Annotated in this window: 65 protein-coding genes and 1 pseudogene (1 of these 66 cut by a window edge); 7 read left to right on the top strand and 59 right to left on the bottom strand. The window is 46.7% G+C overall.

Going from position 1 to position 55,831, the window contains the following annotated elements; all coding sequences use genetic code 11:
• The 21 genes from lepB to J2X61_RS27610 all read right to left on the bottom strand — a co-directional run.
• Positions 1-65, bottom strand: partial view of a signal peptidase I gene (gene lepB / locus J2X61_RS27710; protein WP_379240518.1) — the beginning only. Its footprint begins 559 nt before the window's first position; only the first 65 of its 624 coding nucleotides appear in the window; the start codon lies at positions 63-65; the stop codon falls past the left edge of the window.
• A gap of 90 nt (positions 66-155) precedes the next feature.
• Positions 156-497, bottom strand: a complete 342-nt coding sequence (rplS, locus tag J2X61_RS27705; protein ID WP_274471286.1) for a 50S ribosomal protein L19 — start codon at positions 495-497, stop codon at positions 156-158.
• Between the two features lie 161 nt (positions 498-658).
• Positions 659-1,417 (bottom strand): tRNA (guanosine(37)-N1)-methyltransferase TrmD, encoded by a 759-nt coding sequence (trmD, locus tag J2X61_RS27700; protein WP_310192559.1) that lies wholly within the window; start codon positions 1,415-1,417, stop codon positions 659-661.
• A complete protein-coding gene (gene rimM / locus J2X61_RS27695) occupies positions 1,414-1,929 on the bottom strand; it encodes a ribosome maturation factor RimM (RefSeq protein ID WP_274471283.1) in 516 nt (171 codons plus the stop codon). Before rimM ends, trmD begins: the two co-directional genes overlap by 4 nt.
• Before the next feature lie 84 nt (positions 1,930-2,013).
• Complete coding sequence (locus J2X61_RS27690; RefSeq protein ID WP_047672782.1) at positions 2,014-2,244, bottom strand: KH domain-containing protein; 231 nt, start codon at positions 2,242-2,244, stop codon at positions 2,014-2,016.
• Positions 2,245-2,269: 25 nt separating this feature from the next.
• Complete coding sequence (rpsP, locus tag J2X61_RS27685; protein ID WP_274471282.1) at positions 2,270-2,542, bottom strand: 30S ribosomal protein S16; 273 nt, start codon at positions 2,540-2,542, stop codon at positions 2,270-2,272.
• Positions 2,543-2,582: 40 nt separating this feature from the next.
• The gene (ffh, locus tag J2X61_RS27680; protein WP_274471280.1) at positions 2,583-3,941 is read right to left on the bottom strand and encodes a signal recognition particle protein; all 1,359 of its coding nucleotides are present in this window, start codon (positions 3,939-3,941) and stop codon (positions 2,583-2,585) included.
• Positions 3,942-3,968: 27 nt separating this feature from the next.
• Positions 3,969-4,319 carry a putative DNA-binding protein gene (locus tag J2X61_RS27675; protein WP_274471279.1) on the bottom strand — a complete coding sequence of 117 codons (351 nt, stop codon included), beginning with the start codon at positions 4,317-4,319 and terminating at the stop codon, positions 3,969-3,971.
• 150 nt (positions 4,320-4,469) lie between these two features.
• Positions 4,470-5,459, bottom strand: coding sequence for a signal recognition particle-docking protein FtsY (gene ftsY / locus J2X61_RS27670; RefSeq protein WP_310192548.1), 990 nt, complete (start codon positions 5,457-5,459; stop codon positions 4,470-4,472).
• 29 nt (positions 5,460-5,488) lie between these two features.
• The gene (smc, locus tag J2X61_RS27665) at positions 5,489-9,064 is read right to left on the bottom strand and encodes a chromosome segregation protein SMC (RefSeq protein ID WP_310192545.1); all 3,576 of its coding nucleotides are present in this window, start codon (positions 9,062-9,064) and stop codon (positions 5,489-5,491) included.
• 94 nt (positions 9,065-9,158) lie between these two features.
• The gene (gene rnc / locus J2X61_RS27660; protein ID WP_310192542.1) at positions 9,159-9,860 is read right to left on the bottom strand and encodes a ribonuclease III; all 702 of its coding nucleotides are present in this window, start codon (positions 9,858-9,860) and stop codon (positions 9,159-9,161) included.
• Positions 9,861-9,921: 61 nt separating this feature from the next.
• Positions 9,922-11,157: a beta-ketoacyl-ACP synthase II gene (fabF, locus tag J2X61_RS27655; protein ID WP_310192538.1), complete on the bottom strand. Its 1,236-nt coding sequence runs from the start codon at positions 11,155-11,157 to the stop codon at positions 9,922-9,924.
• 97 nt (positions 11,158-11,254) lie between these two features.
• Positions 11,255-11,488, bottom strand: a complete 234-nt coding sequence (gene acpP, locus J2X61_RS27650; RefSeq protein ID WP_126142285.1) for an acyl carrier protein — start codon at positions 11,486-11,488, stop codon at positions 11,255-11,257.
• 84 nt (positions 11,489-11,572) lie between these two features.
• Complete coding sequence (fabG, locus tag J2X61_RS27645; RefSeq protein WP_310192736.1) at positions 11,573-12,313, bottom strand: 3-oxoacyl-[acyl-carrier-protein] reductase; 741 nt, start codon at positions 12,311-12,313, stop codon at positions 11,573-11,575.
• Entirely contained in the window at positions 12,313-13,251 is a 939-nt protein-coding gene (gene fabD, locus J2X61_RS27640) for an ACP S-malonyltransferase (protein WP_310192532.1), read from the bottom strand. The genes fabG and fabD overlap by 1 nt, the downstream gene beginning before the upstream one ends.
• A 58-nt stretch (positions 13,252-13,309) precedes the next feature.
• Positions 13,310-14,296 (bottom strand): beta-ketoacyl-ACP synthase III, encoded by a 987-nt coding sequence (locus J2X61_RS27635; RefSeq protein ID WP_274471270.1) that lies wholly within the window; start codon positions 14,294-14,296, stop codon positions 13,310-13,312.
• 6 nt (positions 14,297-14,302) lie between these two features.
• Complete coding sequence (plsX, locus tag J2X61_RS27630) at positions 14,303-15,298, bottom strand: phosphate acyltransferase PlsX (protein WP_274471268.1); 996 nt, start codon at positions 15,296-15,298, stop codon at positions 14,303-14,305.
• The gene (gene fapR / locus J2X61_RS27625) at positions 15,282-15,896 is read right to left on the bottom strand and encodes a transcription factor FapR (RefSeq protein WP_310192527.1); all 615 of its coding nucleotides are present in this window, start codon (positions 15,894-15,896) and stop codon (positions 15,282-15,284) included. The genes plsX and fapR overlap by 17 nt, the downstream gene beginning before the upstream one ends.
• Before the next feature lie 119 nt (positions 15,897-16,015).
• The gene (gene rpmF / locus J2X61_RS27620) at positions 16,016-16,189 is read right to left on the bottom strand and encodes a 50S ribosomal protein L32 (protein ID WP_274471265.1); all 174 of its coding nucleotides are present in this window, start codon (positions 16,187-16,189) and stop codon (positions 16,016-16,018) included.
• Positions 16,190-16,228: 39 nt separating this feature from the next.
• Positions 16,229-16,738: a YceD family protein gene (locus J2X61_RS27615; protein ID WP_274471264.1), complete on the bottom strand. Its 510-nt coding sequence runs from the start codon at positions 16,736-16,738 to the stop codon at positions 16,229-16,231.
• 88 nt (positions 16,739-16,826) lie between these two features.
• Positions 16,827-17,951 carry a SepM family pheromone-processing serine protease gene (locus J2X61_RS27610; protein WP_274471263.1) on the bottom strand — a complete coding sequence of 375 codons (1,125 nt, stop codon included), beginning with the start codon at positions 17,949-17,951 and terminating at the stop codon, positions 16,827-16,829.
• 126 nt (positions 17,952-18,077) lie between these two features.
• Here J2X61_RS27610 and J2X61_RS27605 point away from each other — a divergent pair, with 126 nt between their 5' ends.
• The gene (locus J2X61_RS27605; RefSeq protein WP_310192524.1) at positions 18,078-19,355 is read left to right on the top strand and encodes a nucleoside recognition domain-containing protein; all 1,278 of its coding nucleotides are present in this window, start codon (positions 18,078-18,080) and stop codon (positions 19,353-19,355) included.
• An 8-nt stretch (positions 19,356-19,363) separates the two neighbouring features.
• On the opposite strand, the gene coaD is transcribed toward J2X61_RS27605, so the two are convergent.
• Both coaD and rsmD read right to left on the bottom strand, forming a co-directional pair.
• Positions 19,364-19,873: a pantetheine-phosphate adenylyltransferase gene (gene coaD, locus J2X61_RS27600; protein WP_274471261.1), complete on the bottom strand. Its 510-nt coding sequence runs from the start codon at positions 19,871-19,873 to the stop codon at positions 19,364-19,366.
• Between the two features lie 20 nt (positions 19,874-19,893).
• On the bottom strand, positions 19,894-20,451 hold the full coding sequence (gene rsmD / locus J2X61_RS27595) for a 16S rRNA (guanine(966)-N(2))-methyltransferase RsmD (protein ID WP_310192519.1): 558 nt from the start codon (positions 20,449-20,451) through the stop codon (positions 19,894-19,896).
• Between the two features lie 527 nt (positions 20,452-20,978).
• Between rsmD and J2X61_RS27590 the strand changes: the two genes are divergently transcribed.
• From J2X61_RS27590 to J2X61_RS27575, 4 genes are all read left to right on the top strand, one after another.
• On the top strand, positions 20,979-21,185 hold the full coding sequence (locus tag J2X61_RS27590) for an alpha/beta-type small acid-soluble spore protein (RefSeq protein WP_310192516.1): 207 nt from the start codon (positions 20,979-20,981) through the stop codon (positions 21,183-21,185).
• 670 nt (positions 21,186-21,855) lie between these two features.
• Positions 21,856-23,067 (top strand): copper amine oxidase N-terminal domain-containing protein, encoded by a 1,212-nt coding sequence (locus tag J2X61_RS27585; protein WP_310192513.1) that lies wholly within the window; start codon positions 21,856-21,858, stop codon positions 23,065-23,067.
• A gap of 374 nt (positions 23,068-23,441) precedes the next feature.
• Entirely contained in the window at positions 23,442-24,278 is an 837-nt protein-coding gene (locus tag J2X61_RS27580) for an ATP-dependent DNA ligase (protein ID WP_310192510.1), read from the top strand.
• Between the two features lie 184 nt (positions 24,279-24,462).
• A complete protein-coding gene (locus J2X61_RS27575; RefSeq protein ID WP_310192733.1) occupies positions 24,463-24,801 on the top strand; it encodes a YjgN family protein in 339 nt (112 codons plus the stop codon).
• A gap of 47 nt (positions 24,802-24,848) precedes the next feature.
• Here the strand turns inward: J2X61_RS27575 and J2X61_RS27570 are convergent, their stop codons facing one another.
• From J2X61_RS27570 to J2X61_RS27420, 31 genes are all read right to left on the bottom strand, one after another.
• The gene (locus J2X61_RS27570; protein WP_310192507.1) at positions 24,849-25,556 is read right to left on the bottom strand and encodes a glycoside hydrolase family 73 protein; all 708 of its coding nucleotides are present in this window, start codon (positions 25,554-25,556) and stop codon (positions 24,849-24,851) included.
• Positions 25,553-26,011 carry a phage holin family protein gene (locus J2X61_RS27565; RefSeq protein ID WP_310192505.1) on the bottom strand — a complete coding sequence of 153 codons (459 nt, stop codon included), beginning with the start codon at positions 26,009-26,011 and terminating at the stop codon, positions 25,553-25,555. The genes J2X61_RS27570 and J2X61_RS27565 overlap by 4 nt, the downstream gene beginning before the upstream one ends.
• Before the next feature lie 29 nt (positions 26,012-26,040).
• Positions 26,041-26,979 carry a C1 family peptidase gene (locus tag J2X61_RS27560; RefSeq protein WP_310192500.1) on the bottom strand — a complete coding sequence of 313 codons (939 nt, stop codon included), beginning with the start codon at positions 26,977-26,979 and terminating at the stop codon, positions 26,041-26,043.
• A gap of 18 nt (positions 26,980-26,997) precedes the next feature.
• Positions 26,998-29,772 (bottom strand): phage tail protein, encoded by a 2,775-nt coding sequence (locus tag J2X61_RS27555; RefSeq protein WP_310192497.1) that lies wholly within the window; start codon positions 29,770-29,772, stop codon positions 26,998-27,000.
• A gap of 35 nt (positions 29,773-29,807) precedes the next feature.
• Complete coding sequence (locus J2X61_RS27550) at positions 29,808-30,062, bottom strand: hypothetical protein (protein ID WP_310192494.1); 255 nt, start codon at positions 30,060-30,062, stop codon at positions 29,808-29,810.
• Positions 30,063-30,067: 5 nt separating this feature from the next.
• Positions 30,068-30,637 carry a putative phage tail protein gene (locus J2X61_RS27545; RefSeq protein WP_310192490.1) on the bottom strand — a complete coding sequence of 190 codons (570 nt, stop codon included), beginning with the start codon at positions 30,635-30,637 and terminating at the stop codon, positions 30,068-30,070.
• Positions 30,630-31,691: a baseplate J/gp47 family protein gene (locus J2X61_RS27540; protein ID WP_310192487.1), complete on the bottom strand. Its 1,062-nt coding sequence runs from the start codon at positions 31,689-31,691 to the stop codon at positions 30,630-30,632. Before J2X61_RS27540 ends, J2X61_RS27545 begins: the two co-directional genes overlap by 8 nt.
• Positions 31,692-32,087, bottom strand: a complete 396-nt coding sequence (locus J2X61_RS27535; protein ID WP_310192485.1) for a DUF2634 domain-containing protein — start codon at positions 32,085-32,087, stop codon at positions 31,692-31,694. It abuts the gene before it with no gap.
• Positions 32,084-32,440: a DUF2577 domain-containing protein gene (locus tag J2X61_RS27530; protein WP_310192482.1), complete on the bottom strand. Its 357-nt coding sequence runs from the start codon at positions 32,438-32,440 to the stop codon at positions 32,084-32,086. Before J2X61_RS27530 ends, J2X61_RS27535 begins: the two co-directional genes overlap by 4 nt.
• Positions 32,440-33,426: an XkdQ/YqbQ family protein gene (locus J2X61_RS27525; RefSeq protein WP_310192479.1), complete on the bottom strand. Its 987-nt coding sequence runs from the start codon at positions 33,424-33,426 to the stop codon at positions 32,440-32,442. The genes J2X61_RS27530 and J2X61_RS27525 overlap by 1 nt, the downstream gene beginning before the upstream one ends.
• A 9-nt stretch (positions 33,427-33,435) precedes the next feature.
• Entirely contained in the window at positions 33,436-34,182 is a 747-nt protein-coding gene (locus J2X61_RS27520; protein WP_310192476.1) for a LysM peptidoglycan-binding domain-containing protein, read from the bottom strand.
• Entirely contained in the window at positions 34,172-36,253 is a 2,082-nt protein-coding gene (locus J2X61_RS27515) for a tape measure protein (protein WP_310192473.1), read from the bottom strand. The genes J2X61_RS27520 and J2X61_RS27515 overlap by 11 nt, the downstream gene beginning before the upstream one ends.
• 233 nt (positions 36,254-36,486) lie before the next feature.
• On the bottom strand, positions 36,487-36,906 hold the full coding sequence (locus J2X61_RS27510; RefSeq protein WP_310192470.1) for a phage tail assembly chaperone: 420 nt from the start codon (positions 36,904-36,906) through the stop codon (positions 36,487-36,489).
• Between the two features lie 24 nt (positions 36,907-36,930).
• Positions 36,931-37,383: a phage tail tube protein gene (locus J2X61_RS27505; RefSeq protein WP_310192467.1), complete on the bottom strand. Its 453-nt coding sequence runs from the start codon at positions 37,381-37,383 to the stop codon at positions 36,931-36,933.
• A 13-nt stretch (positions 37,384-37,396) separates the two neighbouring features.
• Positions 37,397-38,710: a phage tail sheath family protein gene (locus tag J2X61_RS27500; RefSeq protein ID WP_310192464.1), complete on the bottom strand. Its 1,314-nt coding sequence runs from the start codon at positions 38,708-38,710 to the stop codon at positions 37,397-37,399.
• Positions 38,711-38,905, bottom strand: coding sequence for a hypothetical protein (locus J2X61_RS27495; protein ID WP_310192461.1), 195 nt, complete (start codon positions 38,903-38,905; stop codon positions 38,711-38,713).
• Positions 38,883-39,329, bottom strand: a complete 447-nt coding sequence (locus tag J2X61_RS27490; protein WP_310192458.1) for a phage tail terminator family protein — start codon at positions 39,327-39,329, stop codon at positions 38,883-38,885. Before J2X61_RS27490 ends, J2X61_RS27495 begins: the two co-directional genes overlap by 23 nt.
• A gap of 4 nt (positions 39,330-39,333) precedes the next feature.
• The gene (locus J2X61_RS27485; protein ID WP_310192456.1) at positions 39,334-39,738 is read right to left on the bottom strand and encodes an HK97 gp10 family phage protein; all 405 of its coding nucleotides are present in this window, start codon (positions 39,736-39,738) and stop codon (positions 39,334-39,336) included.
• Positions 39,735-40,106: an ABC transporter ATP-binding protein gene (locus J2X61_RS27480; RefSeq protein WP_310192454.1), complete on the bottom strand. Its 372-nt coding sequence runs from the start codon at positions 40,104-40,106 to the stop codon at positions 39,735-39,737. The genes J2X61_RS27485 and J2X61_RS27480 overlap by 4 nt, the downstream gene beginning before the upstream one ends.
• Positions 40,107-40,110: 4 nt before the next feature.
• A complete protein-coding gene (locus J2X61_RS27475) occupies positions 40,111-40,494 on the bottom strand; it encodes a head-tail connector protein (RefSeq protein WP_310192452.1) in 384 nt (127 codons plus the stop codon).
• Positions 40,463-40,651, bottom strand: coding sequence for a DUF7210 family protein (locus tag J2X61_RS27470; protein ID WP_310192450.1), 189 nt, complete (start codon positions 40,649-40,651; stop codon positions 40,463-40,465). Before J2X61_RS27470 ends, J2X61_RS27475 begins: the two co-directional genes overlap by 32 nt.
• Before the next feature lie 22 nt (positions 40,652-40,673).
• Positions 40,674-41,717: a major capsid protein gene (locus J2X61_RS27465; RefSeq protein WP_310192447.1), complete on the bottom strand. Its 1,044-nt coding sequence runs from the start codon at positions 41,715-41,717 to the stop codon at positions 40,674-40,676.
• Between the two features lie 17 nt (positions 41,718-41,734).
• Complete coding sequence (locus J2X61_RS27460; protein ID WP_310192444.1) at positions 41,735-42,106, bottom strand: hypothetical protein; 372 nt, start codon at positions 42,104-42,106, stop codon at positions 41,735-41,737.
• 19 nt (positions 42,107-42,125) lie between these two features.
• The gene (locus J2X61_RS27455) at positions 42,126-42,755 is read right to left on the bottom strand and encodes a phage scaffolding protein (protein WP_310192441.1); all 630 of its coding nucleotides are present in this window, start codon (positions 42,753-42,755) and stop codon (positions 42,126-42,128) included.
• A gap of 229 nt (positions 42,756-42,984) precedes the next feature.
• Complete coding sequence (locus tag J2X61_RS27450; RefSeq protein WP_310192438.1) at positions 42,985-44,670, bottom strand: minor capsid protein; 1,686 nt, start codon at positions 44,668-44,670, stop codon at positions 42,985-42,987.
• A gap of 26 nt (positions 44,671-44,696) precedes the next feature.
• Positions 44,697-46,142, bottom strand: a complete 1,446-nt coding sequence (locus J2X61_RS27445; protein WP_310192435.1) for a phage portal protein — start codon at positions 46,140-46,142, stop codon at positions 44,697-44,699.
• 7 nt (positions 46,143-46,149) lie between these two features.
• Complete coding sequence (locus J2X61_RS27440; RefSeq protein ID WP_310192433.1) at positions 46,150-46,326, bottom strand: hypothetical protein; 177 nt, start codon at positions 46,324-46,326, stop codon at positions 46,150-46,152.
• 15 nt (positions 46,327-46,341) lie between these two features.
• Positions 46,342-47,583, bottom strand: coding sequence for a PBSX family phage terminase large subunit (locus J2X61_RS27435; RefSeq protein WP_310192431.1), 1,242 nt, complete (start codon positions 47,581-47,583; stop codon positions 46,342-46,344).
• The gene (gene terS, locus J2X61_RS27430) at positions 47,576-48,415 is read right to left on the bottom strand and encodes a phage terminase small subunit (RefSeq protein ID WP_310192429.1); all 840 of its coding nucleotides are present in this window, start codon (positions 48,413-48,415) and stop codon (positions 47,576-47,578) included. The genes J2X61_RS27435 and terS overlap by 8 nt, the downstream gene beginning before the upstream one ends.
• 74 nt (positions 48,416-48,489) lie before the next feature.
• Positions 48,490-48,714 (bottom strand): hypothetical protein, encoded by a 225-nt coding sequence (locus J2X61_RS27425; protein WP_310192426.1) that lies wholly within the window; start codon positions 48,712-48,714, stop codon positions 48,490-48,492.
• 460 nt (positions 48,715-49,174) lie between these two features.
• Entirely contained in the window at positions 49,175-49,936 is a 762-nt protein-coding gene (locus tag J2X61_RS27420) for a hypothetical protein (RefSeq protein WP_310192423.1), read from the bottom strand.
• 50 nt (positions 49,937-49,986) lie between these two features.
• On the opposite strand from J2X61_RS27420, the gene J2X61_RS27415 reads away from it, so the two are divergent.
• The gene (locus J2X61_RS27415) at positions 49,987-50,454 is read left to right on the top strand and encodes a hypothetical protein (RefSeq protein WP_310192422.1); all 468 of its coding nucleotides are present in this window, start codon (positions 49,987-49,989) and stop codon (positions 50,452-50,454) included.
• Positions 50,455-50,902: 448 nt separating this feature from the next.
• Positions 50,903-51,103, top strand: coding sequence for a hypothetical protein (locus J2X61_RS27410; RefSeq protein WP_310192420.1), 201 nt, complete (start codon positions 50,903-50,905; stop codon positions 51,101-51,103).
• A 365-nt stretch (positions 51,104-51,468) separates the two neighbouring features.
• Here J2X61_RS27410 and J2X61_RS36495 read toward each other — a convergent pair whose 3' ends face one another.
• From J2X61_RS36495 to J2X61_RS27390, 5 genes and pseudogenes are all read right to left on the bottom strand, one after another.
• Positions 51,469-51,657, bottom strand: a complete 189-nt coding sequence (locus tag J2X61_RS36495) for a Spo0E family sporulation regulatory protein-aspartic acid phosphatase (RefSeq protein WP_396135514.1) — start codon at positions 51,655-51,657, stop codon at positions 51,469-51,471.
• 134 nt (positions 51,658-51,791) lie between these two features.
• Positions 51,792-52,412, bottom strand: coding sequence for a CBO0543 family protein (locus tag J2X61_RS27405; protein WP_310192416.1), 621 nt, complete (start codon positions 52,410-52,412; stop codon positions 51,792-51,794).
• Positions 52,413-52,505: 93 nt separating this feature from the next.
• The gene (locus J2X61_RS27400) at positions 52,506-53,795 is read right to left on the bottom strand and encodes a DNA methyltransferase (RefSeq protein ID WP_310192413.1); all 1,290 of its coding nucleotides are present in this window, start codon (positions 53,793-53,795) and stop codon (positions 52,506-52,508) included.
• Positions 53,796-54,028: 233 nt separating this feature from the next.
• A complete protein-coding gene (locus tag J2X61_RS27395; protein ID WP_310192410.1) occupies positions 54,029-54,487 on the bottom strand; it encodes a hypothetical protein in 459 nt (152 codons plus the stop codon).
• 93 nt (positions 54,488-54,580) lie between these two features.
• Positions 54,581-55,831: pseudogene (locus tag J2X61_RS27390) on the bottom strand (hypothetical protein); the annotation flags it as partial.

Here is a 55,831-nt window from a genome sequence, read left to right as displayed (position 1 = left end):
GTTGAGCTTGCTTCCGCAGCAGCTGCGGCGTCTAAACCAGGCTGATCTTGCTCTTTCTGTTCCATCACTGACTGCCTCTTTTCCAGTTTTGGTTTATGTAAAAAGGTGCTGCAAAAAACGAAAAGGAGACTTGCCTAAACAAGCCCCCCGTTTTCTTATCGAATTTCTTTGATTCTTGCTGCTTTACCGCGAAGACCACGCAGGTAATAAAGTTTCGCACGACGAACTTTACCACGGCGAGCCACTTCGATTTTCTCGATTCTTGGAGAATGCAGCGGGAAAGTTCTTTCCACGCCAACACCGTAAGAAATTTTACGAACAGTAAACGTTTCGCTGATTCCACCGCCGTGGCGTTTGATCACAACACCTTCGAACAGCTGAATACGCTCACGCGAACCCTCGATAACTTTTACGTGTACTTTCAGAGTATCGCCAGGACGGAAACTTGGAATATCCGTACGGAGCTGCTCCTTAGTAATCTCTTGAATAAGATTCATAGTTGACTCCCTCCTTCCACACAGGTGTTCATTCCGCCGATCTACAAGTTAAATCTAAGTTGTTATGCGTAGAGGACCACCAGACTCGAGCTGTTGAAAAATCACAACAGAATATATAATATCATAGACAGGAAAGAAATTCAATAGAGAAGTTTTGGGGGCTACTTCTTTGGATTTCGCTCCTGCCATTCGGCCAGCCAGGCCTTTTCTTCCTTCGTAAACTCCCTGCCTTCGAGCAAATCCGGACGTCGCTCCAGTGTGCGGAATAACGATTCCTTGCGCCTCCAGCGCCGTACATTCTCATGATGGCCGGACAACAGCATCTCCGGCACTTCCCACTCTCTGAATTTGGCGGGACGCGTATAATGAGGATACTCCAGCAGGCCTGTCGAGAACGAATCCGTCACAGCCGACATCTCATTGCCTAGTACTCCGGGCAGAAGCCTTACTACACTGTCTATAACGACCATGGCAGGCAGTTCTCCACCGGTAAGCACATAATCGCCAATGGAGAGCTCGTCCGTCACCAGGTATTGCCTAATCCGCTCATCGTAGCCTTCATAATGTCCGCAAATAAACACGAGGTGCTGCTCGCCGGACAATTCTTCAGCCACCTTCTGTGTGAACGGTTTGCCTTGCGGACACATGAGAATAACCCTCGGCTTCACCGAGCCGCCTTCGGCGTCCTCGCCCACAGGCAGATCCTCCACCGCCGCAAAGATCGGCTCCGGCTTCAATACCATTCCGCCTCCGCCGCCATAAGGATAATCGTCGACCGTATTATGCTTATTATTGGAGTAATCCCGGAAATTCACGGTGTTCAGACTTACGATTCCCTTATCTCGAGCTTTTCCCAAAATGCTGGACGAGAATACGCCGTCAAACATTTCTGGGAACAAGGTCAGTACATCAATTCTCATTCCATTAACCCTTCCATCAGGTGAATCCGTATTGTCTTATTAGCGACATCTACATCCAGAATGACATCGTCAATAACCGGCAGCAGCAATTGCTTGCCTTTCGGCAAAGATACTACCCAAACATCGTTAGCTCCAGGCGTCAGTATTTCCGTAATCGGACCGAGCTCTTGGCCTTCTTCCGTAATGACCTTACAGCCAATAATTTCGTGGTAATAATATTCTCCCTCTTCGAGCGGCTGTTGATTCTTCGCATCGATTTTGAGGAGCGCTCCTTTGAACTTCTCCACATCGTTAATGTTGCTGAATTGTGCGAATTGCACGATAAACATATTTTTATGTAAGCGGGACGTTTGCACAGTCACCGGCGTTTGCTTATTTTGGGAGTCAACAATAACCAACTCGCTGCCTTTATCGAAACGTTCGGGGAAATCGGTTTCCGGTACAATCTTCAGTTCGCCGCGAATACCATGGGTATTGGCGATTTTACCAATCGTCATCAATTTATCCGCCATTTGCGCTTGCTAACCTCCACTTTATTGTGCCTTATGCAAGTCCATATAAGAAAAAGGCTAGGAATAGAATCCTAACCTAATTTCTTATGAAACGATCTCTACGGCTACCCGTTTCGTTTCTTTCACTGCTGCCGACGTGACCACCGTGCGGAGCGACTTCGCAATCTTCCCTTGCTTGCCGATCACTTTCCCGACATCGTCGGGGTGAACGGAAAGCCTGTACTCGATTTTGTCATCCTTCTCCACGACAGCGACACGCACTTCTTCCGGATGATCAACAAGAGCCTTAGCAATAACGGTGATAAGATCCTTCATGAAAACACCCTCCGAAGTGAACAGATTACTTCTGTAATTTCAGCTCGTGAAACTTAGTCATCAAACCTGCTTTGGAGAACAGGCTGCGAACTGTATCGGACGGTTGAGCGCCAATTTGAAGCCATTTCAGCGCTTTCTCCTCATCAAGGTTAACAGCTGCCGGTTCAGCAATTGGGTTATAAGTACCGATTTCTTCGATAAAACGACCATCACGCGGGGAACGGGAATCCGAAACCACCACACGGTAGAAAGGAGCTTTGTGAGCACCTGCACGTTTAAGACGAATACGTACTGCCATGAATCATTCACCTCCTAATTAGAATAAAAACACCTTATATTTAGAAAGGGAATTTAAATCCCTTGCCCAGCTTCTTCATTCCTTTGGGCCCCTTAGGTCCCATCATGCCGGAGAACTGCTTCATCATTTTGCGCATATCGTCAAATTGCTTGATGAACCGGTTCACTTCCTGTACGGAATTGCCGCTTCCCAGCGCAATTCGCTTGCGGCGGCTTGCGTTCAGCAGCTCCGGCTTGCGCTTCTCTTCCTTGGTCATCGACTTCACAATCGCCTCGACGCGGGCCATCTGCTTGTCGTCCACCTTCATATCCTTCATGCCTTTGATCTTGTTCGCACCCGGCAGCATCTCCAGGATTTGATCAAGCGGCCCCATCTTCTTCACCTGCTCCATCTGGTCAAGGAAATCATCGAACGTGAACTCGGCGTTGCGCATTTTGCGCTCCATCTCTTTCGCCTTGTCCATGTCGATGCCGGCTTGCGCCTTCTCGATCAGTGTCAGCATGTCGCCCATGCCGAGAATTCTGGAGGCCATCCGGTCTGGGAAGAAAGGTTCCAAAGCATCCATCTTCTCGCCGCTCGCGACGAACTTAATCGGGCAGCCGGTTACGGCTTTGACGGATAACGCCGCACCACCGCGGGTATCGCCGTCCAGCTTCGTGAGGACTACGCCCGTGAGTTCCAGCTGTTGGTGGAAGCTCTCTGCGACGTTCACGGCATCTTGACCCGTCATCGCATCGACAACGAGCAAAATCTCGTCGGGCGTAACAGCGGCGCGCACATTTTTCAGTTCATCCATCAAATTCTCGTCAATGTGGAGGCGCCCCGCGGTATCGATGATCACATAATCGTGGCCATGATCTTTGGCGTGCTGCAGCCCTTGCTTGGCGATATCGACCGGATTCACTTGATCTCCCAGCGCGAAGACAGGAACCTTCAACTGCTCTCCGAGCACCTGCAGCTGTTTGATCGCAGCGGGACGATAAATGTCGCACGCGACAAGCAGCGGTCTATGGTTTTGTTTGACCAGCATCTTCGCCAGCTTACCGGACGTCGTCGTTTTACCTGCCCCTTGCAGACCTGCCATCATAATGACGGTCGGCGGCCGGTTCGAACGAGCCAGCTTGCTCTGCGTACCGCCCATGAGCGCCGTAAGCTCTTTGTTCACGATGTCGATAACAACCATGCCCGGCGTGAAGGACTTCATGACTTCTTGTCCGATCGCCTGCTCCTTCACTTTGGCAATAAAGTCTTTGACGACTTTAAAGTTCACGTCCGCTTCAAGCAGAGCGAGCCGTACCTCGCGAAGCGCTTCGCCTACATCTTCTTCCGTCAGCTTACCTTTGCTTCTCAGCTTTCCAAAAACGTTCTGTAACCGGTTTGCCAATCCTTCAAATGCCATGCGCTTCACCTCCTGCTTGGACTATGATCAGTCGATCTCTATTATTGTATCAAAAAGCTCCGTCGTTTTCCTCTTCAGCTCAGGATCACAGCTTGTCAGCAATTGGTCCAGTTCGGTGCGAAGCTTCACGCGTTGTTCATGCTTATGTAACAGATGCAGCTTAGCTTCATATTCCTGCAAAGTCAATTCTGCACGCTTAATATGCTCATACACCGCTTGGCGGCTAATTTCGAAATTCTCGGCGATTTCTCCTAGCGAGTAGTCGTCGTGAAAGTACAATCTGAGAAACGTTCTCTGCTTCTCGGTCAAAAGGGGTTCATAGAAGTCAAACAGCAGATTGATGCGATTCGTTTTCGCGAGCATTTGATCAACCGTCATGACTCCACCTCCGTAAAGGTTGCGCCCTTGACAGCAGCACAACATGACCTATCATACTGAATTCCGGAATGAATGTCAAGCGTTTTACCTTGTCAGTATTTCAAACAAAAAAATCCCCCGCCAACCGTAGAGGCTGAGGGGATTTCCCGCTTAGTTTTCTTCTTTGGTCTCGCCCATCCATTTGCCGAACAAAGCGTGCACGAATTGCTCCGAATCAAACGGCTGGAGATCGTCCATTTTCTCGCCGAGGCCGACGAATTTCACCGGCAGCGACAATTCCTGGCGGATCGCCACGACGATCCCGCCTTTGGCCGTGCCGTCCAGCTTGGACAGCACAAGTCCGGTCAGGCCGGTCTTGTCTCCGAACAGCTTGGCTTGGCTGAGCGCATTCTGCCCTGTTGTCGCATCCAGAACGAGGATCACCTCATGCGGAGCGTCCGGCACTTCGCGTTGGATAACGCGGTAAATCTTGTTCAGCTCCTCCATGAGATTCACTTTGTTCTGCAAGCGGCCGGCCGTATCGCACAGCAAGATATCGACGCCGCGCGTCTTAGCGGCCTGTACGGCATCATACATAACCGCAGCCGGGTCAGCGCCCGATTGCTGCTTAATGACATCGACGCCGACACGCTCGCCCCACGTTTCCAGCTGCTCGATCGCTCCCGCACGGAATGTGTCGCCTGCGGCCATAAGCACCTTTTTCCCTTGGGATTTGAACATGTGCGCCATTTTTCCGATCGTTGTCGTTTTGCCTACGCCATTGACGCCAACGAACAAAATAACGGATAATCCGTTCGGATTTAGGTTAAGCCCCGCATCGGCATCGCCCTTGAGCAGCTCGATCAGCTTCTCGGACAGAATAGGCTGCAGCTCCGCCGGATTCTCGATCTTCCGTTTCTTCACTTCCGCACGCAGCTGGTCGATCAGCTTGAGCACGGTATTCACACCGACATCGGCGCCGATTAGAATCTCTTCCAGCTCTTCATAAAAGTCTTCGTCAATCTTCTTGCGCCGGGAGAATAGGTCGTCGACTCGCTCCACGAACACATCTCTCGTTTTGGCTAGGCCTTCCTTGAACTTATTCGTTACCGCTTCGGCCTTGCTGGAAATGCTCTCTTTCAACCGTTTAAAAAAACTCATAGTTCCTCCTAGATTATAACTTTAGCCAATTACGATGCAGACATCGCGGCTTCCTCATCCTCCAGACGGACGGAAACCAGCTTGGACACGCCGCCTTCCTGCATCGTCACCCCGTACAGAACATCCGCCTCTTCCATCGTTCCCTTACGGTGCGTGACCACGATGAATTGGGTCATCTCCGAGAATTCGCGCAAATATTCGGCAAAACGGGAGACGTTGGCCTCATCCAGTGCCGCTTCGACTTCATCCAGTACGCAGAATGGGACCGGCTTCACCCGAATAATGGAAAATAACAAAGCGATCGCGGTAAGCGCGCGCTCTCCTCCCGATAACAGCTGCAGATTTTGCAGCTTCTTGCCTGGCGGCTGGGCTACGATCTCAATCCCTGTATCCAGCATATTGTCCGGCTCGGATAAAATCAAATCGGCCCTGCCCCCGCCGAACAACTTGGCGAAGACGACGCCAAAATGCGAGCGAATGGCATCGAAGGTCGTTTTGAACCGCTTGGACATTTCCTGATCCATTTCCTTAATCACCTGATAAAGCGTAGTCTTGGCTTCGATCAAGTCGTTTTTCTGCGAGTCCAGAAACTCAAACCGCTCGGAGACCCTTGCATACTCTTCAATGGCCCCCAGGTTTACATCGCCCAAGGAGGCAATTTCGCGTTTGAGCTCCCGCACCTTCGATTGCGTGCCTTGAATATCCTCAGGGATCGGATACCGTTCTTTGGCCAGTTCATAGCTGAGCTCATACTCTTCCGCAAGCTTCTTCAGCATGTTCTCCAGCTCTACATCCAAACGCGTGACGCGCACTTCCGTTTGATGCAAGCTCTCTTCCACCTGCTTCAATTGCAGACGCTGTGCCCGCGTTTCGTTCTCTTCCTGCTCCAGCTTATGTAACCAGTCGGTACGTTCAGCCCGCTTGAAATCAATGCTTTCGGTGCATTGCTGCTTCTTCAGCTTGAGATCATTGAGCAGTTCGACTTGGAGCACGGTTTCCTGCTCGAGTGCGCTCATGTCTTGTTCCAGCTGCAGGAGCAGCCCGCGGTTCGTCTCCATCTCGCGATCGGCCTCGCTCAAATCCTGCTGCAAGCGCCGCTGCTGATCCTGGAGCGATTGCTTCTCCTGCGAAATCGAAGCGACCTTCACCTTCAGATCCGTTAGCTGGCTCTGCAGCTCCTCCTTCTCGGATTCGCTCGCTTTCCGAGTACTCTCGGCGTCGCGAATCGCTTGCTGCAAAGAGGCTTCTTCCTGCTGAAGCTCAGCCAGCGCCGTCTCCGCCTCCGCTTTCTTACGGGCGAGCTCCGCCTGTTCCTCCAAAAGCGATCCTCGATCTTGGCTGTCGAGTGAGAGCTGCTCATCCACTTTGCGGCTTTCCGATTCCAGCGGATTCAATTCCGCCCGAATTTGCTGCTCTTCGATACGCTTCTGTTCGCCTTGCTGGCGGAGCTGCTCGACGGTCATCATCTCATCGGTGATCTCCCGCTTCATCGCGCTGGATTGGCTGCGCAGCGTGCCTAATTGGCTTTCCGAGTTCCGAATCTCCAGATCCAGCTCCTCAATTTGCCGTTGGCGGCCCAACAGGTTGGTCGATTTCTTCTGCAAGCTTCCGCCTGTCATGGAGCCGCCCGGATTGACGACATCCCCTTCCAGCGTCACTACCCGGTAGCGGTACTGCGCTTTGGCCGCAATATGGTTGGCGTCTTCCAATGTCTGAGCCACAACCACATTGCCGAGAAGACTTGAGAAAATGTTCTGATACGTGTTGTCGAACGAAACGAGATCTACGGCGATTCCGACGAACCCTCTCGCCGATTTGAGCGAAGCGATCTCATGATCGCCAATGGACCGGCCTCGAATGACGTTCATCGGCAGGAATGTAGCTCGTCCCATTTGGCGCCGCTTCAAGAAGGCAATCGCTTCACGGCCGTCCGCTTCCGTTTCGACCACAATGTTCTGCAGCGCGCCCCCGAGCGCGGTTTCTATCGCAACCTCAACCTCTGCCGGCACTTTCACCAGTTCGGCCACCGCTCCGCGGATGCCTCGCAAATCCTTCCGGCTCTTGGCTTTGAGCACTTCCTTGACGCCCTGCATGAAGCCGTCGTAATCGCTCGCCATCTCTTTCATCGTGTCCCGGCGGGAGGTAAGCGCATCGAGCTTCTGCTCCCACTTGCGCACCATGCCCTGAGCTTCGTCGAGCAGCGTCTGCTTGCTCTTCAAACTCTGGGTCAACTGGACATACTGCTGCCGGATATCTTCAATTTCTTGAACCGTCTTCTCCAGCTTGTCGGTCAAATCTTGCTTGCGCTGTGCAATCTGGACGCGCTGTTCGTCCCATTTCAACCGCTCATCGTCCAGCCGCTCCACCCTGCGCCCGATGCTCTCCGTTTGCTGTTCGGCATACCGGATTTCATTCCGGGCTTGCGCCATCCTGTTCAGTGTCTCGAGCAGTTCGCCTTTCAACTGATCCTCCGGGGAGGAGGAGATGCCCCCATTCACTCCGAGCAAGCGCTGCTCTTCCGCTGTCAGCTTCGCTTGAAATTCAAAGAGCTGCGCACCGATCTGAATAATTTTCTCGCGCTGCTCGCCGAGCTCCGCTTCCTTGTCGATTCTGCGCTGTTCCTGCATCGCAATCGTACTGCCGAGCTGTTGATGATTGGCTGCGTAGTTCTTCTTCCGTTCCTTGAGCACCTCGCCATGCCCTTCGCATTTCTCGAATTCCTCACTGAGAACAAGAAGCGTTTCCTGCAGCTTCTCCAGCTCCTCTTCGAGTCTGCGAGTCTCCCAGCGATGCTTCTCTAAGTGAGCGTCATGCTGGTTGACGATTGTCGCTAGCTCGGTCTGCTCCTTGGTGAGCTTCTCCAGCTTCTGGGACGCTTCATTCCAGGAAAGATAAATCTGGTCGATCTGATGAACGTACATCGCAATTTCACTGCTTTTGAGCGTTTCGCGAAGCTCTTTGTAACGAATCGCTTTCTCCGATTGCTCGCGAAGCGGCTCAATCTGATCCTCTAATTCAGAGACGAGGTCATGAATCCTGAGCAGATTTTGTTCGGTATCGTTTAACTTTTTCTCCGCTTCCCTCTTACGCGATTTATATTTAACAATCCCCGACGCTTCTTCAAAGATGCCGCGGCGATCTTCCGATTTCGTACTTAAAATCTCTTCGATACGGCCTTGTCCGATAATGGAATACGCCTCTTTCCCGATCCCCGTATCCATGAACAATTCCGTGATATCCTTCAATCGGCAGGGCTGCTTGTTGATCAAATACTCGCTTTCCCCGCTCCGGTGCACACGGCGAGTCACCGTGACTTCATTGAATTCAAGCGGAAGCGATTGCGACGTATTGTCCAGCGTCAGCGACACTTCCCCATAATTCACTGCACGGCGCGCATCGCTGCCCGCAAAAATAACGTCTTCCATTTTACCGCCGCGCAAAGACTTGGCGCTCTGCTCCCCCAACACCCAGCGGATGCCGTCGGAGATATTGCTTTTGCCGCTTCCGTTCGGACCGACGACCGCAGTGATACCGCGTACGAATTCCAGCTCCGTCCGGTCGGCGAAAGACTTAAACCCGGATAATTCAATCCGTTTCAAAAACATGGTCTCACCTCAGACATCATTGTAACATATCCCTTACTAAAATAAGAGAAAAAAACAAAAAGGCAGCCTCGGCTGCCCCTTTGTGCTATATGACTTACCGCTGAACGGTCACATTCAATTTCAACAATGCTTGGGCAGCTGCCTGCTGCTCAGCTTCTTTCTTGGAACGTCCTGCTCCGGTTCCCAGAAGGTCGGCATCCATGTGGACTTCAGCTACAAACTCACGTTCATGTGCAGGACCCCGCTCGTTGACGATGCGGTATTCCAGAGATCCCAAGCCATGATGTTGGGTATGCTCTTGCAATTGAGTCTTGTAATCAATAACGAGCAGCTTGCCTTCGCTGGAAATGTTGGCGAACACATGCTTGTTGAGAAAGCTTTTGACAACATCGATCCCTTGATCCAGGTACAAGGCACCGATGAAGGATTCAAACACATCGGCAAGAAGCGCCGGACGTTGACGCCCTCCGGTCAACTCCTCCCCTTTGCCCAGCAGAACGAAAGCGCCGAAATCTAATTCTTCAGCAAACGTAACAAGTGAGGGCTCACATACGATGGAGGCTCTGAGCTTCGTTAGCTCGCCTTCCGAGCGCCCCGGATAAGATTCATATAAAAATTCCGAAACGGTTAATTCCAAAACGGCATCGCCCAGAAATTCCAGACGTTCGTTATCTTTGTGTCCGGCAATCCGATGCTCATTGACATAGGAAGAATGGGTAAAAGCTTGCTTCAGCAGCTCGGATTTGCGAAACGAGATGCCGATCCGCTGCTGCAGTTCTTTAATATCGCGGTTCATTGTGCCTATTCACCACCCAGAGAGAATGATATTCCGTTATCTTTCTTCGCAGGCAGGCAAATTATGCTTGAAACCTTTTCATGATGATCGTGGCGTTATGTCCGCCAAAACCGAATGAATTGGACATCGCAATCTCCACTTGAGCTTGACGCGCCGTGTTCGGCACATAATCCAAGTCGCATTCGGGATCTTGGTTGTCCAAATTGATCGTAGGCGCAATGACGCTGTTCGCAATCGTCATACCGCAGATAACCGCTTCAACGCCACCGGCAGCTCCGAGCAAATGCCCCGTCATCGATTTGGTGGAGCTCACGGCTACTTTGTACGCGTGATCGCCAAGCGCTTTCTTGATGGCCGTCGTCTCGGATTTGTCGCCGACAGGCGTTGAAGTTCCATGCGCGTTGATATAAGTAATGGCTTCCGGTGCAATCCCGGCATCTTTGATCGCTCTGGACATACAGCGAGCCGCTCCGTCCGGATCCGGATCCGTCATGTGGTAGGCGTCGCCGCTCATACCGTAACCGATCACTTCCGCATAGATGCGTGCGCCGCGCTGCTGCGCATGTTCCAGCGATTCCAGAATCAGAACGCCCGAACCCTCGCCCATGACGAAGCCATCACGGTCCGTATCGAACGGACGGCTGGCTGCATGCGGGTCTTCGTTGCGCGTGGACATTGCGCGAAGCGCGCAGAATCCGGCCACACCGATCGGCGTAATCGTCGCTTCCGCACCGCCGCAGATCATCACGTCGGCATCGCCGCGCTGAATCATTTTGAAGGAATCCCCGATGGAATGCGTACCCGTCGCACAGGCGGTCACTGCCGTTGAGTTCGGTCCTTTCGCACCGGTGATCATCGAGATATGTCCGGAGGCCATATTCGCGATCATCATCGGGATGAAGAACGGCGATACGCGCTTCGGCCCTTTCTCCAGCAGCACTCTGTGCTGTTCTTCCCATGTGTTCAAGCCGCCGATACCGGAACCTACCGAGACACCTACGCGTTCCGGGTCGGTATCCTCTTTGAGGTTCAAGTTCGCGTCTTTAAGGGCGTTCAGCGCACCTGCAACAGCGAACTGCACGAAGCGGTCCATCCGGCGGGACTCTTTGCGGTCCACATAATCTTCAATGTTGAAATCTTTAATCTCGGCGGCGATCCGCGTAGGGTACTCGCTTACATCAAAGTTCTCAATGGCGCTGACTCCGGATTTGCCGGCTGTCAGGTTGCCCCAGAACGTTTCCAAATCTTGACCAAGGGCAGTAACTACGCCCATACCTGTAATTACAACTCTTTTCATTTGTACCACCTTCTATGTCGCGAATCTTCATATTTTTTAGTTGGGCCTGGAATGATGAGAAGTCCCGTCTTGATTAGAAACGGGACTCTGTAGACTATTACGTATGAGATTTTATGTAATTCGTAACTTCTCCTACAGTCGTAATCTTCTCAGCATCTTCATCGGAAATTTCTAAATCGAACTCATCTTCTAACTCCATTACTAATTCAACTACATCGAGAGAATCAGCACCAAGGTCTTCTTTGAAAGATGCTTCGAGGGTGACTTCAGATTCATCAACCCCTAGACGATCGACTACAATTCGTTTAACACGATCCAATACGTCGGACATCCGGTTCACCTCCTCTTTGGTATTATACGAGAATCTTTGACAGATTGCCAGTAGGCAAATCATAAGATTCTCCAGTGGCGAATCTTACATGTACATGCCGCCATCTACGTGGATGGTTTGGCCTGTCATGTAGGATGCATCGTCGGACGCCAGGAAGCGCACAACCTTCGCGATTTCCTCTGGCTGGCCAAGGCGTTCCAATGGAATTTGCTTCAACATTTGGTCGCGCATCTCGCCAGCCAGTTTGTCGGTCATATCGGTTTCGATAAAACCTGGCGCTACCGCATTCACGGTAATGCCTCTGGAAGCAAGCTCCTTCGCCGTCGCCTTGGTCAAGCCAATGACGCCGGCTTTGGCTGCTACATAGTTGGCCTGACCCGGGTTACCGAGCACGCCGACTACAGAAGATATATTGATGATTCGACCAAAGCGCTGTTTCATCATCGGGCGTGTCACGGCTTTGACGCAATTGAACACACCTTTCAGGTTTGTAGCGATAACTTGATCGAATTCTTCTTCCTTCATTCGCATGATTAGATTGTCTCTTGTAATACCTGCATTATTCACAAGAATATCAATTTTACCAAAAAATTCAATGGTTTTCTTCACTAGATCTTCGGATTCCTGATAGGAGCTTACATCGGCGCGCAATTTAATCCCTTTGCGTCCCATCGCTTCAATGGCGGATACCACTTCAGCGGCAGCCGCTTCGCTTCCTGCATAGTTCACCGCAACATCGGCGCCCTGCTCAGCCAAATGAAGCGCAATCGCCCGCCCGATTCCCCGGGATGCACCGGTCACCAGTGCCACTTTACCAGTCAGCATCATGCTTGTACCTCCTGCAAGTACTTGTTCAAAGCCTCAAGACTTCCGATCGATACGGTCTTCACCGTTTTGTCGACCTTCTTGATCAAACCGGCAAGCACCGTTCCCGAGCCTAGCTCAATGAATGTGTCGACGCCTTGGCTGATCAGATAAGCAACCGTGTCCTCCCACAGTACCGGGGAGTATACCTGCTCGACGAGCAAGCCGCGGATGTCGCCCGGCTCAGTCACTGGACGAGCCGTCACGTTAGCCACCACGGGCACCGAGGCTGCGCGCATCTCGACGGACGCCAGCACCTCTGCAAGGCGCTCAGAGGCCGGCTTCATGAGCGAAGAGTGGAACGGCCCGCTCACCTCGAGCGGAATGGCCCGCTTCGCTCCGGCTTCCTTGCAGCGTTCGACAACGGCTGCAACGCCTTCCTTACTGCCCGAGACGACGATCTGCCCCGGGCAGTTCACATTGGCGAGCTCCACGACGGAGCCGCCGCTCGTGATGGCCGTGCACAGCTGCGCAAGCGCTTCGCGCTCGGCTCCGAGCACGGCCGCCATGGCGCCCAGGCCGCCCGGGACGGCCTGTTCCATGAACTCGCCGCGGGCCCGCACGGTGCGGACCGCGTCCTCGAACCCGAGCACGCCGGCGGCGACGAGCGCGCTGTATTCGCCAAGACTATGTCCCGCGACATAGTCGGGCGTGATGCCCGCAGCCTTGAACGCTTCGAGACAAGCGATGCTTGTCGTGAGCAGCGCCGGCTGCGTGTGGTACGTGATCTTCAACTGGTCCTCCGGACCTTGGAAGATCAGGTTGGATAAAGCGAAACCCAGCGCCTCATCGGCCCGGTCGAAATACGCCTTGGCGGCAGGGTGGTTCGTATACAGGTCTTGTCCCATCCCTACGGATTGTGAACCTTGGCCTGGAAAAACAAAAGCGATTTTACCCATACGAGAAAAAGATCTCCTTTGGCTTTTAGAATAAAATAATGTGCAGAATGGCCCTTACTTACCAGACCATCGCCGTGGCGCCCCAAGTCAAGCCGCCGCCGAAACCGACCAGCACCAGGCGGGTCCCTTCTTTCAATCGGCCCTCTTCCCAAGCTTCTGCAAGTGCAACCGGTATGGAAGCCGCGGACATGTTGCCATATCTGTCGATATTGACGATACACTTGTCATCCGTTAATTCCAATCGGTTCAGCGAGGATTGAATGATGCGCATATTCGCTTGGTGTGGCACCAGCAGGTCGATATCCGACTTGTCCCAGCCTGCTTTGCGCAGCGCTTCGTCGGCCGCGTTCCCCATGATACGCACGGCGAATTTGAACACCTCTGCACCGGCCATGTAAATGTAGTGCAGACGCTGATCAATCGACGATTGCGAAGCAGGATTGCGCGATCCGCCGCCTTCGATCTTGAGCAGCGGTCCGCCTGAACCGTCGGCGCCGAGCTCGAACGATTTGAAGCCTCTGCCTTCCGGCACTTCTCCGATGACGACGGCCCCGGCCCCGTCTCCAAACAGGATGCAGGTGTTACGGTCCGTATAGTCCGTAATTTTGGATAATGTGTCTGCGCCGATAACCAGCGCATATTTATAAGTGCCTGTAGCAATGAAATTAGAGGCGTTGGCCAGTCCATAAACGAAGCCGGAGCATGCTGCGGACAAATCGAACGCCGCTGCCTTCTTGGCGCCCAGCTTCTCTTGCAGAATGCAAGCCGTCGACGGGAATGCCATATCCGGCGTAATCGTCGACACAACGATCAAATCGAGCTGATCGGCCGTAATTCCAGCGTTAGCCAATGCGACCAGCGAAGCTTCATAGCACAGATCGGAGGTAGCTTGTCCCTCTGCTGCGATCCTTCTCTCGCGAATGCCTGTCCGCGTCACGATCCACTCGTCATTCGTGTCGACCATCGTCTCCAGCTCTTGATTCGTCAATATTCGATCAGGTACATACTTACCTGTACCGAGTACTCCTACTGGTATTAGGTTCATGTTGTTCTAATCTCTCTTCCCCTGGCTAATTTCGGCAGATATGGTGCCAACCAAATCATTTTTCAAGGCAATTCTGGCTTGACGCACGGCATTTTTGATGGCATTCGCATCGGATGAGCCATGGCTCTTCAAAACCAGCCCGTCTATGCCGAGAAATGGCGCTGCCCCATGCTCGTTATAATCCAGCTTTTTGCGGAATTGCGTGAGTCCCGGCTTCAGGACAGCCGCAGCAAGCTTCGTAAACAGCGATTTCGTAAATTCTTGCTTTAACGCGGAAAATATAGCGGAAGCTGCGCCTTCCAGCGATTTCAGCATAATGTTCCCGGCAAAGCCGTCGCATACGATGACATCGCACTTCGCTCTCAGCACTTGCGATGATTCGACATTACCGACGAAATGAATCGGGCCTTGTTCCATTAAAGGATACGCTGTTTTTGTTAATTCATTCCCCTTGGCAGCCTCGGTGCCTACGTTGAGCAGGCCTACGCGCGGCTTAGTGACGCCATGCACCTTGGAACGGTAAATACTGCCCATAATCGCGTATTGAAGCAGCTGCTCCGGCGTAGCATCCATATTCGCCCCCAAATCCAGCGCCAGCACGCCGTTGCCGTCCATCGTCGGGATCATCGGCGCCAGTGCAGGGCGTTCGATGCCGGGAATCCTTCCTACGACCAGCAAGCCCGTCGTCATCAAGGCGCCGGTGTTGCCTGCGGAAATCATCGCCTCCGCTTCCTTCTCTTTCACCAGTTTGCCCGCGACGACCATGGAGGCGTCTTTCTTGCGGCGAACCGCCTTGACCGGCTCATCCTCCGCTTCGATAACTTCCTCCGTGTGCCGAATGCTGATATTAGCCGGCTTCTCCGTCAGATGAGCTTCAATTGCCGCGCTGTTGCCGACCAGAATGATATGTACGTCTTTCCATTCCTTGGCCGCCGCCAGCGCTCCTTCTACGACGATCTTCGGGGCATGATCGCCGCCCATCGCATCAATCGCGATCCGCATGCAGCTTCTCCTCCCTCTCTAGGTGTTGCTCCTTCTTCGAATGAAAGATCACGAAATTGCCGCGAAACACAGCCTCATCGCCAACATATGAAGACACTTCAACCCTTGCTTTCCCTTTGGAAACGGAACGCACATAAGCTTTGGCGATACATTTCTCTCCTAACTTTACCGAACGTATAAAGCGGATATCTGCTGAGGCTGTCAAGGCGATCGGATCGTCGATAACGGCAACGGCGAGGGAGTTTGCTTGTGAGAATATATGATGTCCTCTTGCAATTTTGGTTCTTGAGAAAACATGATCTTCTTTAATTTCAAAAATCGAGATACCGCTCTGATCCAGCTGTAAATCGATCACTTCTCCAATCACTTCATCAATGGTCAACGAGCGCACTTGATCGTACGTCTTGACCGCCATAGTCTTCATTCGCTCTCGCAGCTCAGGAATACCTAGCTCCAATCGGTCTAACCGGACAGTTTGGATGCTAACCTGAAACGTTCGCATCAGTTCCTCGTCGGTCATGAAAGGATTGGCTTCAATCGCTTGAAGCAATTGCTGCTGCCTTTGTCGTTTAGGTAGGCGTTCGATGGCTAGCACCACCTTATCTCGTGAGATCTCATCTTATTACCAGATACTAAACTGTAGTATATTAAATTTGGAACCAAAAAGAAAGCAAAAAAAATAGCACCTCACACGAAGATGAAGTACTATGTTTAATCTTATGCTTTTACGATCTCTCTACCTTTGTAAGTTCCGCAAGATTTGCACACGCGGTGAGCCAGTTTCAACTCTCCACATTGTTCACATTTCACCATGCCTGGAACTTCCAGTTTGAAGTGATTACGACGCTTGTCGCGACGAGTTTTGGATGTTCTTCTTTGAGGTACTGCCATTTCAAAAACACCTCCTTATACGAATTTCGGGCGCCCGACTTATTCCTTGTTAAAAAAGTCAGCGAGACCTGCCAGCCTTGGATCAATCTTCTCCTGCTTGCAGCCGCAATCGCGTTGATTGCGGTTCTCCCCGCATACGGGGCAGAGACCTTTGCAAGCTTCGTCACAAAGTGGTATGTACGGTAACCCGACCACAACATTTTCAACAATGTAAGGCTCCAAATCGACTTTATCACCAATGACCAAATGAATATCCTCGTCAAGATCAGGATCTTCTTCCTCTGGCTTCTGCATGAAAACTTCCTCAAACGGAAGCTCGATTGTTTGGTTAGTGTGCGTTAAGCACCGCGAACAGCTTAACTCCAAGTCTAGCGTTAACGTTCCATTAACTTTGACCGCTCCCTCTTCATGCGTAGCAAGAAGATCTGCACGTACGGGACCATGACCCAAGACATCTGTACGTCCTTCGAACGGAGTCGTCAGATTCATCACTTCGGTCATATGAACCGGATGCCCTTTAAGAGCTAGTTCCTTAAAACGGATTAACATGATTTTCACCCCAAACAAACAAAGATTATTATATCCAGTTACATGACCTTTTGTCAATTATAAATCTACTTAACTTATTTCACTTCTTTTATTTCGGAGGCAAAGCTGCTAGAAATTTGAGCGCGTCGTCCATCGTACCGATTTCCACAACTTTCATTTTGGACTTGATCTGATTGGCTCTTGCGACGGCATCAGTATAGTTCAACACCTTCGTGCCGTCCGGATAGGTCACATCCTTGGGTGCAAAGAAAAAGTCCGCTTTCTGACGGTCCGCGGCAATGATTTTATGTTGAATGCCGCCGATCGGTCCCACAGTACCATCCGTTTCTATCGTGCCCGTCCCTGCGATCCGGTACCCTTTCGTAATATCCTCCGGAACCAGTTGATTGAATATTTCCAAGGAGAACATCAATCCTGCGGAGGGCCCGCCGATTTCGCCCGCCTTGATGGAGACCTGCTGGTCCTCCTGATCGGCCTTGACCGACTGCATATCAGCCGGTACGACGCCGATGCCGGCCCGCGGCTCGCCCTGCTCTCCTTCCTGCTTGGGCAGCGCTCCCAGGGTCAGATCGGCCGTCTGCTCGACCTTCTGCCTGGCGTATGTAATCGAAATAGACTCACCGGCCTTTTTACCTTTCAAGGCATCCAGCAAATCTTGCGCCACCTTCACTTCTTTATTCCCGGCTTTCAGAAGAACATCGCCAGGCTTGAGCACCTTCTCGCCGGATAACCCCGGCAGCGTCTGCAGCACCATAACGCCTTCGTGGCTGATATGGAACGGAATTTTGGCATGTGTATAGGCCGCCTGAATCGCGCTTGATTGAGACGTCAGCATGACGTATTCTTGCCGCTGCGTATATTCCTGCTCGGATTCTCCCTTGCGCAGAACACTCGTTTTGGGCTGGATCTCTTCATACGGGTGAAGCATACCGACAATGTAATTCACAATGTTCGCATCGGCGACGCGCACCGTCGTTAGCATAAGCGTTCCTTTCTCCTCGTCCGACGCTTTCGGTATCGTCACCATCGGCTTGATTTCTTCCGCCGTTCCCGGCATAAAGACGAAAAAAGGCAAGCGCACAAAAAACAACAAATAAACAATAACAATTCCGACAAGAGCTGAAACTAAATAGCGTCTGGTCGACGACTGCCTCGGGTAGCGGTAAGAATCATTGGACCAGGTGCGGATCCGATCCTCGTCTTCATTCTCCATGCAGGTTCCCCTCCCTGATGTCTGATTCATTAGGTTGTGTTCTTGTCCCTAGGACAAGCGAAAGCTTGGTCTAAACCTACATCCTCCCGCGTACAAATGAAGCATGTTAAAGGATGAGGTGAAACTATGCGGCCTTCGAAAGTAAAATCCAATCCCAAATTGACGACGCTCGTACTGGGGGCTTTGACAGCCCTAGTGGTCGTGTCTATCATACTATTCCCCGATAAAGCCTTTCAGTCCTCGCTGGAAGGGTTGACGATCTGGTGGAAGCTTGTCTTTCCGGCACTGATGCCCTTCCTCATCTTGACCGAGTTGTTGATCGGATTTGGCGTCATCCAAGGAACAGGCGTACTGCTGGACCCGCTGATGCGAAGGTTGTTCCGTTTGCCCGGCATAAGCGGATGGGCACTGGCCTCCGGTCTAATTGTAGGATTTCCTAGCGGAGCCAAAATTACTGCCACCCTGCACGAAAAAAAACTGATCACACGCTCGGATACCGAACGCGTCACCTCGCTCTCGCATTTATGCAGCCCATTGTTCATGGTTATGGTCGTAGGCGTCGGTTTCTTGCACAGCGCCAAGCTCGGAATCCTGCTAGCTATCGTTCATTACATCACGGCCGCCATCACCGGTATATTGATGAGAATGTTCCAATCACCCGTTCAATCTTCCGAAGACGGGCTTACGATACAAACAGAGCTTGTACCTCCCGGCCCCATCTGGAAGCACGCCATCTGCACCATGCGGCAGGCCTATCTTCACGATGGACGCGCCTTCGGTAAGCTCCTGGGCGATTCCGTCCTCACATCCGTCCAAACCCTTATGCTGATTGGCGGATATATGATGATTTTTTCCGTTTTGATCAATGTATTGACCATCACCCACCTGACAGACGCGCTTAGACCTCTCACTGCGGCTCTGTTAGGCTTTATGAATATCCACACGGACACTGCGCCGCTCTGGATCAAAGGTTTCATGGAAATTCATCTAGGGGCTTACGCCTGGAGTCAAGCCCAGGATCTTGCCCTGCTTCCACAAATGGCGCTCCTCAGCGCTTTCCTCGGCTGGGGCGGACTTTCCGCTCATGCGCAGGTTGCCGGGTTTCAACAGCATACGGATGCGCGTTACAGTTTCTTTTTTCAATCCCGCCTGCTGCATGCCGTTCTCGCCTTGGTGTTCACCATCCTGCTGTGGAAGCCGCTGCAGTTTCTCCTTAAAGATACCGAACCAAGCTTCCTATGGTTGGATGCCCATCCCCATACGGAAGCTCTGCTGCCCGCACTTCTGAATAGCGGTTCCCTCTGGGGAATCGGCACGATGACATTAGTCCCTTTTGCGCTATGTCTTCTCGTCATGCTCACGGTCTCGGCACTGCTTCGAACCTCCGATAAGAAAGCACTCTAGCTTTATTTTTATGTAATTGGTGCAATCGGGTATTTCTTCTGAAGCGCTTCTTCGACCTCTGGCGGAACCAGATCCGTAACCGGTCCGTGAAACCGGGCAATCTCTTTCACAATGCTGGAGCTCAAGTAGGAATACTTGGGCTTGGAGGTCATGAAGAACGTCTCCACGTCCGAATTCAATTTGTGATTCGTAGAAGCCATCTGCAGCTCATATTCGAAATCCGAAACCGCCCGAAGTCCGCGAACAATGAGACGCACATTGCGCTGCTTCATATAATTCACCATCAGATCGCGGAATCCGTCCACTTCTACGTTCGGCAGATCCTTCGTGACTTGACGGATCAGCTCCATGCGTTCCTCCAACGTAAACAAAGGATTCTTGGACGTGTTGTTCAATACCGCTACAATCAGCTTATCGAATACTTTCGCCGCCCTGTGTATAATATCGAGGTGTCCGTGTGTTACCGGATCGAAGCTTCCCGGGTATACCGCTACTGTAATTCCATGTTCCTGTCTCATTCCTGCTGTCCTCTCTTTCTTCACTCTACGGGCCGCTTATAAATCGTCACAGCGGTATCCCCGTAGTCAGCTCTTCGCTGTTGCCGAAATTGGCCGATACCGTCTTCTTGCACATCTTTCGCATCGTGCTCCACAACAATTGTCGTCTCCGCACCTACGATCGCATATTCCTCCATCGCTCCAATCAGATCTGCAATGACCTTCATTTTGTACGGAGGATCCAAGAAAACGAGTTGGAATTGCTGGTCGCGCTTCGCTAGCGCCTTCAAAGCCCGCGCGGCATCCGTGCGGTAAATTTCCGCTTGGTCCTTCAAACCCGCTGCTTGCAGATTATGCTGGATCGTGTCGATGCTCTTCTTCTCGATATCAATGAAGACAGCCTTATCCATCCCGCGGCTTAACGCTTCGATCCCGAGTCCGCCGGTCCCGGCGAACAGGTCGAGCACCTGCCCGCCGTCGAAATAAGGGCCGATCATGCTGAAGATCGCCTCTTTCACTTTATCCGTTGTCGGTCGTGTGCTGACACCGGGTACAGCCTTTAACGGCCTTCCTTTGGCCGTGCCTGAAATCACTCTCATCTTGCATTTTTCCCCTTCTGGCTGTTCATTCTTTTGCTATCGTACCACAAGCGTTATGCCGACACAAAAATTTTATGCCGCCGATGTATAAATTTCCTGTAAAACGGTCATCCTTGAACTATCGACATCAGAGAATGTCGTAGACAACCGCGGAGAAGACTTACGTTTCCCCATAAGCTCTTCGTCCGGTTTCTCCTCTCCCATGAGACGGCCCGTAAAAGGGCCGTCGTTATTATTTTATAGTACAGATTTCACAAACCCTTATGATATAAGGGTTTATTTGTATATAACAGAGTTGTTTTTACTTATAGTACAGTATTATATTTTTCTTATTGGGGACGGTTTGGGGACGAAATTTTTCAAAATAAAATAAATTAGAACTATCTATAATATTACGGGTCATTACATTTAAGATTAATTATTACTGTTCAATTTCAATTATTTTGTTTAGATATTAATTTGATTGCATAAGAATTCCTTCCACTCCACATTCTATTAATACACCAAGAAAAGGAGTGATTTTCTCCATGGCAAACAATAACACACTAGTTGTCCCTCAAGCAAAAGCAGCTTTAAATCAAATGAAATTTGAAGTAGCTCAACAATTGGGAATACCTTTACAACAAGGATACAATGGAAACCTCGCTACACGCGATGCAGGCTCTATTGGTGGCGGTATCACAAAAAGATTGGTACAAATGGCTGAGCAGCAACTCCAAGGCTTTCAACGCTAATCTTAGTATGTAGAAGCAAACTTGCAAAAAAAGACTTCTAGTCACCTATCCTCCTTATGGTGCAATGAAGTCTTTTTATTTTTCCGTTTTTTATCACTCAAATAAAACATCCTAATACTTCCCAATAAAGGAACTATTATTAGAAGGTGGAGGATCAACCCAGCCTTTCAGAATAAGGATACTGTATACATTGGCTCCATCCCATTCAATATAACCAGCTGCCTGTAATTGGTTAAGGATAAACTGTATTTCTTTTCCGTTTTTCCCCGTCTTTACGCTCAGTTCTTTTAGCGTAGGTAGACGCCTCTGTATAGCGGTGAAATTCCTAAGTATTGCAAGCACTTTTCTCTCGATGTCTCGAAGCATTGTTTTCACCTCGAGATTATTATATGCGAACAATATGCGAACGTAAACATTGGAAATCTCATATATACATTTGGTTATACTTAGTAAATAGTATGAAGTAGCACTTTTAGAAATATGGTACCAACGTCACACATTTGCACCATTGAATAAACACTATATCGATTTTTTATTTCGGACTTTTCTTTGGATAAGAATGGATATATACTTAGTAAGTTATTTTCTTATATTTAATGAAGGGAGTTATTGGGGAGAGCATTCGTTTTCAGTAAGTTTTATTTTACAAACTATCAAAGGAGTTTACAGCATGAAGAACAAGAAATGGATTGCAGTGTATGTATTATTATTAACTTTAGTTTTATCATTGACCTGTCCTACAACTAAAGTAAAAGCTGGTTCTGATGTTTCGGTCTTACTGAATGGACAGAACTTGAACCTTCAACAAAAACCAATTATTCAGGATGGAAACACTTTAATTCCATTACGAAGTATCTTTGAGGCTCTCTTAGCTGAAGTTTCTTGGAACGGTGAAACACAAGAGGTCTCAGCATTTAATGTAGATAAAAGCGTAAAAGTAGAGTTGAAAATTGGACAAAACTTGGCTTTAGTTAATGGAAATAAATACGAGTTAGAAGTTGCGCCACAAATCATTAATGATTCTACATATGTACCACTACGTTTTGTGAGTGAAGCATTTGGTGCAAATGTTGGTTGGGACGCGAATGATTACTCCGTTTCAATTGAATTAGATATATATAATAAACGAAATGTCATCGTTTATGAAACTCCTGAATTAAAAGTAACACTTTTGGGCGATCGCCTAAATAGAGTTGGAACAGTTGGAAAAGAATTTCTTTATTTTAAAATCGAGGGAAGTAATCGGCACGAGGCGGCAATGGGAGACTATAGGATGGTTTACCAACAGGGCTTTGCTGATACTCCAGAAAAATTAGAAAAAGAAATTAATTATGGTTCTTACATAATTAAAGTTATTAGCCTCTCAAATTATGCACCAGGTATTCCAGATAGATTTGATTACCGTAGATCAAATGATCAAAAATATCAGTCTTTTCCACTTGAACCTACACCTACAAAAACAACTTTACCGAAGCTAGAGATGCTAGAAAAGAGAGAAATAACATTATCAAAACCATTAGAATTTAAATATGATCGCTACGACGCTTTATTTAAAATTTCTAAAATTAGCTTTGATGAATATCGTGTATTCTTAAGTGGTGAAGTTACACCAAATGATGACTTGGAATTTGATGCAAACGTAGAAATTGTTTTCCCGGATACCGGGATCCATTACTGGGGAGCACTTACTAGGAATACTTTCATAAAAGATTACACAGTCAAAACTGCCTTTAGAGTTGATAATTTCAATCTTGCGGAGACTCCAAAAACAAAGTACCTTGAAATAATTGAAGAGTGGACCGGGTATAAGGCTGTTATTAACATTGAAACTGGAGAAGTTTTAGAAGTGACGCATGTTGAACCGCGTGTTCATGGTGTATGACAACTAATAGATCTACAACTAGAACTTAAATTCAGACAAGTCTTTCGAACTAGTGGTTGAGAATGAGGTACTTAGAGCAGAATAGCTTAGAATACAATAAAAGCCTTCGGTCTTAAGACGGAAGGCTTTTATATTTATCACTACACTTCAATACCATTTTGTCGTGCGAATATAACTGTATTTAACCAAGTAAGCTCAGAATGTGCCGACCTCCGAGTATATACTTTTTCAGCCCATGAGTAATCTGAGATCAATCCCTTACTATAAAGACCATCCAAAGCATTTCCAAGTAGCTGTGAAAAATCTGATTTCCTTCATGTTCCAATAGTCAGTTATTTCTCTAAGGTGTACCATTATTATGGGTGATTAAGAAAATGTTTATTCCACCAATGCTTCTCCAATATGCCAAAAACAACGAGCCGTTTGATTGTAGTTCCATTTTCGCCGAATTGAAGTGGGATGGCATTCGATTGATTGTATCGAATATGGATGAGCTTAATCTTTATACAAAGAACACGAATGCAACTGCAAAATATCCAGAGCTTCATAATCCACCGATTCCAAAAGGAACTATTCTTGATGGTGAGATCGTAGTCATTGATGAGCAAGGTCGTGCCGATTTCGAGTCAACAAATGCAGGTTTCCGATCAAGTAAGAAGCGTAAACCAGTCGTATACATGGCCTTTGATATCTTATATTACCGTGGTGTGGATGTTACCGGTCTGCCGCTCGAGCAACGCAAGAAACTGCTTGAAGAAACACTTCAGGAAACCGATCACTATAGAATTGTTCGGCCGATTAAAGGTAGTGCAAAGGATTTTTTCAAGATAGTTTGCCAGCATGGACTTGAAGGTATTGTGATTAAAAAGAAAGATTCGAGATATGAAAAAGGAGTACGCTCCTGGTCGTGGCAAAAGGTGATCAATTATCAGAATGCTGAGGTCTACATAACTGGGTACAGCAAGAAGGAATCCTCTTGGTTGCTCGGATATCCAGAGGGAGATCGCATCCGCCCGATTGGTACGATGGAGCTCGGGATCACTCAATCTGCTCGTGAATCCATGTGGCCGGTGTTTCAGTCATTTAAAAGCGGTGAAAGCAAAGATCACGTATATGTAAAACCTGTGGTCCGATGCAAAGTGAAATATAGGGATTGGTACAAGTCGGGTGCGATGCGGCTTCCGGTCTTTGAGAAATTTATAATTAAATGAGACAGCGACGAACTAAGACGTGAAAATAAAAGTGTCATAGCTAAAAAAGGAAAATAGTTCTAATTCGATTATGGTAAATTACGTATGGTCAAAAAGCCCATTTTGTTGTTAGACTGTATACGACAAAAAAATCTCTAAATAATACAAAATTATCAAAGGCAGGCGGATCTACGTGAGTGTTGTAATGAATGTAAATGCGGGACAACAAAATGAAAGAATTGAGCTGAATTCCTACTTTGACGGCGGGCTTCTACAGTTCATTGGCTGGAATATTATAGGGGCAATCGTGACCTTATGTACTTTAGGTATTTGCTACCCGTGGAGTTTGACTATGCTTTATAAATGGAAAATTGAACATACCGTTGTGGACGGGAGAAGACTCCAGTTTAATGGGACGGCAATTGGCTTGTTTGGGAATTGGATCAAATGGTGGTTATTGACGATTATTACCCTTGGTATCTACGGGTTTTGGTTGTTCATTGCTTTAGAAAAATGGAAAGCGAAGCATACAACATTCAAATAAAAAAAGCCCTCAATCCTTTTATTATAAGGAAAGAGGGCTTTAATCATCTAAATGAGTCCTTTACGATGGATGATAGTGATTAAACTGTAGAAGTCGTGGCTGCGTCCTTCTGGGGAATCGATTAGCCCGTAATGTACAGCTGTAGCAACGGCCCTTTCGGCCCATTCAGGTACCGGCATACTCGCAGTCTTTTCAAGTGCGTTAATCTTTTCAATGTGCGCCTCTGCAGTTTTCAGTAATGTCAACTGTTGACTCTCGAGAGTCGATATCTGATTTTGTAACTTCTGAATAACTTCCTTCATATAATAGGCCTCCTGGTCGTATGCATTAAACTTATTGTTTTCTATTATTTCTATCAGTTTTGCGGCATACTGCGGATCCGTCGCATAGTTGGCTGATTGTAATGCACGGGCAGCTCCCTGGTAATCTCCTTTTGTACAACAATCGAAGAACCCCGCCTTCCGGTATCGAGAATTTTGTAAGAGAAATTCAGAATGATCCTTTATGCTACCAATCCAGTCATTGTATACACGGAAACCAGTCTCAATGCTAACCCATTTCCCATTAATAAACTCTTTAGTGGTTTGAGTAGTGCCACTGCCCTTAATTCCAAACAAATTATTGCCAGGGGCCGATTGGCCCCATGCACTTTCCAGGCAAGCTTGAGCAATAGTAATACTTGCAAGTACACCAGTTTTTATCATATCTTCAACTGCTGCAGGTGCAATTTGCTCAATAAAACTTTGTTTGGTCATTTCTGACCATCGCCTTTCTGTTTTAATTGCTCAAGCATGTTTTGGATAGCTGGCGGCCATGGAACACCTAGTGTACCGAAGTTCTCAATAAGAGATAACCCTTCACGACCAGCATAAAAATAAATGGCCAAAGTTCTGAAAATCGGTGCATCTCCACCAATAAACTGATCTAGCTGTACTGCTAAAAATACAACAAGCAGAACAATCCCTTTACGAACCCCACCCCAAAACATGATATCGCTGTTAACTTTCTTTCCTTTAATACCACCGAGAACTCCGGACACATAATCAGCAATCATCAAATAAACGAGGAGTTGGATCGCAATATCCCAACCTCCCATTGCAGCCGCAATAAACGTGCCGGCCGTGGCGATAATACCTCCAAAGGCTGATTCTTTTCCCGTTGCCCCGAAAGCTGCTGAAGAGATGTTTGAGAGAATAAATTTAATAGACATATTTACTACCTCTTTCTGCCTTTTTGGGCTTAGTTATTCTGCAAACAGGCCGCAAATTTTTTGAAACCTAAAAACACATACTCAAAATCTGCATTTGTGAGCTGCCCGGCATTATACTTCTGCTCGAACGTTTGCCAAAATTCAGGACTGTTGAAGATTTGCTCTTTAATGAGGACTTCGACTGCTTCAGAGAATGTCATTGTGTCCGGGTTAATCTCTGCTACGGCCGTCCACATGTCGGTACAGAATCCGCCTGTAAAGAAAGACTTAGGAATCCAACAGTATCCAAACTGCCCCCAGGACGTTCCCCAACTATTGCGCACGAGGATATATTGAATGCCATCATTGAAAGTCTGATACCCACACGCTAGAACCGCATGGCCTCCGAGGAATGTTTCCTTCTTTGTATCCGGTACCGGAACCATTCCCGTATTCCGAACAACCGAGCTCTCGAAGCTGTTGTAAATGCTAATTCCAAGCACGACCGGTTGACCTTGTGCGAGGGCTGCCAACATATCATCATAGGTCATAACGCGGTGATACTCTGCGATTTTGAATTCACCTGCGCGCGCGTGAGCCTCGTCAGAAGGTCTGTCGCGGTATTTCGTTTCAACATACGGCCATAGAGATTCAGGCGGGCATCCGACCTGCTGGAGCACTTTAAACCCATCCCTGAGATATGCACCGGAGTCCTCGTTGATTGTTCCTTCGATCTCGCGTTCTTTCCAGTAATGAAAAAGACGGCTCAACCGTGTAAGAGGCTTGCCGTCATTGATTAACTGATATTCTCTTAGTCCGCTCACAATTGCGTTCGATGTGCAGCTTCCCAGGCTTAGCTGATCGACAACCGGGGAAAGCTTGCTTCGAAGATCGACTCTTTCCGGAAGGCTGGATACTTTCATCCTCGCCTTGAATTTGTAATCCTTTGGATCTACCGGATCGGGTTTCAATGAATATTTTTTGTTCATTCTCAATTCGCCTCCGTTTTATGCTGCTATGATTGCGTTGCGTAACTCGATCCAGTGTTGGCCCTTGCGGTCCTTTGTCGAATCAATAATTGGATCTGTCGGCCAGGTTGGCGCCGTAACGAATAACGCCGTATAAATGTCCTTGATTGCCTGACGTAACTCAATAATGTGAGTTGCTTTAACGTCTGTCGCTGCCGGATCATTCCAATCCTTAATTACTGCGTCGGTCCATACAACAACGGCTAGGCCGCGGGCCTGCCTTACCGCGTTTGTTTTCGTGCGCAAATCGTCAATTGTTCGCTTACTGACGGCCGTGTCGTCCGCCGCAAGTGTTGTTGGATAGGTTACGGCCTGGATCGTAAAGGCGGTTGTCGTGCTCCATGTTCCCCATTCTTTTCCGTCGTGTGATCTCGCCCTAACATATTTGGTTCCCGTTCCTAGATCAATTACCGGAGAATATGCAATTGCCGTTCCTGAAGGAACGCCCGCCGCCGTACTCCATTCCCCAGGTTTTGCCGATCTAGTGGAATCCACAATATTTGTTGTGAATGTATTCGACGAACTAATTTGTATTTGGAAATCTGTTAATGTGGCGTCATTCGCATCCGTCGGCGTGAATCTGATCTTAGGTCGTTGATTCAATATGCTGCCACTGGACGCCAAATTATTAATGGTTGAAACGGCGTATGTGTTGGTTGTGAATGTCGTATAGTTTAGCGTGCTAACGTTCCCGGCATTATCCGTATATGTTAATCCCCATCGGTATTGCGTCCCAGGCGTTAACCCGGTGAAACTGTACGATAGGCCGGTGACGCTTTTCGGGTACCCTGTCGCCGTCACCCATGTTGTTCCGTTCCAAATTTGCAAATATAGTGTTGTTAGAAGCAGGCCTGAAGTCAATCCGGCCGGGCCGTCCGAAAAAGCGGACCAGGAAACGCCGTTAGACGTTGCGTAAAGTACGCCATTTGTTTGCGTTGGTGCTGCCGGCGCTGTTCGGTCAATGATGAACGCGCCTCTTACCGGCCAATTAGCCGCATTGTTTCCGGCATTATCCCGAACATAGAAGTCAACTAAGTAAGTGTGTTCAACGGTAATAGGAACGGCAAATGTTTTAGTCGCTCCGCTGCCTGTGACTTGTCCTATGCATTGCGTCCATGATGCTCCGTTATTGTTCGAATAGTAAGCATCATACATAATAGCGCCTGAAGTTGCGTCGGAAATATCGACCGAAACATTTTTTGTTGTCCCGCTCGCTTGGTTTGAATATACCGCGCCCACATTTACGGCGCTAACGGTTGGCGCTACGACATCATATCCGTATTGTTCCCACGCCCAATCACTTTGAACGTCACTGGAATCCCATGTTTTAATTCGCACCCAGTTTTGCCCTACATTTGACCAACCCATAGCATGAGACTTAGCGCCGCCCGCAACTTTTCCCGTATCATAATCGACGGTCGCCCAGTTATCTTTTGACCTTTGCAATTGCCAAGCGCTTTGGCTGTCTCCTGCATCTGGGTCGTTGAACGTCCATGTATAGGTAGGGTTAACGTTGAACCACGCCCCTAGCCACTTACCATTTGAAATTGTCGGCGCATTTGGTGCTGTGTTGAATGATCTTGACCACGTGTATACATAGGGGTAACTCGTATTCTGATACGTCGCAAATGCGGCTACTGTTTTCTGCGTTGATGGATTCGACACAAATCTGTTATATAATGATCTTTGTGTGTCGCCATTTAACATCGGCACCCCTGTGCCGTTATTAATTAGTTGGGTATCCCCTAACACAAGTGCCCCCGCCGTATTAACTAGAACCAACCATAACCCGCCTGTAGTGGTTACATTGTTGTAGAAATAGAAGATATATATGTTACCATCTCTACCTAGTTGTGCGCCCGCTATGGTTCCGGCGTTACCTATTGCTGTAGGCGCTTTTACTTGCGTGAAAGACATTGTTCCCGTAGGTGCGCTGTTCGTTTTATGGACGACAAATTGATTTGTCCCATTATAGGAAACGGCATATAAATAGCCGTCAGTATGAGGAAAAGCTGCAAACATAGGGTACGGAATACCTGTAGTTGATCTACCTATCAGGGATGTCCCGCCTAACGGAACTGTATATACAGCGGAGTTTCCGCCATGAAGGAAGAACAGAACATACCCTTGGTACTCTACAATTGTCCTTGCAAAAACTTGTCCTGAATACATTGCAGGCGTGCCACCAGTAAGGTCGGTTTTGAAATTATCGCCCGCGCTTCCATATGGAGCCGATTGGAGATATGAATAGTATTCATCATTATCTGATCCTGAATAGTTCCTCCAAAAGAACCAACTTACATAAACGTTGTTATCCGAAGCAAAAAGGATGCTGTAAGGTCGGCAACCATCCATTGAGCTACCCAATGTACGGAATGCCCACATACCGGACGCACCTGCTTCAAGGTTATCCACTGTCGCCCCTTGTGAGACTACAGAGAAATCTAACCCAGTCAAGAAAGTGCTTGTCTGCCACGTCCATGTTCCCGTGATGGCTAATTTCATGCCCTGTGCGGAGATAAGTAAGTTCGTATAGAACGACCAACTGCTATGTCTCATTCTACAAAAAAGAGAATTGTTTGCGCCATTATCATAAGATCGATACACTTGCAAATATCCGTAATTAGTACCTGATGGGCTTACAACATAAACCAATGTGCCGTCTGATAATTCCGCTATGTTTGACATTTGACTTGGTTGCGCGTTGGCCCCTTGTGCGTCTTTCATGAGCGTGGTTGAAGTATAATCTGCCATTCAAATTCATCCCCTTTCTAAGCGACACACTCCTTTTATGGTGCGTATTTTTTAGCTGTTGCAAGTTGTGCCAGTGCCCATTGCAAGGTTACTGCGTGCATTACTGCCGTAGGATCAGCCGGGAGTGTTATACCGTTTCCCGTGAATACCGGATTATGAATCGGTGCAACTTTGGCATCAATTGCGTCCATGTTATCATCGATCAATGTTTTTGTATTAAAATACGTGGTCGTCGGAGAGCTCCGATCAACCTTGTTCAATCCTAAATTTGGCGTTGTTGGAGTAGCCAAAATATTCACCCCCATGCAAGATGATCAAGCGTGGTATGCTCGATTTCGTAAATTGTCATCACCTCAACTTCGGCAATAGATAAATAACGGAATTTGTAGACAACTACTAAATGAGCAGGTTTGATGGCCTCTATAGCCGCGCGAACATCCTCCATGTTTGGAGGCGCGCCGAGGAAGCCTGAAAAGTTAATTGTAATCTGATATAGTGCCGGGTTCTGAGTTACTTCGATTGTTCCGTTTTGGTAGCTGCTGACGACTTTCTGAAGCAGCTCCACTGTAACCGTACCGGTTCCACGAATCTTTGACTTGATAACAGAACGCCGCTGAGCATAAGGCTTGCTGATGTCTGTCTTTATCCCTAAAAAGTCCTCCCAGTATGAAAGCCCCCAGGTCGCACGATCAACAATAGCCTGGTTGATTGCGTCGTCCAAACTCCCGTTGAGATCATCTATCTCGACGCCTTCAGTCTGCATTAATGCGCGGGCTTCTTGGATCTCCTCGTACATATCCGGCAAAGCTTCAAGCATTCGGACGCCGGAAGGGCTTGTAATTTCAATAAGTTTTGTATCACTCATTAAACGTCACCGTCCCAGTAACAGCAACAGACCCCGCCGAAATTGTGATGTTACCATTTGCCCCGTTGATCAATAGAGATGTGTAATCTCCTACGCCAGCGATTCCTAGTAGTAAAGCGCCGGCCCTCGCGTATTTGACTGAAGGATCGTCAGAAAATGCGATGGCTGATAGGTATTCTGTGAGCGCTGCTGTAAAATCTGCCTTAACTTGCGCAATAGTACGCGAGCCATCAAGCACGATAGTTCCCGATACGTCGATAGATACACCAATTGCCGCTGCTACCGTTACGCCTGCGCCTACCGGAGACTTACCTTCACCCATGGCCTCTATCGGGTCAATATACTCTTGCACGTTGTCCACGAGTGTCGAGCTTGCCGGTAATTTATTGGCGTCGATAATGATCACCTTCACGGTTCCCGGTCCATTCCATAGCGGGAGCACCTGCGCCCCACCTACGCCGTCAACTTCAAGCGCCCAACGCATATAATCCGCTTTGTTGCCGCTCGTCGCCGGAAGTTTCACTTCCTGGAAGAAACGCGCCCTGTATTCATCGTCACTCTCTTTTTCGGTACCTGGGATGAGCGCATCTGATAGCGTGGCCGTAACAAGATTAGGTACGTAGTCAATTGGGAGCATTGCGCCATAGTATTGATTTCCGACGCTTCCCAGGACCTCACAACGCAGCTCAAATTGACCTGTAACGATCTTTTGAATCACTGCGTAGGTTATACCTGATATAGAGAACCTGGAGCCGATTGGGACATCTAAAGGCGCGTTATCCGCTGCCGCAAATATACCTTTACGGATTGCATACGTCGCCTGATTTCTCGTTAATCCGAAAGGCTCCGTGAGATCATCCAAGTTCTCATCGTGTGCGGTTTGCGGGAATACCGCTTTTAACTGACTGTCCAATTCAACATAAACCTGTGCGAGCTCCATAGCTGCCGGCGCGAGAGCATCATAAATCACGCTCCCAGGACGTTTGTCTAGATCATTAGGAACCCGGCCCATCATCCGTTGCAGGATTGTTCCGAACGTTTGAGATTCATACATTTAGTTAACCTCTTTTGATGTTTGATAGCTTCCGTATTGAGAGATAACAGTGAATTCAGCCAAAGCGGAATCACCATTGAATGTGACTTTCATATTCTCAACCGAGGTAATACGATCATCTTGCAATAAAGCATCTTGGATGCGCCGGCCAAGCTCCGAACGAACAAAGGAATTACTCTTTCCGAGTAATGAACCATACTCGCCGCCATAGCCCGGGCCATAGATGAGGTATTCAAAGCGCTCCGTTTCCATGATCTTATATACTGCTTGTTTAACCGCTTCTAGGCCGTCAGTAATGCCCACAATCCGATTGTTCGCAGTGTCGATATAATATGTTTTACTAGGTTGCTGCGCCTGCTGTAACTGCGCATTGCCCGCACCTCCTGTTGGAATCATTCGCTCACCGCCATTCGATCAAAGATGAGATACTGTTTACCACCTTGCATCCGAAACATGATCACCGTGTCGCCAGCCTCCAGGCCGCGCCGGATCACTAATTCCTCAGTTAGCGCCGGACCTGTTGTTCCGCCTGGATAGCTGTGTGTGTGCTCCAGGCCGATTTTAAATTCCGTCAAACTCTCAGGAACAATTAAAAAATCCTCATCGAGTGAGAACCGCTGATCAACGGTTACTTCGAGAGGACTCGTATTTGTTACAACGCCGAACATGACCGTGACGGGAGCACCTTGATTTACCGCACCTACGCCGGCTTGCTTAATGGTATTCGCCAATAGCGTTATATTGTTCATCAATACACCTTCAATTCAAGTGTCATCTTATGATCATTACCTTCAAATTTATGCGTACACTCATCCACTAGAAAATAGTTGTTAATACTCAGATCAGCGATATTAATAGATACTGAGCAGCCGGCACGGACCCGGATGTCTCCAATGGCTTCCAAGGAAAACGTCCGCGTTTCTCGGTTCTTTAATTCGAGTAACGTCTTTTTGATTTCATCTACCTGTGCCGCATTTAACTTATCGTCTACCTTTTGGTAAAGCTGCAATCTTCCCCACTTTGCAATAGTTTCACTGTCCTGTTCGATATACACGTTCCGCCCTATAACTTTCGATGTCTGCCCCTTCTCATCGCTCTTAATATCTTGAACAATCTTGATCCTATTGTATGTGTCCGAATCGATGGATCGAGACAACTTGTAATCATATGCCAAACTTAAATCACCGATGGATAGATCTATTTTCCAATCCTTAATATCGGTCAATGTGAGTTCACCGAAATTGTCAAAGAAGACATAGGAATGACCGGTCGAACGCGTGGTATCTGAAAGAGCGTTGACGATGATATCGAGAAGCTTGCTGCCATCCTCAACCGTCCGGGGAATCTTATATGACGTATCTGCAAGGGTACCGCACTTAAGCCCGGTATCGCTGGCAATCTTCTTGATGATGTCGGTTGCGCTCGTATTCTTGAATACATACGTGTCGCTTCCCATCAAATACCGGACCTGATCATATGCCGTCACCTTAACGGCTTCGTCCCTGCCTGAGTCGACCGTGAACACATAGCCATAGAAAACAGGTTTATCATCCAGTGTAACCCGCACAACGTCACCTGTATTGCATTGGAATACTATATCCTGATATACGCCACCGTCGATGAAAGTGAATTCGACACTAGCGGCCTTCCCAACTCTGTTTGTTTTAAATGTCAGATCAGAAACGGGAAGATCCCACATATTGCCGTCTTTATTATCAATTATTACTTGAAGCATGATGTCACCTCACACCGCCGGGAGCTTCAATACGCTGCCTGTTCTAAGCTTCTTAATAGCCTCGTCGGTCAATCCATTGAGCTTCTGAATGTCTTTGTATCTCGAACTATCCGGCATTCCCGAATCGTCTGTATATAGACGCATGGCTATCTTTGTTAATGTGTCGCCTTCTTTCATCGTCCATGTTGACGGCCTGATTCTCTCGTCCGGTCGTCTCGGAGACTGCGGTACGGAAAAAGCGATCCCGGCATCATCCGTCTGCACCGTAACCCGGCGTGCAGCGTAAAAGACATATTCCTTCAACGTAATACTGTATTCAATGTCCCCAGGAGAACCGGCTACTTCCTTCCACGTGAATTTATCGACAGACACCGGAAGATTGAGTTCTTGACCGGAGAATCCCTGAGAAGATAGACGCTGTTCATATTGGCCGGTGTAGATGAACCGGATAGGCCGCTTTGTCGCCATCCAATCTTCAATTGCTCGAATATAATACATCGGCTCATAAAGTGTCATCGTTGCGAGGAACGGGTAAAACTGCGCCGGAAATAGTCCATTGAATTGAATAATCCGCAACTTAGGGCTCTTGATGACATTGATTTCACCGCCCCGGACCTCAGAACGGCCATCATTCGCGCCTATGGTATCGTATGTCTTCCCGTTGCTGCCTCCGCTCACTTCAATATCTTCAGGATTGACAGGGAGTTGAAAGCCCTCCTGATTGTTGTTATATCTTAGATGTATCTCATAGGCCATCGTACACTACCCCATCGACTGAACTATCCATGTGTGTTTTCAGCGCTACCGCAAGCATACCGGCCATGTCTTCAACGCTGCCTTGTTGGTGATAGTGATTATCTCCTGTCACCTGAACCGTTGGCGTGAGCGTAATGAAGTTTTGGATACTCTTCATTTCCGCTAGATCGCGCATTGCTTTTAAATCCTCATTTGAGATATCAACTGTGTCTCCTATCTTGCCGACTTCGTCCACTTTGCCGATATTCGGAATTGTATCCCAGCCGTCGCCTAGTGCGCCGCCGACCTTATCGAACATGCCATTCATTGCGCCATATCCATTATTAAATGCCGTTCCATAATCCATCTGCCCCATGCGATATTTTGATAGATCAAATACATTCCGGTTAGATGTTGGGGCAGCCATGTCTAATTTGCTCGTATCGAATTTAGGAATGACGCTGATTTCCTTTCCGGAGATCTTGTTAAATCCTTCGATAAGCACATTCAATGCGCTCACAATGCCGTTAATAGCTGTCCAGAAGAATTCGGCGATGCTTTTTCCCAGATCGAAGAATAACTTTTTCACAGCATAAACCGGATCTATAAAGATGTTCCCCAAGAAGTCAACGAAAGCTAGGATAATATTCCATGCCAGTGCGAAGCCGTTATGAATGATAGCGAATGCGGTCATGAATACACCCGCCACGACTCCCATGACTTGACGCGTCGATACACCGAACTTATTCAGAATGACGAGCAGTAAGGTGATAGCCGCAACAATAGCCAAGACCGGCCATGATGCGATGGCCCACGTAATAACCCATTTAAGCGCGAATGCTGTCAAAACGAGTCCGACCGCAGCGAGAATGTTCTTAATAACGTTCATGTTATTTACTAAGAAACTGATAAACCATGCTGTCATACTTGCCGCAACCTGTATGCCGCTGTTCATCGTTTGGTAGAATTCTTCCCCGCCTGCGGAATTCATTTCCTTGCTCACTTGCTCAAAGACAACACCGAAAGTCTGTATTGTCTGATTTTTCATAAGCGTCATAACATCGCCAAATGTCTTAGGCATCGTCTTAAACTTCTCATTGATACCGTCAGCAGCAGAGAACAAAGCGCCTTTGATAATATCTGCGGTGATGGTTCCTTCTGCAGACATTTCTTTAAGCTGTCCTTTCGTCTTTCCGGTATACGTCGCAATCGCTTGGGCGAGCATTGGGGCATTCTCCATGATCGATCGGAACTCATCGCCCTGAAGCTTACCGGCCGCCATTGCCTGCGTTAACTGGTACATACCGGCCTGTGACTCTTGCGTAGATGCTCCGGATACCTTGAATGATTTCTGCATTAGTTCTGCAAATGCGACAAGCTCCTTATTGCCGCTGAATGCGTCACTAGCTAGTAAGCCTAATTTAGCGATACTCCCTGCCATCGTCGTATAGTCACCGCGTGAACGGTTGGCCGCAGCGAATACCGCCGCCTGCAACTCCTGCGGCGATTGATTGCCATCGTTAATCAGATTTAGCCGAGCCTGCGCGTTGATATAATTGTCGTTTACCTCCATCGCCTTTTTAGCTGCAGCAATAGCAATGTAAGCCGCTGCAATCTTATCTAGGTTTCCTAACAACCCTCCGGCTGCGCTGGCCCCTTCTCGAATTCGTTGGTTAACCTGGCCTTGCAACGTAAGAATCCGCTGCTCCAGGATTGCGATGCGTTGCAAAGCCGCTTGAAGCTGGGCTGCATTATTGGCGCCGCCACCATTCCTATTAAGCCGCTGTACCGCCGCCAAGAGCCGCAGAACAAGCCTATTCAAGTTATTGAACATGACCGTTAGTGAAGCAGGAAGCTCCAGACAAATACGCGCCGTGATCTGTCCGAGTTCTTGTTGTATTCGCGCCCTGATCGCTGCTGCCTGTGAAATCACGTTTGATGAGTCTAATGTGATTCTAAGATTGATTGTCCCTTGCAAAGTTTGCCTCAACCGGTTAGCTGACACGAGCGTAGAATTCATTGTTCGTTGTGCTCTGGTAAGCGTACTTGAAAACTGGTCAAACAGCTTCAGACTCGCGCCAACTGTAGCCATAAATATCCCCCCTTCTAAGTAAACGCCTCAGTGGTGTCATTTGGCTTTCTTAGCCGCTTCTGCTTCTTTCTTGGAATAAACCTGGATCGCAGCGAACACAAAAGCCCGTTCCTTTATAGGCAACTCAAGTATTTCATGTGGTAACTTCCGTAGCTTATGCAGCGAGTAATAAAGGAGGACGGCTGTTGGATCCGGCTCTTGCCACTCACCTAACTCATTCCGTCCTCCCTCAATTAGTTTTTTGCCTCTTCCACCAATTCATTGATATCTTGATCGAAGCCGTTAATTTCCTGAACCTTAAGCAATAGCTGGGCATATTCACCTGATAGGAGCATTTTCTTGATCAAAACCTCAGCTCCTAGCACGCCGTAAGACTTTTGTAGCTCGGCATCTTTAAGATTAGGGAAAGAAACACTCGCGACTGCCAGTTTGGCGATATACTCAGTTTGATCAACCTCTGTGATGACTTGACCTTTTACTCTTGTACGCTTGGTTGCTGACTTGCGGATTGCGTCATTTTCTTCTTCTGTGATCGAGTGAAGCACCCAAGGAACTGGATTTCCTTCCTTGTCTTTAAACCGTTCAGATACAATCACATCTTCCGTTGATTCAGTTACTACATTACTAGCGAAAAATACACTAATATCACTCATGGGCAATATCCTCCTATATAGCTATTAGCCTAATGTTGGTTTTGCAAATTGGTTCGGCATATCCCAGTCATCGAATGTAAAAGTTACCTCTTCTTCGAGTGTCTCAGCATCCACGTCAAATGCTGCAACAGTCAATTCGTTGATGTTCACACCCTTAAGAATTGTTGTTTGCGGTCCTACAGTAGAACTCGGATCCTCGTTCGTGACCTGGATATCGAAGTAAGTATCTATTCCGTACTTTGTGTACTGCAGCATAATCTCACGGAACTTAGAAGTTACATAGTAAATCGTCATTGAACCTGTTCCAGTAAACCCATTAGCTTTATTCTGGGCGCCGGTTTTACCTAGCGTTCTAATCTCCTTTTTGTTCTTCTGAATTTTTCCCTCGAGCTTTTTAGCGTAGAACATTTCCTCTACTTGGCCCCCAATTGTTGCATAAGCCCGAGCGGACTGGCCGGAGATTGTATCTTTAGCCATTAGAAAAGACATTCTACTTCACCCACACTTTGTTATATATTTTCTCAATCGAATCAACCGGCTGAACGTAATACTGAGCATATACCGCGTCAGATTCATCACCCTGTACGATTGTGATATCTGCTTGCGAGTCGAAGTTCTGTAGAGCTCCGAGCGCCTGCAATCCTTCCAGGTACTTCACGTACTCGTTTTTCAGAAGGTTTCGACCGTCTGAGTCATTATCAACCTTGCCGATGTAAAAGCTATCCGCAACCGTCTTCAGATCGTTATTGATCGCATCCAGAACGCGGATAACACGGTTTTTAGCGAAACGCTTGTCCTTATCCGGCGCGAAGCTTGTAAATGAATTGATATCCTGTTCGACAAGTGCTCGACCTTGATTCTGAGTAAACAGGAATTCACCATTGACGAGTGCAGCTTCAATCTGCGAATTCGTATAGCGAGGCGTTACGTCGATTGCTCCGTCGTAAGCTGTACGAGTCAGGGACTCATTGACCTGCGCGGAAGCTGTGGCACCTGCTACCCATGCAGTAGCCTGAGCAGCCGTAAGGACCGCACCATCTGCCAAAACGACGCCGTTTTTGACGCTGATCACGCCTTCGTAATCCGCTGTAGGATAGTTTTCCATTACGACTTGAATTTTTGTGCCTTCATCATCACGCAAGCGGGCTGCAAACGACGTGTACAGAGCTTTCAGAGTGGGATCTGTAGAAGTCAACGCGATCACGCTGAACTCTTCTAGTTCGATTGCACTCAGATAGCTTGTGTGGTCGCCATTAATGACGGAACCATCAGCGCCGCCGGTCAATTTAGATCCTGCGGTTTGAGTCAATGCACCGGAACCGGTCCAAACTACCCAATCATTCGCCACAAGACCAGCGACTGTCGCGACCGTTTGTTTGTCCACTTCTTCGTATCCCAGAAGAGTACGCACATCAAATTTAGAGACATCATCGACATTCGCCTGAACTACGATTGAAAGGTCATTACCTCTCAGACCGCTGTACTTAGCCGTAGCCGTCAGATTGCCCGCAGTCACAGTACCTTTAGTACCATCCGCCAAACGATACAGTAAAAGCGTCTTAGAACGCTTCAATGCCTCTCTGACTAACAGCATCTTAGGATCTGTGATGTCGTATCCTAAAAGACTTTTAATGTTGTCGCCTGCATTGATGGTCAAAATCTGTTTAGCAGGTCCCCAGCTCAACGCAAGCGCCATACTAACGATACCACGAGCGCCTAGACCGCCAAGCGTGCCGCTAGTAGCGAAGTTAAAATAATTACCTGGGCGAATCTTATTCTGTGATGACCATGTTCCACCGGCCATTTATTGCACTTCCTTTCGATTGAATTGATCGATAATCGCATCGACCTGTTCCCGCGTATACATCACCCCTGCATCCAGCACCGCCCGGATGACATCCTTTTGCAGTCCGGTGTAGGACTTGGAATTCAGAAATTGATCTTTACTGAATGTCGGTGCTGCGGTTGTTGATTCTTCAACTTCCTGCTTTTTTGCCAAACTTCAGCGCCTCCTTCTCCTCAATCTTCTGTATCTTCTGTACTTCCGGTTTCGGTATGAACAGAGGAACGTTCATGCTAATAAAGAAGTGCAGCACGTCCTCTATAACCTCATGACGCGCATTGAATGACCGTACCACGCCGCCCACAGTCTCAATGTACCTAAACGGTTCATAAAGCTGCTCAGCGACCTGCCGGCAGTCTGCCTTTTGCGTCAGGCTGTCCCGACTCGGAAAGTAATGAATATCAAAAAGCAGCGAGCGGACCGAACGACGATTGAGCCCTTTGTCCTCGCTGCTGTTGATCTGCAAAACAAAAAAAGCGGGCTGAGAAAAGCCCTGCTTGATTTGTTCTGTATAGATGGGAACTGTAGAATCGATCTCATTCAAGCGAGAAACGATACCTTTTAGAATTAGATCCTCCATCAACCTACCACCTTAAATGCCTTTTCAAAAACTGCTCCAGCTTGCTCTCGAGAATAGCCGGCATTTCACGTTCTAGCTCTTCAATAGATATTGTGAGCATGAACCGTCCTTCTACCCATCCTTTATGATTTCTGGTCCTATGCCCATATTCTACATATCTTGCATACTCGACCGGATTAATAACTTCTACTTCAATCCCCGTTGGTATTTGAACAATCTGTCCTATAGTCCAACTTCGTCGCAGTAAGCCTGTGTCCACCGGTGTGCGTGCGATCGTCTTGGCTAGTAGTCTCGCAGCCAACTCATTAATGCAATCCTCAAAAAACTTTGGGGCAAGCTCACCTAAAATATCCAGACCCTTCTTAAAATCCTTTAAACCTTCAAAACTAAAATCACCCAATCGACTCATGCGCGGTCCATTTGTTTTAGCATGAGCTCCTGATGTGTAGCGTAACGGAATGGAAGACCAACTTGTTCAAACTTTAAATCCATGCCATTCTGTATAACGCGGATCTCACACCCAGCGTTGATCGTTATATCCGGAGAGATGAACAATTTCGCATCAAAATTAATTGTGGTATCAGTACCAGTACTCATTGAACCCGGCAGTGATGTTTGGGATAACGCACATGGCTCATTCTCCAAAACGATAACCTTCTGTTGGCCCGTGATCTTTGTGAACGGATCCTTCATGGTCTGAAATTCAGTTATCGTACAAAGTCCTTCATACGTCTTTTCTATTGCCGAGCGTTCTACAGAAACCTTACCAAAACCCATGATCTTACCACCTCAGTTTCTTAAACGCTCTAAGCTGGCTTTCATATTGCTGAACGAAGGAAGCGCCTGGCCCTGCCTTAACCAGAGACTTTGCAGTTCCGAAAGTTGTTGTTACATCGCCTCGCTTAACACTCTGCAAGGCTTGTTCTGCCTGTTCAAATTCAGTAACGTACTTTGACCTATACTGATCCTCAGAAATTTGAAGAACAACACGTTCGAGCTCCTGCGGTATTGTTGAGATATTGCACCAAGTGAGTATTCCTTGAATCACTGTCTCAATCGTAAAGATTAACCGGGCATCTTTACTGATATCCTCAATAGGAATATCGAGCAGTTCTTTAAGTTTGCTTACATAGTCATTGATCGTCATCGACATCTTCATCAGCACCAGAAGTGATTACCCCATCCTTCAAGAGAGCCCTTTTATCCTCAGTCAGGACCTCCAGTGTTGTCCCAGCACTATAGTAAGCACCGCGGTATTTAACGTTTTGCTTGAACTTTACCCTGACGGTCTTTGGTTTTTCTTCTTGAGATTTAACAGTCATTTGGTGTTCAGTCCCCTTTGAATTAATTTACTTTTGCAATAAAGATTTGATCGATTCGTTCGAAAGAAGGTAAAGTAATCGCAGACACGATCGTTTCAACGTTCACTGGATGCGGCTCTTTAATCGTAGTAATGGCAACACCGGTATTAACAATAGACACATCCGCTGAGGTACTGCCCGACATTAAATCAGACTCCTCAGGTGTGGTTCCATAATACGTATTTCCAAGTGTGCCCTCAGGAATCAAAGTGAAATAGTCGTCCGGATAAAACAAGTTGCTGCTGCCGTCCTGCAAACCAAACTTTTTATTATAAACTGCAATGGAAACACCTAATTTGTTCTGTAGACACTGCTTCATGAGGGCATCCGTCATAATAATGTTTTGACCGCCTAGAGGATTCATATCTAAACGAATAGCCGTGTTTGAAAGGATGAAATTCCAAGTCTTCCGGGTGCAGATTGCATTAAGCGGTCGTACACCGGTATCGTCTTCAACCGTATCCTGCCATGTTTTGATGTCCCCGACAATATCTGCTGTTGGATCACTCCACTTGTCCGTACTCGTTAATGTTACTGTATGGTTAGCTGGCATCTTGTAGTCGTAATCATAGTTCAAGCGATTAGCTACAATACTGATTTTCCCTGTGGAAAGCAGCTGCATAATCATTCTCTCCGGATTCACCAGTGCACCGCCCACAAGGTTTGTTACATCGTCGTAAATATTTGTGATTAGCGGCATAAGATAGCTCTCATTGTCACTTGCAGCTAACCTATTAAGTTCTTGGCGATCCTTCTCGCCAATGCGCATTGCTTCGCGGAAGAACGGCATTTCAGTTTCAATTTTCTTGAATCCAATTCGATCACGTAGAGTGGCCTTAGCATCAAAAGCGGAAGGTAGCAGAGCAACTGGTAACCCCTTCGAACCTTTAATCCACTTAAGATCAAGACCCAGCTGCTTCTTTGCCGGAAATAAGGTAGCCCCCAGATAAGGAATGGCGTTTGATGTGTTAGTCTCATAATAAGTAGCAATGTTTTTAGCATTGATTAAATCAAAAATTGTAGGCATTTATTAGATCTCCTTTCTTATTTCAAGAATGCAATTTGTTTGAGGGCGGTGATTTCCTCTGGCGTTGGTGCAACAGGAAGTTTAGCTAAATCGATAAAACCATGAATTAGCATAGCGCCTGCAGCAGGTCCGTAAGTAACATCAACATCAGTGAACAATACACCTTCAGCATTAGAAACACCGGTCGTTGTGACAGCCTTCTTAGCCTTTTTCGTAATATCAGTCAAAATGCCATTCCCGATGATGGTGCCGGCCGGTACTATTTTTTTGCCATCTGCGTTAGCAACAATCCCCGTGTCATCCACCGTTACTGCAAGATTTACATAATGATCCGGGAACTTTAAGATTTCTTTTTTGTTGTTCGTATAAATCGTTTCGGTATATTTCATCTACATGACCTCCATTAAATTATTGAAAGTATGACTCCCGGGCTTTATCTAGAGCCTCACCCTGTTTTGCTACCTGTTCAGCCAGCCGCTTTCCAATATTGCTCTGATCATCTCCACCTCCTCCCCCTTTTTCTCTGCCCTCAGCAGGGGCCATCCCCTTAAATAACTGCTGGCCTGATTTTTCAGGAACAAACAAAAAAGCCTTGCTCGTTTGCAGGGCTTTCACTTGTTCTTCAAGGCCACTTTTCAGATTACCGGCATCATCGATCTCAACTTTGCTCTTATCCAATAAACCAATTACCATATCCGGATCATGAACCTTACCGGTTATGGCCATCTTAATGGCTGAAGTAATGCGAAGCTCTTTTAAATCAGCCTCATATTTGTTTGAGGCGGCTTTATTGTCAGACTGTAGCTGAGCAATCTGATCTTGAAGAGCTGTGCTATCACCGGCTGATTTTTTCAGGTCCTCGAGTTGCTTGTCACGGTCCTTCAGAGCGTCCTCGGAAGCCTTTTTCGCATCGTTTACTTCCTTGAAGCGGTGCTCAGGTACCCACCCTTTATAATTGGACTCTACGCCTCCGACAATCGCCGCGATTTGCTCATCGCTTAGTCCCTGCTGTTTCAAAAGCTGCTTTAACCATTCCATGTGATTCATCCTCACTTTTTGTCCCGGTTGTGCCCGGTAGTTTTTGTAAATATGAAAGGCCCAAAATAAAAAGCACCCGGCGCATAGGCTGAGTGCTTTTTAGTCCTTATCAAGTTTTTCGAATTGCTTTCGCTGATCTTCTGTAAGTGGAGGAAGTCCCATCTGCTTTAGAAGATCATCGGCAAAGTCCGTACCCTTCTTAGTAAAGTCAGGAATAAGCGGACCATCCTCATATTCTCGGATAATCTTTTGTTGCTTTGAAGTCTTCGCCATAAATCCACCCCATTTCTAAAACGAGCTCCTGTAATACTAGGTAATCGAAGTAAAGCGGTTGTGCTGTTTTTGACATCATAGCATATTCTTTATCGGTTTGTAACTGAGTCTCTACCCGAATAAAAATTTTTTTGATCAATGCCAGCATCGCGGTAAAGTCGATGCTTTTTTCCTGGGCGCTGATGAAGCTGACGCCGCCGTCATGACCAACTGCAACAATATCGCTAATCGATTGATACAACGCAAGGTTCACAGCGTCTTTCACATTTACCCTGGTACCCTTCGGATGATTATGGGTAAGAATGACGGATCGATCATCAGCAGCCCGCAGAAGTTTGTCCATATCCTCGGACATTTTGACATTATTATTTGTGCCAGCTACACGAACTAATTCATCACCGGTCGTCCTGTCCAAGATGACTAGCTGTTCGTTTCCTGTCTTCCCGCCTTCGCGAGCAATTTCACGATTGATGTTCGCCAGCTTCTCACCTACCTCATCGGAGACATCTGGTAGGTCCGCGTAATAGCTCGCCCTTGGATTGAATCGTCGATTGAAGTCGCCAGCCGGCTCCTCCACTCTGCCGATGTTCTTGATGACCTCTTCGGCCGGCTGCACTTCAGCAACCTCTAGAGGCTTTGTTGCGTCATTCGGCGCGTGCTGCTTTGCCCATTGCTCATAATTCATATCGCCGGGTACATCGTATGTCTTGCCGTCTTCTCCTCGAGCTGCCCGCTGTTTCACATTATCCTCGAAATACGGAATATCTACTGTACGGCACCGGGCATGAAATGGAGCACAGTTAAGCCCAGCGCGTGCTTCTGACACCAGAAAGATACTTCCGTCCATCGTCCTACAAATATCCGATGTCCGCTTATCTAGGGTAGCCACATTCCTGTATTTCTCAATGCTTAACTCCACATATGAAGTTCGGCGAGAAGCGCCTGAGAAATATGCTGACTCCGTCAATATTAAAGTTTCGGCTCGTGCACGAGACACTCCCATTCGTTCAGATAGACGAGTAATCATTTTCTCTGACGAATCCCCTCTGATCAATCCCTGCGTCAAGGTTGTTTGGAGCTCATGGATAAGCCGTACTCGATCTCCCCATATTCTTTGACTAAAATTACTGCCATCCGGAGCCCAGGGAGTGACGAGAAGGTTATTTATTTGCCTGGTATCTAACTTCGAAAAGCTCGAACCATAACCAACGCCCTTCTGTAGTTCAAAAATGCTTCTATAGTAGTTATCCTTATATATGCCATTTAGCAAGGTACTCGTTCCTGCCTGACGATGAGCGCTAAGTAACTCGATCTGCTGTCTCATTTGGATTTGCAAAGACTCTAATCGACTCATACGGGTTTGGATGCTAGCATTTTCTAATTCCTTCATCCAACGTTGATCTATGGCATTCTCTCGGCCGGCTTTAATGTAATCCTCAACAGACCATTTAAATTCTTTTAGCTCACCAGCCTTAAGTATCTGACGAGCAGTTGCCAAATCGATTTCATTATTTTTAGCAAAACGCTGATAAAAAGCATTAATATCCTTCTGAATAGAGGCCATTGCCTTCCCATATTCACGCTTCATGTTCTGGATGTAGGCTTCACCTTTCGCAAGCTGCGCTTCGTTCAGCTGTTCCATTCGCTGAGCCCAATACTCTGCTGACCTCATGCTGAATCACCAGTAATTTTAGTTTCATAGGCGAGATCATCCATTGCTTTTTTTCGATCCGCTTCCAGCCTCTTCATTTCATCCTGAGCGTTGGTCACCCATGGATGATTAGCTACAATCGTCTCTTCTGAAATCACACCCACGCTGTTCTTCGCATTAGTGATGGTATCCATCTCATTGATGAGGATATCTCGGTTCAAAATGAAATCAACAGATTCCTCTGAGAAGTCACCTAAACCGCTGTTTGCAAGGTGTGTGTCAATAAACCATCGCAGCTGCTCGAGACTAGCCTGAAATTCCGTTTCAATATCGTTGGCATCCAGGTCCAAATCCTGATATAGAAACTTTAAAGCAATACCACTAGGACTGTTTCCAAACTTGTCAGACTGCGTATCGACGCCGCGTCCGAATTCGTAAATATCCTTACGATTCATTTCTTGATGTGTCTTGTAAGCTTCGGTATCGATGTCTAAAGAAAGTGTATCTACTGCCCCGTCATCCATTACCTTAACTGCACGAAACACAGAAAGATTTCGCCGAAACTCTCCAAGGTCTTGTCCGTCATAGTTTTTAATGACATAGACGCTGTTCGGCAGATCATCCAAATTGTTCGAGTTGTCACTTTTCTTCCGATCATAATCATCTACCAGTGCTTGAACGAATTTCACCAGCGGCAGCTCATCCTCATGATATTTAAAGCAGACGAAGGGAACCCTTTCCCAATTCAAAGGAACTTCTTTGTCTTCTCCTTCAACGAGTGTGAAGTGGGTACCACTATCGCCGGCTTCAATATCAGGTGTCATGCCTACACCATCGAGTACGAACCTCTTTACACCTGTCGTGTCCCAGAACTCAATTTTTTTGATGACCTTCTTAGTTTTACCTTCATACACCTCAACCTCATAAACACGAATGAGCGCATCGAGTTCCGTATGAGCAGCATCCCGCCAAAGTGGGATACACTCCTCAGAAGGAATCCTTTTAAGGGATAGCTTGCCGGCTGGACTGTAGTAGATATGAACCCAAGCTTTCCCTTTGTTTATTGCCTCACGGCCAACAGACTGCAATAGGCGCAAAAAAGACTTATTAAAGAAATCCTTTAACAAGTCTTCATAGGCTGTATTTTCAGTTTGAATGCTGAGTGGCTTACTAAGCAGATAGCCTACCTTCTGATCAACGAGCTTACGAATGAATCCATGCGGTAATTTGTTGTTAGCCAGATTTGTAGCTTCAATAGAAGCACCGCCTTCCCCGATGGTCATCCGCTTATATTTTAAGACATCATTATCTAGTCCGTAATATTGCTGACCAGTTAACATCAGTTTACGTAAAGGATCTCTCTGCCAATCGCTGACTTCCTGATGGATAATTTCCTCAATACTCATGGCAGACGCGGCGCCGGCTCGGAGAATGGCTGCAATAGTCTGCATATCCGGAGTCAATGTTCACTCACCTCGCCCTTAATTCAAGTAAGATGTTTTCAGAAGTTAGCTCTGCTTCAACAAAAGTAGTTTTATTAGCAAGGCGTTTGAACTCGGAGTTTACTGTCTGTTCTATAACTTGCCAATCTCTATAGCTAACACCGACAAGTAACTCAATGACCTGCCGCAATCGCTGCTCTTCCATACAGTTCCCTCCACATTAATCAAATGAAATACCAGATCCCTTGCGGATTTGCTCCATAGCATAGCGCAGGGCATCCATGGCATGGTTAAAATCATCAATTGGCCTGTTCAAGAAGCGCCCGGTCTTGTCCTGGTCCCACACATAACTGGACAGCTCCATACTGACGTTTGGACAACGAAACTTATGAACGATGATTTCATACTGTTGAAGATACGAAATACCGTTAATCACGCTGTCCGGTCCCTTCTCAGCTGCCCGAATCCGATTTATCCCATAACCCCTAATCTCGTCGATGGACTTAGGCTCCGAAGAATCCGCAATAATCTTTTCTTTCGAGTAGCTTTTCTTCTTGATGATCTCTGCGATCTTGTCATTGGTCATAGCCCCCTCGTAGTGTTCATCGAAGATATAGATTCGCTTCAGGTCCTTATTGACCAGGGCAGCCACAAAGGCACTCGGGTCATTCGTGTAACCAAAATCCAAACCAAATATGGCTTTATATCCTGGCAGCTTGGCAATATCCCGCCACTCAAATTCTTCTTCATGCCAATTCTCATAGATAGCACCTTCCGCAATCCCCCAGTTACCCTCGCCTTCCACACGATAACGTTTCGGCTTATGAATCTTCATCCATTCAAATAACTCCCGGTCATCGTCCCCCAGGAATTCATTACATAAAAACGTTGTTGTTAAAGCTAAGATGTTTGGATGCGACACATCAAAAAAACGCTGCTTCAACCAATGGCGTTCATTCCATGGGTTAAAAGTCAGCGTTAGTTGTTTAAAATACCCTTCCGGCAGTTCCCCACGGATGGACATATCAATTTTATCAAAATCGTCTTCATTTAATATCTGATAAGCTTCTTCAAACCAGGCCCAACACAAATACCCCGTATCCACCGTAATCGAGGTGATAGACATCGGGTCATCAAGGCCGCGGAATAAGATCTTTTGGCCGGTCGGCTCATATGTTGCCTCGAGAGGGCTTTTCTTGAATTGCCACAAGTGAGCAACGCCTAACCGACGTGTAGCCCATTTAAGCTGAGCAAAGGTAGAATCTTTATGTGTATTGAATGTCTTCCGTATTACAAGCGTATTTGCAAGTGGCAGCTTCATCATGTGATAGATATGCCAAAGCGCTGCTGTAACACTTTTCTTTGAACCCCTGCCACCTTTAATTACCCGGTACCGGCCACGGAACCTCCAGAAATCTACGTATCCCTTACCAATGGTCTGCTGAAGGCTAACTTCACTCATGTAAGTCATCCTTAAATACGACTGGATCCACAATATTAGTATTGTTCAGTGTATTAACTTCAGCTTGGAGCTTTTGAATCCGGAGATCTCGTTCTGCATCTATAAACCGGTTCTTTAACTCGATTGCTTTCAACTTCTTATCCTGGACCCGGGTCAAGGCTTCTTCAAGTCGCAGCAGATCATCAATCACCCTGATATCTGATTCCTCTACTTTCGTAGTCACCAGCTTATCAATCGGTACAACCACGCTTCTGGTTTGGCCCGTCTTCTCATCATGAACGGTCTGAACGTCCTTCACAGTGATTCTCTCCTGCAGGACCTTTCGCTGCTTCTCTGACAATGCCTTTCGAAGATTCTGGATCCGCTGCAGCATACGGCGTTCCCTGATTGAAAGTAAAGTAATTGTTTCATCCGCTTGTTTAATTGGGTCAGTCTCAACCAGGCGAACCAGCTCTTGCTCATCTTCTTCAAGCGTATCCATCCAAATAGTTTCAAACTCACCGGTGGTTACTGCTTTCTTATTACCAGGCGGGCCACCATGACCGCCTCGGTTGCCAAGAGCATTTTTACTACCCTTAGGAGCCCCGCCCTTGTTTCCGACAGCATTCTTATTACCTAAAGGAGCGCCTATTCGTTTGGTAACGTTACCTTTCTTTTCATTAGTAACGTTACCTTTCAAGGCATCGTCCCATTTATCCTGGCTCTTCCATTTCCGAATTTGAGTTTCCCCAAGGCCGAGCTCTGCAGCGAGGTCCTTGAGTTTCAGTTTGCCGTTACTACCGAGCCATATTTGTTTAGCTTTATCCCTGTCGGGGCTGCGTTCTCTCGGCATTACATATCACCCACCTCCGGTAATCGTGATCAAACAAAAAAAAGAGCCAAATTGACTCTCAGAACTAGTCGCTACTATACCTCTTTCTGAAGCTCCAGATCAATCTCAATCAGCTTCTTCAGATCCTCAACCGTCTTAATCTCGATCCGGCCATCCTGAAAGTCCTTCACCCAGCGAGCAATACCGGCTTGAATGATTTTACGATACTTTGACTTGGACTCCAGAATACTTTCGATTAATGCAAGTTCATGCTTAAGCAATAGCTCTTCATTCTCTTTGTTCGTATTTTCATCTTTCAATTGCGAACACTCCCAACTTTCGTTAGAATAGATGTGAGATCATGCGTTCGCATAACCGTGGCCACGGCAAACATGATCTCACCGGGAGTGTTCCGGTGCTTGAGAAGGACGTTAGTGCGTCCTTCTTTTTATTTAGTTAGAATTTTAGAATACCTTTAACACCACTTGTTCTGTGATAGATTCCTTCTTCTCGATCGCCTATTTTTACAATAAATGGTCTTTAGTCTAACTTAATAAAGATAGTAGTCCATCCCTAAATTAAACTTCTCACGTACAATGAACCATCTCTATAGGGAGGTGTCATTATTGAGTTGTAAAGATGATAAAAAACGCTGTAAAAAGAAAACAATAATTGTTTGCCCTCCGAAAGGAAATAAAAAGAAGCGTCGCCTTCGAGTTATTAAAAAAATAGTACGAGTAACATGCCCCCCGCCTAAAGTGAATGTTACAACTCCGACGGTTATTGGCCCCGCTGGACCTCAAGGCCCTGCCGGACCTGCCGGCGGCCCTCCTGGACCACAAGGACCACGAGGGCCAGCTGGAGCAGTAGGACCAGCTGGACCAAGAGGACCAGCTGGAGACACAGGACCAAGAGGACCAGCTGGAGCAAGAGGACCAGCTGGAGACACAGGACCAAGAGGACCAGCAGGGCCAGCTGGAGCAGCTGGAGCAGCAGGACCAGCAGGGCCAGCAGGGCCAGCAGGACCAGTAGGACCCGCAGGACCAGCTGGAGAAACAGGAGAAACAGGACCAGCAGGACCAGTAGGGCCAGCAGGGCCAGCAGGGCCAGCAGGGCCAGCAGGGCCAGCAGGGCCAGCAGGGCCAGCAGGGCCAGCAGGGCCAGCAGGACCAGCAGGACCAGCTGGAGCAGTAGGTCCCGCAGGACCTGCAGGAGAAACAGGAGAAACAGGACCAGCAGGACCAGTAGGACCCGCAGGACCTGTAGGGCCAGCAGGACCAGTAGGGCCGGCAGGACCAGCAGGACCAGCTGGAGCAGTAGGTCCCGCAGGACCTGCAGGAGAAACAGGAGAAACAGGACCAGCAGGACCAGTAGGACCCGCAGGACCTGTAGGGCCAGCAGGACCAGTAGGGCCAGCAGGACCAGTAGGACCCCAAGGACCCCAAGGACCCCAAGGACCTCAAGGACTTCAAGGAGCCCAAGGCCCTCAAGGGATTCAAGGACCTCCAGGGCCAGGAGGTGGGGGATTAATTCCATTTTCAACGGGCATCATTCTTAGTGGTGCTGCAGTAGTATCAGCTGCCCCAATTTTAATGGGTTTTGGTAATAGTACGGTTGAAGTTATTGACGGTTCTGGAGAATCAACTATGCCACCCGAAGCAGGTGGTTTTGCTTTCCCAATTCCATTTAATGGTACCGTTCAAAACCTACAAATAAGTGCAGATTTATTGGTTGCATCTGTGGTTTCTATCAATACTCTCGGTCTTGAATATGTTTTTACAGTATTCCGGGCACCATCAGTTCCTAATAATGGGATTGATCATATTTCTTCACCTTACCTGACAACTGCGCTGACTAGTTCGGTTAGATTCGGGTTTCCGAATAATATCATTACAGCTGGTACTTTCCGTACTGCAACGAATTTAAATCTTGGATCATTAAATGTTTCCGCAGGTGATCGTATTGGTATTCGTGTAAGGACACTTGCGTCCACAGATCCCTCAGCAGCCGATATCACACAACTATCGTTTAGCGCCAGTCTATCTTACACTCCTTCTTAATATCTCTTTCAGCATTGCAGTTAACCTTGTTTCATGAATATGTTACCAGAAAACATTCTCTATATTAAATCTGCATTACTACTAGTTCAATGTTTTGCACGAGAACTATGCAACCTCAGTTCGAACTAAAAGCACAGCCTCAATCCCAGTATAGTCATAGATTCTCTACTTACATTGATATAAGGCATCAAAAAAAACCGCCAATTCAAAAGGCGGTTTTTTATTTGTTATTAAACGTTTGCGTTAGCGTAACACAAGTCAAACTACCTATTTATCCTATTTACATAATTAAGAATAATAATTCTAATTGCCATACCCATTCCAAGACCGAAGAGAAGGAATAGAAACGGTAACCACATCGGACCAAGCAGAACTCCGAAGATCCTGAACTTGGTTGAGTAAATCATACCAACCGTTAACAAATATGCGGCAAATACGAACGGAAGAAATGAAAGAGGAACTTTCGCTCCCCCAACATCACGATAACCATCCCACATCGCAAACATATATAGGCAGGGGTAAAACATTAGCCATTGATAATTGGCTTGCTCGATTGCCTGATTTATTTCACCCTGAAAACTCAAATGTTTTGCAAGGAAATTATGCAGCTACAGTTCGAACTAAAAGCACAGCCTTAATCCCGGTATAGTCATAGAATCTCTTCTTACATAGTGTTCCGGTGTGGGAGAAGGACGTTAGCGCGTCCTTCTTTTTTTAAATAAAAAAACTCACTCCAAATGGAATGAGTTGCTTCTCGATTGTTGTTCTTCTATGGTATGGACAGAAAAGGTATTTTGAATATTACAGCAGCCAGCATAAAATAAATTTGAATTCACATAATGGAAGCCCGATTTAAAGATCATCTCTTGCTCTGAATAGTTTTTAATATGAATTTGTTTACATTGAACACAGAAATAGCAATTCATAGTCATAAATCGCCCTCCTTTGTCTACTATTTATTATAGACAGAAGTATATGCGAACGAAAGAGTACTAAGAACACTTGATCAAATTTTTATGAAATGTGTTTATTTAAACTACTATGAAACTCATTTAATAGTATATCGAGTTCCTGTGACTTACATACGATTACATCGCTATTCATTGAGATACCCTCCAAATACATTTGAACCAATTGTTGTCTAAGTGTCTCAATTTCTTCTGTCAATTTTGCTAGGTTCAAATCAATCTTGTCCCTTCTCATTGAGGTATTGGGACTATTCTACTATTAGCCTCTCATTAAGGCAATTTTTATTTTTCCAAAATTATCAAATAACAAAGAAAGATATTATATTTAGAAAAAGGGAGCAGTTTGCCGCCAACTGCTCCCGAACATTTTTATCGTGCTTTTTCTTTTCTACGCCAAAAATTAATGTTATACTCTCGTTTAACGTTTTCATCCGGCTTGGTTTTCTCAAAATTATTCATTGTACTTATCCAGTATGAGATTAAAAAAATTGAAGAATGAATAAAGAAATCATATGTGTGAAGCCAACCTTTAGGGTTATAAAAATGAAGTTTTTCAAAAATAGGTTCTAAAATAAACGCACCTACCAAACCAAAAACAATTGCTTTTATAAAGGGATTAATATTGGGTTTCAATTGAATAAAAAACATGACTGCTACAGGTAATAAGCACCAATCAAAAACAATAGACGCCCCAGGAAAAAAGGGGATTAATTCAAAAGGATATGACCATTTTCCTAACGAGAACGCGATTCTCTCTATGACAGCGGAGAGAATCATAGAGGTAAAGCCTGCTAAAAGTAAACGACCCATGCTTTCTTTTTTTCCAAACGTAAACCAAAGTGCCCATGGTATAATGATTAATGCAATTCCAAACCACCATGACCATGTAAATAAAAATGCGTGCTTTAATGCATTGTTCATCAAACTATTTGCTTCATATATTTTTTGAAACCCCTGCTCAACTTGTTGTAATCCTTCTTCGATGCTCATTTTCCTTTCATCCCCCTGGTTCTTCAATTCTATACTCATGTACGATATGTTTATTTTATCCAGTTGGTTTGATATTCAATCAACGCACTAAAACTAAGCAGCCTCCACTCGAACTATAAGCACCGGCTCAATCCCTGTCCACTCATGAAATCTCTTCTTAATCACATCACAGAAAACAGGATCCAGCTCTAATGTCCTGCAGGTCCGGTCCATCTGCTCGCAAGTCATAAGCGTAGATCCACTCCCGCCAAAGAAGTCCAAAACAATATCACCGCGTTGGCTGCTGTTTCCAATCGGAATCTGTAGGAGCTCCAGCGGCTTCTGCGTTGGATGAACATACTTCGTGACGTCACCTCGAGACACTTCCCAAATTGATTCAGGTTCGGGCAGCTCCTGGGGCAATCCAGCCTTCCAAATAGTCGTCTGCTTCCTATCCCCATACCATGCCGGCGACTTCCCTTTCAAGTGCGCGTAGAAAACCGGCTCGTGTTTGTATCGATACTGGGACCAGCCAAAGGAAGCAGCGTTCTTAGACCAAACACACTGTGATCTAACAACGATGCCTGCCGCATTCATCGCGTTCTCGAATTCTCGCTGATACGAAGAAGGATGAAAGACATAGATGGCAGCCTTTGGGTCCATAACTGAGGCATAACAATTAAATACACTATTTAAAAAGCCCGCAAACTCCTCTGCGGGCATGTCGTCATTCATAATTGTACCTCGACCATCTGCAGCCAACCTGGCTGAATCACTCTCAACGGCCACATTATACGGTGGGTCAGTAACAACCAGCGCCGCTTTGGCGCCCTCCATGAGCTTCTGAACATCGGAAAGCTTGGTTGCATCTCCACATACCAAGATATGCCTTCCTAGCTGCCACACATCGCCGTATCGAGTCTCAGGCTTCTTAATCTCATCCAATGCACGCTGTACATCGAACTCATCTTCCTGAACCGGTGTAATAAGCTCTGTGTCCGAGTTCAAACCATGAAGCAACTGATTAAGCTCGTCCAATTGATAACCAGTCTGTAGTGACAACTCCTCAATCGAATAATGAGCTGAAAGCTCCTCCAGCAGCGATGCAAGCAGCTCCTCATTGGTCCGGCCGCGTAGATGGCTCAGGCTAATCGTTAAGAGCTTAGATTCCTCATCGCTTGATTCCACGACAACGCAAGTAAGCTCGGTAAGTCCGGCCTCCTTAGCCGCCTTCCAGCGTTTCTCCCCCTTAACGATTGTCATATCACTCCGTATCAGGATCGGCTGCAGTACTCCGTGCATACGAATGCTTTCAACTAATGATTTATAGATATTATCGTCCATTTCATTTGGGTTCCAGCCGTTAGAGTTTATATGCTCAATTGCAATAGTTTCAATCTTCAAGGTAGTTCCTCCTTGTGTTATGTCGGATTTTCAGTATATAAAGAAGCACCAAATAAAATAGAACACTTCTAAGTTCATGTAATTAATCCCTTCATATCTAGGTGGCTCCTGTACGACAAAAAGAGCCGCGTTTCAGCGACTCTTAGAGTATTTATTTCTATAAGGCTTTTTTCGTTCAAAATGATAAAGTATAAAAATTCATCAGTTAACAATATGATATCTTTCGCAAGTCATTACTTTAAAGTTAATTCTGTTATATCACAATTATTAATATTAAATTGTTTTAATATCACAAAAGCTTTTTCAGATACTACTAACTTTGACTTTCTACGACAAATGTCATGCTCCGACCATCGAACTACACTTACACCGTCAATTTCCACTTCACCTAATGGAATAAGCCATTTAAATTCTGGAAGTGTTCTATTGGGATATAATTCTTTAAAAGTTTCTGAAGTACTGACTTCTACAGTTTTAAATACATACCCAGTTAAATCACTACGTGATATAGCATCAGCCAGTCTTTTTGATACAATAAAACAAGGATTCGTAGTTACTAAGTCATCTCCTAACCAACCCTCAAATACAAAATGAAGATGTACTACTTCTTTAATCTTTCCACTTTCATAAGTTAATAGGGAGTTTTCACCAATACCTCCTGGAACTTCTGGTTCCAATAAATAAAACTTCATACCTAACACCCCATTTTATGATTTAGATGACTCTTCTTACATAAATAGTTTTTTTATTTGCTGTAATAAATGATAATATTTTGATAACTGTTTTTAACGAGAAGGTTTAAAACTGCTTCCAAACAATCTGTCAATCTCTGCTGCTTTGTTTAAGAAATTTTCTTTTGTTAAGGCTATATCACCGTCATCAATAGCACTATAGAATCTATTCCATTCTTTACGAATTTTAGAAAGATGAATATCGCTATTCACTTCTTTGGGTATTCCTCTTAAATTCGAGTATGACTGTATCTCAGATTCCGTGAATAATCCGGGATATTTTGTAAGTACTTGCTGTTCAATAGCATGATGTACTACTACATTAAATTCAAGTTCAGGATGTTCTGCAAAAAAGGTTCTTTTATAATTTTTATCAACCTTTTGAAGTTCCTCATCTTCTTCAGCAAATTTTGCAAATTTACTCTCATCAGAGTTCATAGCTGCTTGAGCTTTATCGGCAACTACTCCCGCCGCGGACCCTACAAGTGTACAGACTCCTGATGCGACTAAAGCACCTACAGATTCAACCTCAATAGCTAGTGCAATAGGTGCACCTGTTCCACCCGAACCTGCTAATACAGCTAAACCACCTACAAATGAAACACCTGCTTGCGTTAAGGCAGCGGCGGCGGCGGCAATTGATCCGTATTCAATAACTCTAGCTGCAACCATTATACCATACTCGGTATAAGCTTTAGATTTTATATAATAATAATCATCCTCAGCTTGCAATTCTGTTATTCCAGCAACCTTGAATACTAATGCTTTTATATTTTTATTATTTACCAACCAATTCCAGAGACTAGGATCAGCGAAAGTTGAATCAATTATACCTGTTGTGATTCCTAGGTTCACCATTCTCCAGTCAGCTGTCGTCATAGCCGCTTCGTCAAATCCTAAGGAATTTAAGAGTATTGCCTTTACTTGATCAACTTTATCGGTTACATCCACGATAATATCATCGAACATACCTAAAGTATTTACATTCTGAATTTCATCTAATGATGTTACAGTTGCTCCGCCGCCACTCCCAGGAATTGAAGCATAGGTGTTATTACTTGTCCACTCGCCGTTTGTATAATTATATACGACGGCATAACTACTCCCGTTATCACTTACTCTCGCTTCCATATTCGATGATGCTGAATCTGGTTTTTGTATATAGAGAGTTTTATTTCCAATGGTCATTTTATACCAGGTATGTGCTTGTACAGTCCATGATTTGGGAGATCCACCTAAGCTTGGGTTATTACCCGAACCATCAACGGCATACGCGACAACCTGATACGTTCCAGGTGCATATCC

This window comes from Bacillus sp. 3255 (genome assembly GCF_031456485.1).
GTDB lineage: Bacteria > Bacillota > Bacilli > Paenibacillales > NBRC-103111 > Paenibacillus_E.
The sequence above is the reverse complement of the archived record's forward strand: the minus strand, read 5'-3'. Positions and strand labels throughout refer to the sequence as shown.

What these genes read in the sequence shown, in the direction of transcription:
- rplS (WP_274471286.1), bottom strand. Translation starts at nt 497, where the DNA reads ATGAATCTTATTCAAGAGATTACTAAGGAGCAGCTCCGTACGGATATT.
- trmD (WP_310192559.1), bottom strand. Translation starts at nt 1,417, where the DNA reads ATGAGAATTGATGTACTGACCTTGTTCCCAGAAATGTTTGACGGCGTA.
- rimM (WP_274471283.1), bottom strand. Translation starts at nt 1,929, where the DNA reads ATGGCGGATAAATTGATGACGATTGGTAAAATCGCCAATACCCATGGT.
- J2X61_RS27690 (WP_047672782.1), bottom strand. Translation starts at nt 2,244, where the DNA reads ATGAAGGATCTTATCACCGTTATTGCTAAGGCTCTTGTTGATCATCCG.
- rpsP (WP_274471282.1), bottom strand. Translation starts at nt 2,542, where the DNA reads ATGGCAGTACGTATTCGTCTTAAACGTGCAGGTGCTCACAAAGCTCCT.
- ffh (WP_274471280.1), bottom strand. Translation starts at nt 3,941, where the DNA reads ATGGCATTTGAAGGATTGGCAAACCGGTTACAGAACGTTTTTGGAAAG.
- J2X61_RS27675 (WP_274471279.1), bottom strand. Translation starts at nt 4,319, where the DNA reads ATGACGGTTGATCAAATGCTCGCGAAAACGAATCGCATCAATCTGCTG.
- ftsY (WP_310192548.1), bottom strand. Translation starts at nt 5,459, where the DNA reads ATGAGTTTTTTTAAACGGTTGAAAGAGAGCATTTCCAGCAAGGCCGAA.
- smc (WP_310192545.1), bottom strand. Translation starts at nt 9,064, where the DNA reads ATGTTTTTGAAACGGATTGAATTATCCGGGTTTAAGTCTTTCGCCGAC.
- rnc (WP_310192542.1), bottom strand. Translation starts at nt 9,860, where the DNA reads ATGAACCGCGATATTAAAGAACTGCAGCAGCGGATCGGCATCTCGTTT.
- fabF (WP_310192538.1), bottom strand. Translation starts at nt 11,157, where the DNA reads ATGAAAAGAGTTGTAATTACAGGTATGGGCGTAGTTACTGCCCTTGGT.
- acpP (WP_126142285.1), bottom strand. Translation starts at nt 11,488, where the DNA reads ATGTCCGACGTATTGGATCGTGTTAAACGAATTGTAGTCGATCGTCTA.
- fabG (WP_310192736.1), bottom strand. Translation starts at nt 12,313, where the DNA reads ATGCTGACTGGTAAAGTGGCACTGGTGACCGGTGCATCCCGGGGAATC.
- fabD (WP_310192532.1), bottom strand. Translation starts at nt 13,251, where the DNA reads ATGGGTAAAATCGCTTTTGTTTTTCCAGGCCAAGGTTCACAATCCGTA.
- J2X61_RS27635 (WP_274471270.1), bottom strand. Translation starts at nt 14,296, where the DNA reads ATGAACCTAATACCAGTAGGAGTACTCGGTACAGGTAAGTATGTACCT.
- plsX (WP_274471268.1), bottom strand. Translation starts at nt 15,298, where the DNA reads ATGCGGATCGCGATTGATGCGATGGGCGGCGATCATGCCCCGAAGATC.
- rpmF (WP_274471265.1), bottom strand. Translation starts at nt 16,189, where the DNA reads ATGGCAGTACCTCAAAGAAGAACATCCAAAACTCGTCGCGACAAGCGT.
- J2X61_RS27615 (WP_274471264.1), bottom strand. Translation starts at nt 16,738, where the DNA reads ATGTTAATCCGTTTTAAGGAACTAGCTCTTAAAGGGCATCCGGTTCAT.
- J2X61_RS27610 (WP_274471263.1), bottom strand. Translation starts at nt 17,951, where the DNA reads ATGGAGAATGAAGACGAGGATCGGATCCGCACCTGGTCCAATGATTCT.
- J2X61_RS27605 (WP_310192524.1), top strand. Translation starts at nt 18,078, where the DNA reads ATGCGGCCTTCGAAAGTAAAATCCAATCCCAAATTGACGACGCTCGTA.
- coaD (WP_274471261.1), bottom strand. Translation starts at nt 19,873, where the DNA reads ATGAGACAGGAACATGGAATTACAGTAGCGGTATACCCGGGAAGCTTC.
- rsmD (WP_310192519.1), bottom strand. Translation starts at nt 20,451, where the DNA reads ATGAGAGTGATTTCAGGCACGGCCAAAGGAAGGCCGTTAAAGGCTGTA.
- J2X61_RS27590 (WP_310192516.1), top strand. Translation starts at nt 20,979, where the DNA reads ATGGCAAACAATAACACACTAGTTGTCCCTCAAGCAAAAGCAGCTTTA.
- J2X61_RS27585 (WP_310192513.1), top strand. Translation starts at nt 21,856, where the DNA reads ATGAAGAACAAGAAATGGATTGCAGTGTATGTATTATTATTAACTTTA.
- J2X61_RS27580 (WP_310192510.1), top strand. Translation starts at nt 23,442, where the DNA reads ATGTTTATTCCACCAATGCTTCTCCAATATGCCAAAAACAACGAGCCG.
- J2X61_RS27575 (WP_310192733.1), top strand. Translation starts at nt 24,463, where the DNA reads ATGAATGTAAATGCGGGACAACAAAATGAAAGAATTGAGCTGAATTCC.
- J2X61_RS27570 (WP_310192507.1), bottom strand. Translation starts at nt 25,556, where the DNA reads ATGACCAAACAAAGTTTTATTGAGCAAATTGCACCTGCAGCAGTTGAA.
- J2X61_RS27565 (WP_310192505.1), bottom strand. Translation starts at nt 26,011, where the DNA reads ATGTCTATTAAATTTATTCTCTCAAACATCTCTTCAGCAGCTTTCGGG.
- J2X61_RS27560 (WP_310192500.1), bottom strand. Translation starts at nt 26,979, where the DNA reads ATGAACAAAAAATATTCATTGAAACCCGATCCGGTAGATCCAAAGGAT.
- J2X61_RS27555 (WP_310192497.1), bottom strand. Translation starts at nt 29,772, where the DNA reads ATGGCAGATTATACTTCAACCACGCTCATGAAAGACGCACAAGGGGCC.
- J2X61_RS27545 (WP_310192490.1), bottom strand. Translation starts at nt 30,637, where the DNA reads ATGAGTGATACAAAACTTATTGAAATTACAAGCCCTTCCGGCGTCCGA.
- J2X61_RS27540 (WP_310192487.1), bottom strand. Translation starts at nt 31,691, where the DNA reads ATGTATGAATCTCAAACGTTCGGAACAATCCTGCAACGGATGATGGGC.
- J2X61_RS27535 (WP_310192485.1), bottom strand. Translation starts at nt 32,087, where the DNA reads ATGATTCCAACAGGAGGTGCGGGCAATGCGCAGTTACAGCAGGCGCAG.
- J2X61_RS27530 (WP_310192482.1), bottom strand. Translation starts at nt 32,440, where the DNA reads ATGAACAATATAACGCTATTGGCGAATACCATTAAGCAAGCCGGCGTA.
- J2X61_RS27525 (WP_310192479.1), bottom strand. Translation starts at nt 33,426, where the DNA reads ATGCTTCAAGTAATAATTGATAATAAAGACGGCAATATGTGGGATCTT.
- J2X61_RS27520 (WP_310192476.1), bottom strand. Translation starts at nt 34,182, where the DNA reads ATGGCCTATGAGATACATCTAAGATATAACAACAATCAGGAGGGCTTT.
- J2X61_RS27515 (WP_310192473.1), bottom strand. Translation starts at nt 36,253, where the DNA reads ATGGCTACAGTTGGCGCGAGTCTGAAGCTGTTTGACCAGTTTTCAAGT.
- J2X61_RS27510 (WP_310192470.1), bottom strand. Translation starts at nt 36,906, where the DNA reads ATGAGTGATATTAGTGTATTTTTCGCTAGTAATGTAGTAACTGAATCA.
- J2X61_RS27505 (WP_310192467.1), bottom strand. Translation starts at nt 37,383, where the DNA reads ATGGCTAAAGATACAATCTCCGGCCAGTCCGCTCGGGCTTATGCAACA.
- J2X61_RS27500 (WP_310192464.1), bottom strand. Translation starts at nt 38,710, where the DNA reads ATGGCCGGTGGAACATGGTCATCACAGAATAAGATTCGCCCAGGTAAT.
- J2X61_RS27490 (WP_310192458.1), bottom strand. Translation starts at nt 39,329, where the DNA reads ATGGAGGATCTAATTCTAAAAGGTATCGTTTCTCGCTTGAATGAGATC.
- J2X61_RS27485 (WP_310192456.1), bottom strand. Translation starts at nt 39,738, where the DNA reads ATGAGTCGATTGGGTGATTTTAGTTTTGAAGGTTTAAAGGATTTTAAG.
- J2X61_RS27480 (WP_310192454.1), bottom strand. Translation starts at nt 40,106, where the DNA reads ATGGGTTTTGGTAAGGTTTCTGTAGAACGCTCGGCAATAGAAAAGACG.
- J2X61_RS27470 (WP_310192450.1), bottom strand. Translation starts at nt 40,651, where the DNA reads ATGACTGTTAAATCTCAAGAAGAAAAACCAAAGACCGTCAGGGTAAAG.
- J2X61_RS27465 (WP_310192447.1), bottom strand. Translation starts at nt 41,717, where the DNA reads ATGCCTACAATTTTTGATTTAATCAATGCTAAAAACATTGCTACTTAT.
- J2X61_RS27460 (WP_310192444.1), bottom strand. Translation starts at nt 42,106, where the DNA reads ATGAAATATACCGAAACGATTTATACGAACAACAAAAAAGAAATCTTA.
- J2X61_RS27455 (WP_310192441.1), bottom strand. Translation starts at nt 42,755, where the DNA reads ATGGAATGGTTAAAGCAGCTTTTGAAACAGCAGGGACTAAGCGATGAG.
- J2X61_RS27450 (WP_310192438.1), bottom strand. Translation starts at nt 44,670, where the DNA reads ATGGAACAGCTGAACGAAGCGCAGCTTGCGAAAGGTGAAGCCTACATC.
- J2X61_RS27440 (WP_310192433.1), bottom strand. Translation starts at nt 46,326, where the DNA reads ATGGAAGAGCAGCGATTGCGGCAGGTCATTGAGTTACTTGTCGGTGTT.
- J2X61_RS27435 (WP_310192431.1), bottom strand. Translation starts at nt 47,583, where the DNA reads ATGAGTGAAGTTAGCCTTCAGCAGACCATTGGTAAGGGATACGTAGAT.
- terS (WP_310192429.1), bottom strand. Translation starts at nt 48,415, where the DNA reads ATGCCGAGAGAACGCAGCCCCGACAGGGATAAAGCTAAACAAATATGG.
- J2X61_RS27415 (WP_310192422.1), top strand. Translation starts at nt 49,987, where the DNA reads ATGGGTTTTGGTAATAGTACGGTTGAAGTTATTGACGGTTCTGGAGAA.
- J2X61_RS27410 (WP_310192420.1), top strand. Translation starts at nt 50,903, where the DNA reads ATGAAAGAGGAACTTTCGCTCCCCCAACATCACGATAACCATCCCACA.
- J2X61_RS36495 (WP_396135514.1), bottom strand. Translation starts at nt 51,657, where the DNA reads ATGAGAAGGGACAAGATTGATTTGAACCTAGCAAAATTGACAGAAGAA.
- J2X61_RS27405 (WP_310192416.1), bottom strand. Translation starts at nt 52,412, where the DNA reads ATGAGCATCGAAGAAGGATTACAACAAGTTGAGCAGGGGTTTCAAAAA.
- J2X61_RS27395 (WP_310192410.1), bottom strand. Translation starts at nt 54,487, where the DNA reads ATGAAGTTTTATTTATTGGAACCAGAAGTTCCAGGAGGTATTGGTGAA.